This is a genomic window from Kitasatospora sp. YST-16 (genome assembly GCF_026802215.1).
In the GTDB taxonomy this organism is placed as follows: domain Bacteria; phylum Actinomycetota; class Actinomycetes; order Streptomycetales; family Streptomycetaceae; genus Kitasatospora; species Kitasatospora cineracea.
This window is the reverse complement of sequence record NZ_CP113837.1, coordinates 6,483,206-6,539,323: the sequence shown is the minus strand read 5'-3', so window position 1 is coordinate 6,539,323 and position 56,118 is coordinate 6,483,206. Positions and strand designations below refer to the sequence as shown.

49 protein-coding genes and 1 pseudogene (2 of these 50 only partly in view) are annotated in these 56,118 nt (G+C 75.8%); 21 read left to right on the top strand and 29 right to left on the bottom strand.

Features of this window, described 5'->3' with window-relative positions; genetic code table 11:
* Both fabG and OU787_RS29485 read left to right on the top strand, forming a co-directional pair.
* A protein-coding gene (fabG, locus tag OU787_RS29490) for a 3-oxoacyl-ACP reductase FabG (protein WP_268661190.1) crosses the window boundary here: on the top strand, positions 1–425 show its 3' portion. Its footprint begins 334 nt before the window's first position; only the last 425 of its 759 coding nucleotides appear in the window; its start codon lies off the left edge, out of view; it ends in the stop codon at positions 423–425.
* A gap of 63 nt (positions 426–488) precedes the next feature.
* Complete coding sequence (locus OU787_RS29485; RefSeq protein WP_268661189.1) at positions 489–1,145, top strand: class I SAM-dependent methyltransferase; 657 nt, start codon at positions 489–491, stop codon at positions 1,143–1,145.
* 15 nt (positions 1,146–1,160) lie between these two features.
* On the opposite strand, the gene OU787_RS29480 is transcribed toward OU787_RS29485, so the two are convergent.
* From OU787_RS29480 to OU787_RS29470, 3 genes are all read right to left on the bottom strand, one after another.
* Positions 1,161–3,194, bottom strand: a complete 2,034-nt coding sequence (locus OU787_RS29480; protein ID WP_268661188.1) for a hypothetical protein — start codon at positions 3,192–3,194, stop codon at positions 1,161–1,163.
* Positions 3,195–3,557: 363 nt separating this feature from the next.
* Entirely contained in the window at positions 3,558–3,905 is a 348-nt protein-coding gene (locus tag OU787_RS29475) for a hypothetical protein (RefSeq protein ID WP_442788581.1), read from the bottom strand.
* 108 nt (positions 3,906–4,013) lie between these two features.
* A complete protein-coding gene (locus OU787_RS29470) occupies positions 4,014–4,961 on the bottom strand; it encodes a zinc-binding dehydrogenase (protein WP_268661187.1) in 948 nt (315 codons plus the stop codon).
* A 628-nt stretch (positions 4,962–5,589) separates the two neighbouring features.
* On the opposite strand from OU787_RS29470, the gene OU787_RS29465 reads away from it, so the two are divergent.
* Both OU787_RS29465 and OU787_RS29460 read left to right on the top strand, forming a co-directional pair.
* On the top strand, positions 5,590–6,153 hold the full coding sequence (locus tag OU787_RS29465; protein ID WP_268661186.1) for a DUF4240 domain-containing protein: 564 nt from the start codon (positions 5,590–5,592) through the stop codon (positions 6,151–6,153).
* 40 nt (positions 6,154–6,193) lie between these two features.
* The gene (locus tag OU787_RS29460; RefSeq protein ID WP_268661185.1) at positions 6,194–7,357 is read left to right on the top strand and encodes a hypothetical protein; all 1,164 of its coding nucleotides are present in this window, start codon (positions 6,194–6,196) and stop codon (positions 7,355–7,357) included.
* A 52-nt stretch (positions 7,358–7,409) separates the two neighbouring features.
* On the opposite strand, the gene OU787_RS29455 is transcribed toward OU787_RS29460, so the two are convergent.
* Positions 7,410–8,198 carry a nucleotidyltransferase domain-containing protein gene (locus tag OU787_RS29455; RefSeq protein WP_268661184.1) on the bottom strand — a complete coding sequence of 263 codons (789 nt, stop codon included), beginning with the start codon at positions 8,196–8,198 and terminating at the stop codon, positions 7,410–7,412.
* Between the two features lie 184 nt (positions 8,199–8,382).
* Between OU787_RS29455 and OU787_RS29450 the strand changes: the two genes are divergently transcribed.
* Complete coding sequence (locus OU787_RS29450) at positions 8,383–8,862, top strand: VOC family protein (protein ID WP_030460341.1); 480 nt, start codon at positions 8,383–8,385, stop codon at positions 8,860–8,862.
* A gap of 334 nt (positions 8,863–9,196) precedes the next feature.
* A complete protein-coding gene (locus OU787_RS29445; protein ID WP_268661183.1) occupies positions 9,197–10,675 on the top strand; it encodes a phospholipase D-like domain-containing protein in 1,479 nt (492 codons plus the stop codon).
* A 91-nt stretch (positions 10,676–10,766) separates the two neighbouring features.
* Here OU787_RS29445 and OU787_RS29440 read toward each other — a convergent pair whose 3' ends face one another.
* The 13 genes from OU787_RS29440 to OU787_RS29380 form a co-directional block, all read right to left on the bottom strand.
* Positions 10,767–14,960, bottom strand: coding sequence for a LysM peptidoglycan-binding domain-containing protein (locus OU787_RS29440; protein WP_268661182.1), 4,194 nt, complete (start codon positions 14,958–14,960; stop codon positions 10,767–10,769).
* Positions 14,960–15,403, bottom strand: coding sequence for a TadE/TadG family type IV pilus assembly protein (locus tag OU787_RS29435; protein ID WP_030460344.1), 444 nt, complete (start codon positions 15,401–15,403; stop codon positions 14,960–14,962). Before OU787_RS29435 ends, OU787_RS29440 begins: the two co-directional genes overlap by 1 nt.
* Before the next feature lie 32 nt (positions 15,404–15,435).
* The gene (locus tag OU787_RS29430; RefSeq protein ID WP_268661181.1) at positions 15,436–15,633 is read right to left on the bottom strand and encodes a hypothetical protein; all 198 of its coding nucleotides are present in this window, start codon (positions 15,631–15,633) and stop codon (positions 15,436–15,438) included.
* A 310-nt stretch (positions 15,634–15,943) separates the two neighbouring features.
* Complete coding sequence (locus OU787_RS29425) at positions 15,944–16,306, bottom strand: TadE/TadG family type IV pilus assembly protein (RefSeq protein WP_063759626.1); 363 nt, start codon at positions 16,304–16,306, stop codon at positions 15,944–15,946.
* Between the two features lie 68 nt (positions 16,307–16,374).
* Positions 16,375–16,638, bottom strand: coding sequence for a hypothetical protein (locus OU787_RS29420; RefSeq protein WP_030460347.1), 264 nt, complete (start codon positions 16,636–16,638; stop codon positions 16,375–16,377).
* Between the two features lie 93 nt (positions 16,639–16,731).
* On the bottom strand, positions 16,732–17,619 hold the full coding sequence (locus tag OU787_RS29415; RefSeq protein WP_030460348.1) for a hypothetical protein: 888 nt from the start codon (positions 17,617–17,619) through the stop codon (positions 16,732–16,734).
* Positions 17,616–18,581, bottom strand: a complete 966-nt coding sequence (locus OU787_RS29410) for a type II secretion system F family protein (protein ID WP_268661180.1) — start codon at positions 18,579–18,581, stop codon at positions 17,616–17,618. Before OU787_RS29410 ends, OU787_RS29415 begins: the two co-directional genes overlap by 4 nt.
* A complete protein-coding gene (locus OU787_RS29405; protein ID WP_268661179.1) occupies positions 18,581–20,146 on the bottom strand; it encodes a CpaF family protein in 1,566 nt (521 codons plus the stop codon). Before OU787_RS29405 ends, OU787_RS29410 begins: the two co-directional genes overlap by 1 nt.
* Positions 20,136–21,341: a hypothetical protein gene (locus tag OU787_RS29400; protein WP_268661178.1), complete on the bottom strand. Its 1,206-nt coding sequence runs from the start codon at positions 21,339–21,341 to the stop codon at positions 20,136–20,138. Before OU787_RS29400 ends, OU787_RS29405 begins: the two co-directional genes overlap by 11 nt.
* Complete coding sequence (locus tag OU787_RS29395) at positions 21,341–21,973, bottom strand: SAF domain-containing protein (RefSeq protein WP_268661177.1); 633 nt, start codon at positions 21,971–21,973, stop codon at positions 21,341–21,343. Before OU787_RS29395 ends, OU787_RS29400 begins: the two co-directional genes overlap by 1 nt.
* 79 nt (positions 21,974–22,052) lie before the next feature.
* Positions 22,053–22,946, bottom strand: coding sequence for a hypothetical protein (locus OU787_RS29390; RefSeq protein WP_268661176.1), 894 nt, complete (start codon positions 22,944–22,946; stop codon positions 22,053–22,055).
* A 29-nt stretch (positions 22,947–22,975) separates the two neighbouring features.
* Positions 22,976–23,596 carry a hypothetical protein gene (locus OU787_RS29385; RefSeq protein WP_268661175.1) on the bottom strand — a complete coding sequence of 207 codons (621 nt, stop codon included), beginning with the start codon at positions 23,594–23,596 and terminating at the stop codon, positions 22,976–22,978.
* 141 nt (positions 23,597–23,737) lie between these two features.
* Positions 23,738–24,574 carry a hypothetical protein gene (locus OU787_RS29380; RefSeq protein ID WP_030460355.1) on the bottom strand — a complete coding sequence of 279 codons (837 nt, stop codon included), beginning with the start codon at positions 24,572–24,574 and terminating at the stop codon, positions 23,738–23,740.
* A 198-nt stretch (positions 24,575–24,772) separates the two neighbouring features.
* Here OU787_RS29380 and OU787_RS29375 point away from each other — a divergent pair, with 198 nt between their 5' ends.
* The 3 genes and pseudogenes from OU787_RS29375 to OU787_RS29365 form a co-directional block, all read left to right on the top strand.
* On the top strand, positions 24,773–25,228 hold the full coding sequence (locus tag OU787_RS29375; protein ID WP_268661174.1) for a pyridoxamine 5'-phosphate oxidase family protein: 456 nt from the start codon (positions 24,773–24,775) through the stop codon (positions 25,226–25,228).
* A gap of 142 nt (positions 25,229–25,370) precedes the next feature.
* A complete protein-coding gene (locus OU787_RS29370) occupies positions 25,371–25,829 on the top strand; it encodes a MaoC family dehydratase (RefSeq protein WP_035955368.1) in 459 nt (152 codons plus the stop codon).
* A 455-nt stretch (positions 25,830–26,284) separates the two neighbouring features.
* Positions 26,285–27,112, top strand: a pseudogene (locus tag OU787_RS29365) (MBL fold metallo-hydrolase); the annotation flags it as partial.
* 429 nt (positions 27,113–27,541) lie between these two features.
* Here OU787_RS29365 and OU787_RS29360 read toward each other — a convergent pair.
* Together OU787_RS29360 and OU787_RS29355 are read right to left on the bottom strand one after the other, a co-directional pair.
* Positions 27,542–30,271 carry a DUF7824 domain-containing protein gene (locus tag OU787_RS29360; RefSeq protein ID WP_268661173.1) on the bottom strand — a complete coding sequence of 910 codons (2,730 nt, stop codon included), beginning with the start codon at positions 30,269–30,271 and terminating at the stop codon, positions 27,542–27,544.
* Positions 30,268–31,617, bottom strand: coding sequence for an SWIM zinc finger family protein (locus tag OU787_RS29355; protein WP_268661172.1), 1,350 nt, complete (start codon positions 31,615–31,617; stop codon positions 30,268–30,270). Before OU787_RS29355 ends, OU787_RS29360 begins: the two co-directional genes overlap by 4 nt.
* 166 nt (positions 31,618–31,783) lie before the next feature.
* On the opposite strand from OU787_RS29355, the gene OU787_RS29350 reads away from it, so the two are divergent.
* The 6 genes from OU787_RS29350 to OU787_RS29325 all read left to right on the top strand — a co-directional run bounded on the left by OU787_RS29350 (position 31,784) and on the right by OU787_RS29325 (position 37,060).
* A complete protein-coding gene (locus OU787_RS29350) occupies positions 31,784–32,707 on the top strand; it encodes an acyl-CoA thioesterase (protein ID WP_268661171.1) in 924 nt (307 codons plus the stop codon).
* 129 nt (positions 32,708–32,836) lie between these two features.
* The gene (locus tag OU787_RS29345) at positions 32,837–33,463 is read left to right on the top strand and encodes a TetR/AcrR family transcriptional regulator (protein WP_030460362.1); all 627 of its coding nucleotides are present in this window, start codon (positions 32,837–32,839) and stop codon (positions 33,461–33,463) included.
* 75 nt (positions 33,464–33,538) lie between these two features.
* Complete coding sequence (locus OU787_RS29340) at positions 33,539–35,182, top strand: BCCT family transporter (protein ID WP_030460363.1); 1,644 nt, start codon at positions 33,539–33,541, stop codon at positions 35,180–35,182.
* 244 nt (positions 35,183–35,426) lie between these two features.
* Positions 35,427–36,557: a bile acid:sodium symporter gene (locus OU787_RS29335; RefSeq protein ID WP_051816979.1), complete on the top strand. Its 1,131-nt coding sequence runs from the start codon at positions 35,427–35,429 to the stop codon at positions 36,555–36,557.
* A gap of 32 nt (positions 36,558–36,589) precedes the next feature.
* Positions 36,590–36,775, top strand: coding sequence for a hypothetical protein (locus OU787_RS29330; RefSeq protein ID WP_030460365.1), 186 nt, complete (start codon positions 36,590–36,592; stop codon positions 36,773–36,775).
* 69 nt (positions 36,776–36,844) lie between these two features.
* A complete protein-coding gene (locus OU787_RS29325; protein WP_030460366.1) occupies positions 36,845–37,060 on the top strand; it encodes a cold-shock protein in 216 nt (71 codons plus the stop codon).
* A 96-nt stretch (positions 37,061–37,156) separates the two neighbouring features.
* Here the strand turns inward: OU787_RS29325 and OU787_RS29320 are convergent, their stop codons facing one another.
* Complete coding sequence (locus OU787_RS29320) at positions 37,157–38,599, bottom strand: DUF2398 family protein (RefSeq protein WP_268661170.1); 1,443 nt, start codon at positions 38,597–38,599, stop codon at positions 37,157–37,159.
* A gap of 89 nt (positions 38,600–38,688) precedes the next feature.
* Here OU787_RS29320 and OU787_RS29315 point away from each other — a divergent pair, with 89 nt between their 5' ends.
* Both OU787_RS29315 and OU787_RS29310 read left to right on the top strand, forming a co-directional pair.
* Positions 38,689–39,570 carry a sterol desaturase family protein gene (locus tag OU787_RS29315; protein ID WP_030460368.1) on the top strand — a complete coding sequence of 294 codons (882 nt, stop codon included), beginning with the start codon at positions 38,689–38,691 and terminating at the stop codon, positions 39,568–39,570.
* A complete protein-coding gene (locus OU787_RS29310; RefSeq protein ID WP_051816981.1) occupies positions 39,567–40,223 on the top strand; it encodes a lysoplasmalogenase in 657 nt (218 codons plus the stop codon). The genes OU787_RS29315 and OU787_RS29310 overlap by 4 nt, the downstream gene beginning before the upstream one ends.
* A gap of 106 nt (positions 40,224–40,329) precedes the next feature.
* Here the strand turns inward: OU787_RS29310 and OU787_RS29305 are convergent, their stop codons facing one another.
* The 7 genes from OU787_RS29305 to OU787_RS29275 all read right to left on the bottom strand — a co-directional run bounded on the left by OU787_RS29305 (position 40,330) and on the right by OU787_RS29275 (position 49,046).
* A complete protein-coding gene (locus tag OU787_RS29305) occupies positions 40,330–40,923 on the bottom strand; it encodes a hypothetical protein (RefSeq protein ID WP_030460370.1) in 594 nt (197 codons plus the stop codon).
* A gap of 193 nt (positions 40,924–41,116) precedes the next feature.
* Positions 41,117–43,402 carry an ABC transporter permease gene (locus OU787_RS29300; protein ID WP_268661169.1) on the bottom strand — a complete coding sequence of 762 codons (2,286 nt, stop codon included), beginning with the start codon at positions 43,400–43,402 and terminating at the stop codon, positions 41,117–41,119.
* Positions 43,399–44,085 (bottom strand): ABC transporter ATP-binding protein, encoded by a 687-nt coding sequence (locus OU787_RS29295; RefSeq protein ID WP_030460372.1) that lies wholly within the window; start codon positions 44,083–44,085, stop codon positions 43,399–43,401. The genes OU787_RS29300 and OU787_RS29295 overlap by 4 nt, the downstream gene beginning before the upstream one ends.
* The gene (locus tag OU787_RS29290) at positions 44,082–44,609 is read right to left on the bottom strand and encodes a PadR family transcriptional regulator (RefSeq protein WP_030460373.1); all 528 of its coding nucleotides are present in this window, start codon (positions 44,607–44,609) and stop codon (positions 44,082–44,084) included. Before OU787_RS29290 ends, OU787_RS29295 begins: the two co-directional genes overlap by 4 nt.
* Before the next feature lie 132 nt (positions 44,610–44,741).
* On the bottom strand, positions 44,742–45,545 hold the full coding sequence (locus OU787_RS29285) for an exodeoxyribonuclease III (protein ID WP_268661168.1): 804 nt from the start codon (positions 45,543–45,545) through the stop codon (positions 44,742–44,744).
* Positions 45,546–45,651: 106 nt separating this feature from the next.
* Positions 45,652–47,454, bottom strand: coding sequence for a gamma-glutamyltransferase (gene ggt, locus OU787_RS29280; RefSeq protein ID WP_268661167.1), 1,803 nt, complete (start codon positions 47,452–47,454; stop codon positions 45,652–45,654).
* Between the two features lie 497 nt (positions 47,455–47,951).
* Entirely contained in the window at positions 47,952–49,046 is a 1,095-nt protein-coding gene (locus OU787_RS29275) for an ROK family glucokinase (protein ID WP_030460376.1), read from the bottom strand.
* A 237-nt stretch (positions 49,047–49,283) separates the two neighbouring features.
* Between OU787_RS29275 and OU787_RS29270 the strand changes: the two genes are divergently transcribed.
* Positions 49,284–50,417, top strand: a complete 1,134-nt coding sequence (locus OU787_RS29270; protein WP_268661166.1) for an alpha/beta hydrolase — start codon at positions 49,284–49,286, stop codon at positions 50,415–50,417.
* A 65-nt stretch (positions 50,418–50,482) separates the two neighbouring features.
* Here OU787_RS29270 and OU787_RS29265 read toward each other — a convergent pair whose 3' ends face one another.
* Positions 50,483–51,454 (bottom strand): glycoside hydrolase family 16 protein, encoded by a 972-nt coding sequence (locus OU787_RS29265; protein WP_268661165.1) that lies wholly within the window; start codon positions 51,452–51,454, stop codon positions 50,483–50,485.
* 402 nt (positions 51,455–51,856) lie between these two features.
* On the opposite strand from OU787_RS29265, the gene OU787_RS29260 reads away from it, so the two are divergent.
* From OU787_RS29260 to OU787_RS29250, 3 genes are all read left to right on the top strand, one after another.
* Complete coding sequence (locus tag OU787_RS29260; RefSeq protein WP_268661164.1) at positions 51,857–52,330, top strand: hypothetical protein; 474 nt, start codon at positions 51,857–51,859, stop codon at positions 52,328–52,330.
* Positions 52,331–52,424: 94 nt separating this feature from the next.
* Complete coding sequence (locus OU787_RS29255; protein WP_380366017.1) at positions 52,425–54,512, top strand: bifunctional polysaccharide deacetylase/glycosyltransferase family 2 protein; 2,088 nt, start codon at positions 52,425–52,427, stop codon at positions 54,510–54,512.
* A gap of 1 nt (position 54,513) precedes the next feature.
* Positions 54,514–55,875, top strand: a complete 1,362-nt coding sequence (locus OU787_RS29250; protein ID WP_268661163.1) for an acyltransferase family protein — start codon at positions 54,514–54,516, stop codon at positions 55,873–55,875.
* A gap of 60 nt (positions 55,876–55,935) precedes the next feature.
* Here OU787_RS29250 and OU787_RS29245 read toward each other — a convergent pair whose 3' ends face one another.
* A protein-coding gene (locus tag OU787_RS29245) for a PucR family transcriptional regulator (protein ID WP_268661162.1) crosses the window boundary here: on the bottom strand, positions 55,936–56,118 show its 3' end. The gene runs 1,410 nt beyond the window's last position; only the last 183 of its 1,593 coding nucleotides appear in the window; its start codon lies beyond the right edge, outside the window; it ends in the stop codon at positions 55,936–55,938.

Sequence of the window (56,118 nt, the reverse complement as noted above, 5' to 3'; positions counted from 1 at the left end):
CCGTCAACCTGACCAGCGCCTACAACTGCGCGCACGTCGCCCAGAAGTACTTCGTCGCGCAGAAGTACGGCAAGATCGTGTCGCTCAGCTCGCGCTCCGCCCTCGGCAACCGCGGCCAGGCCAACTACGCGGCGGCGAAGGCCGGCATCCAGGGCCTCACCGCGACGCTGGCCATCGAGCTCGGCCCGTTCAACGTCAACGTGAACGCCGTCGCCCCCGGCTACATCGCCACCTCGATGACCGCCGCCACCGCCGAGCGGGTCGGCGCCACCCCCGAGGACCACCAGGCCGAGGTCGCGGGCCGCACCCCGCTGCGCCGGGTCGGCCGCCCCGAGGAGGTCGCCGCCGTGGTCGCCTTCCTGGCCAGCGAGGACGCCGCCTACGTCAGCGGCCAGACCCTGTACGTCAACGGCGGCGCCCGGTAAGGCAGTAGGGCGACGGCGTCGAAGGGCGGCCGGGTGTCGGCGGGGTCCGCTACAGTCCGGCGGATGACCGAACTGGATTCCCTCCCCGGTACCCGGGCCGCCTACGACGCCGTCGCCGTGCGCTACGCGCAGCAGTTCGCCGACACCCTGCGCGACCGGCCGGTGGAGCGGGCGCTGCTGGCCGCGTTCGCCGAGTCGGTGCGCACCGGCGGCGGGGGCGAGGTCGCGGACCTGGGCTGCGGTCCGGGGCACATCACCGCCCACCTGCGGGAGTTGGGGCTGCGGGCGTTCGGCGTCGACGCCTCCCCGGCGATGGTCGAGCTGGCCCGGCGGGCCAACCCGGGCGTGCGGTTCGAGGTCGGTTCGATGGCGGCGCTCGACCTCGCGGACGGCGCGCTGGGCGGGGTGCTCTCGCGGGCCTCGCTGATCCACGTCCCGCCGCCGGAACTCCCGGCCGTGCTCGCGGAGTTCGCCCGGGTCCTCGCCCCGGGCGGCCGGCTGCTGATCGGCTGCCTCGCCACCGACGACCCGGCGGTCCCGGCCCAGCCTTACGACCACTCGGTGGTGACGGCCTACCGCCTGTCCCCCGACCACCTGGCCGGGCTGCTGCGCGGCGTCGGCGTCCACGAGGTGGCCCGGGTGCTGTGCGAGCCGAAGCCCACCGACAAGCGGCAGTTCAGGGAACTGCTGCTGCTGGCCGCCAAGGAGCCGGTGCACTGACCGGCGGGCGCCGCCCTAGCGGCCGGCGGCGTTGGCCTCGGCGGCGTTGGCCTCGGCGAGTTGGCGCAGGTGGCGTTCGGCGGCGCGGAGTTTGCGGTTGTCGGGGCCGGGGAGGTGGGCGCGGAGCTCGATGATGTCGGGGGCGATCCGGATGGCTTCGACCGGGTCCTTGACCGCGCGCCAGCAGGCTTCGGCGTTGGTGACGGCGCGCTGGGTCTCGGGGTGGTCGGGGCCGTCGGTCTGCAGCAGGGCGGTGGCGACCTGGCGGTAGAGCTCGGCCGCGACGGAGGGACGGCCGCCGACCCGGGAGACGTGGGCGCGGACCTGGCGGACCTGGAGCACGACGGGGGCGCGGGCGCCGTACGCGGCGACGGCCTTCTCCTCCAGGGCGAGGGCGAGCGCGGCGGCGGCGTCGTGGTCGCCGGCCTCGGCGCTGCGGACGATCTGGCCGATCGCCTCCAGGTACTCGCTCGGCGGGACCTGCCCGGGGTCGGCCGCCGGGGTGCCGGTCTCCTTGCCGAGCCGGACGGTGCCGGGCCCGGGCAGCGGGGTGGTGGCGGCCAGCGGGTCGTGCCGGGGGGCGGGTTCCGGTTCGGGGGCGCGCTCGACGAACGGGGCGGGGGCCGGCTTGCCGAGCGGGACGGTCGCGGTCGCCGTGTCCGGGCCCGGCAGCGGCAGGGTGGCGGCCAACGGGTCGGCGGCGTCCGGGAGTTCGAGGGTCTTCTCGAGTGCCACCAGGGGCGCGGCGGGCGTGTCCTTGCCGAGTTCGACCCGGTCCGGCTTGCCCAGCGGCACCGTCGTGGTGGCGGAGAGGGTGTCGGCGGGGACCATCGGGACGCCCCGGACCAGCGAGACGATCATCTTGCGGCGCGGCGGGGTCGCCGGGACGCCCGGCTTGCGCAGCGAGACCAGGACGCGCGGGGTCCAGCCGGGGGCGAGCCGGGGCCGGGCGGGTTCGGGCGCGGCGGCCGGGGCGGCCGTCCCGGGGCGGGCGGGGGCGGCGGGCGTCGCGGCGGGGTCGCCGGGGCCGATCTGCCGGGCGGTGTTGCGGAAGTAGGGCCGGTCGGCGGGGTGCGCGGTGATCACCACGGTGTCGGCGCGCAGCACCGAGTGGACCTGCTGGCGGACGAGTTCGGGGGTGAGCAGCTGGTCGGCGCCGGGGCGGCCGCGGTGCAGGGTCTCGATCAGGGCGCGGGTGAAGGTGCCGAGCTGGTCGGGGTCGTGGTTGACGACGGCCCAGAGCGGGACGCCGTCGGAGAGCTGCTGTCCGGCGGTGGCGGCGAGGCCGGGCCAGACCACCTGGTCGGCGCTCAGGTCGCCGATCACCAGGGTGTCCAACTCGGTGCCGCGGTGGCGCAGTTCGTTGGCGACGGCGGACCAGGGCAGGCTCTCGGAGGCCTTGTTCTCGCGCAGCGAGAGGTAGAGCTGTTCGCCGCGCCGGTCGGTGACCAGGTGGCCGCCGAGGTGGATCAGCAGCGGCCCGGGGTGGCGGGCGGCGGCGCGCAGGTGGGCGAGGACGGTCTGCGGGTCGTTGGCGCCGGGCAGGTGGACGGCGTCGACCTGGTCGGCGGAGAGCAGCACCTGCGGGGCGACGCCGGCCAGCGCCGCGGAGAGCACGGAGGCGTTCGCGGTGCCGCCGCGCCCCCAGCGGCGGCCGCCGCCGTAGCCGCCCTCGACCACCAGGACGCGGCCGCGCAGGCCGCCGCCGATGCCGTGGGCGGCGGGCGCGGGCACGGTGGCGGGCGGCGGGGTGTCGGCGGCGGGGGTCTTGAAGGCGGCGGCCGGGAAGGTGCCGGTCCAGCCGGTGCCGCCGGGCGGGGCGGCGGGCGGGGGCGGGACGGGGGTGCCGCCGGGCGGGGTGGGGGTGGGCAGCGGGATGGTGCGGGTGGAGCTGAGGACGGCGTCGGGGATCACCAGGTTGATCGAGGTGGCGAACGGGTCCGCGGCGGGCGCGGTGCCGGGGGTCTGCTCCAGGACGGGGGTCTTCGGGGGGAGTTCGACCGTCTCCGCCGGGTCGGCCGCGGGGCCGTCCCCGGTCGTCGATGCCACGTCAGCCACCGTTCGGTCACCGCCCCCGTCCGTCGCCCGTGCGACGTCGTACCCGCCGTGGCGTCCCGCACCACGCTCCGATCCCGGCCACGATACGTGGTCCGCGGCCGGCCGGGCCAGGCCGGGCCACGGGCGGGTTGACAGCAGCCCGGGGCCCGGGACGGACGGGGCGGTGAACGGTCCGGCAGGGGGCGGGCGTTGACCGGACGGGGGCACCCGGACGGCGGACCGCCCCCCGTTCCGGCGCCGGCGGTTCACCCCGGGGTGTCCTCCTGTGCACCCGCCCGCCCTTGACGATCGGCCGCCCTCGACGCCCGCCCTTGACGACCGACCGCCATTGACGACCGGCCGGGGGCGGAGCCGTCAGTAGGTGACGGTGATCCGGCGGGCCGGGCCGTCGACCCGGACCCGGCCGCCGTACGGGATGACGAGTTGCGGTTCGGTGTGGCCAAGGTCGACGTCGAAGACGGCCATGGTGTCGGGGGCGTAGGCGTCCAGGGCGCGCAGGACGGCGGCGCGCTCGGCCGGGGTGGCGCCGAGCTTGCGGGTCGCGGGGTACTCGACCGGCTCCAGGCCGAACTCCTCGCGCAGGCGGCGCAGTCCGAGTTCGTGCGGGAGCGGGAAGGCACCCGGGCCGGCGAAGCCGGGCGAGACGACCGCGATCCGGTCGCCGGACCGGGGCTTGGGCGGGTACGTCGGCTGGTCTGACATGCCGGGATGCTAGTCGCCCGACCGCACCGTGCACGACCGGGTTTCCGGCTCACGGCTCACGGCCGGGTTTCCGGTTCCCGGCCGCGCGCGGTGCATCGGGTTCCCCGCTCAGGGGGCGACGTCCAGCAGGGTCTTGCCGAGGGTGGCGCGGGACTCGATGGCGCGGTGCGCGTCGGCGGCCCGTTCCAGCGGGAAGCGGCGGCCGATGACGGGGCGCAGCCGGTGCGCGGCGGCTTCGGCCAGGACGTGGGCGGTGGCGGCGCGGACGCGTTCGGGGGTGGGGCGCAGGGTGAGCACGGTGAGGTCGCGGGCGGCGGCCTCGGCGGGCGGGAGGTCGGTCCAACTGCCGCTGGCCAGGCCGTAGCTGAGCAGTTTCCCGCCGTCGCGGAGCAATCCGGCGGCGGCCCGGCCGAGGGTGCCGCCGACGCCGTCGAGGACCAGGTCGACGGGGTCGGGGTAACGGGTCCAGTCGGGCCGCAGGTAGTCGGTGGTCTCGGCGGCGCCGAGCTCGGCGGCCAGGGCGAGTTTGCTCGGGCCGCCGGCCGCGGCGACGACGTGGGCACCGGCGGCGGTGGCGAGTTGCACCAGCAGGGTGCCGACGCCGCCGGCCGCGGCGGTGACCAGGACGCGGGCCCCGGGGGCGGGGGCCGCGGTCTCCAGCAGCAGGCGGGCGGTGCGGCCGTCGGCGAGCAGCGCGGTGGCGTCGTCGAGGGCGAGGCCGTCGGGGACGGGGTGCAGGCCGTCGGCGGGGACGGCGGCGAGTTCGGCGTAGCCGCCGCTGCCGCCGGTGGAGGAAACCACCCGGCGGCCCAGCCAGGCCGGGTCGGTGCCGGGGCCGAGCGCGGTGACGGTGCCGCCGACGCCGTTGCCGGGGACCATCGGGAGGTCGCCGGTGAACGGGCCGAGGCCGGTGGCCCGGAACTGGGTCTCGACGAAGGTCAGGTTGGCGTGCGCGACCTCGATCAGCACCTGCCCCTCCCCCGGCACCGGGTCGGGCGCACTGCCCGGCACCAGCACCTGGGGCCCGCCGAATTCCCGCAGCCACACCGCGCGCATCACGCCTCCGTCCGTCCACCGGCCGGTCGTTCCGGCCCGCCGCCCATCCTGGAGGCTCAAGTCCGCTTGAGGTCAAGCCGCTCAGGCCCTGCCGGGGGCTGCCGAGCCCTGCCGGGAGCTGCCGGCAGCGGCCGAGCCCTGCCGGGAGCGGCCAAGCCCTGCCGGGAGCTGTCGGCGGCTGCCGAGCCCTGCCGGGAGCGGCCAAGCCCTGCCGGGAGCTGTCGGCGGCTGCCGAGCCCTGCCGGGAGCGGCCAAGCCCTGCCGGGAGCTGTCGGCGGCTGCCGAGCCCTGCCGGGAGCTGCCGGCGGCTGCCGGGCCTTGCCGGGGGCTGCCGGGGGCTGCCGGGAGCTGCCGAGCCTTGCCGGGAGCTGTCGGCGGCTGCCGAGCCCTGCCGGGGGCTGCCGAGCCCTGCCGGGAGCGGCCAAGCCCTGCCGGGAGCTGTCGGCGGCTGCCGAGCCCTGCCGGGAGCGGCCAAGCCCTGCCGGGAGCTGTCGGCGGCTGCCGAGCCCTGCCGGGAGCGGCCGAGCCCTGCCGGGAGCGGCCGAGCCCTGCCGGGAGCGGCCGAGCCCTGCCGGGCCTTGCCCGGGGCTGCCGGGGGCTGTCGGCGGCGGCTGCCAGGATGCCCGGCATGGACACCGACGGATTCTGGGACCTGGTCGAGTCGAGCGCGGCGGGCGGCCCCGGCGGCGAGCGGGCCGAGCGGCTGACGGAGCGGCTCGCCGGGCTGCCGCTGCCGGAGGTGCTGGAGTTCCAGCTGCGCCTGGACGAGGCCCGCGCCCCGCTGGACACCGCGGGCACCCTGGCGCTGGCCCGGCTGGTGCTGCGCGGCCGGGTCAGCGACGACGGCCTGTGGTACTTCCACGTCTGGCTGATCGGCCTGGGCCGCGCCGCCCACCACCTGGCCGTCCACGACCCGGACGCGCTGGCCGACCACCCCGCGCTGCGCCGCCTGGCCGCCCTCCCGTACGACCGGTGGACCGACGACGACTTCCCGGACTGGGAGGCGCTCGACTACTGCGCCCAGGACGCCCACGAGCGGCTCACCGGCGAGGAGGACGGGCTGGAGGACGCCCTGGCCGCGCTCGGCCACGAGATGCCCTGCGACGCCGCCTTCGCCGGCCCGGTCTGGACGCCCGCCCGGACCGCCGCCCGCCTCCCCCGGCTCACCGCGCTGTTCGCCGAAGCCACCTGACGCCCCGTCGTGTCGGCGCCTCCGCCTACCCTCGGACCCCATGACGGCCACCGGCGACCCCCGCCCCCTCGATGACGACGCCCCGGACCACGACGCAGCGGACGAGCACGACGCGGACGCGGACGGGGACGCCTGGATCGACGGCCCCGCGTGCCGGGACAACCCGCGCCTGAACGGCTGGCTGGCGGCCGCCCGGGCCGCCTTCCCGGCCTGGGCCGCGGCGCTGCCCGGCCGCTGGGACTTCGAGGTCGCCTCGCTGCCCCGGCTGGAGCGGGAGGTCCGCCGCCGCTACCGGGACGCGGCCACCGCGCTGGAGGCCCGCGACGAGCCGTTCCTGACCGTGGCGGCCTGGTACCTGGGCGAGGTGCACGTCCGCAACTACGGTGCGCGCTGGGCCCGTTCGCCGGAACCCGCCCCGCACCACCGGACCGACCCGCTGCTGCGCCTGCCGCGCGAACTGCTGGACGAGGCGGAGCGGGCCGAGCTCGCCGAGGCCGAGGAGCTGTGCGAGGACGACTTCCCGCTGGTCGACCCGCTCGGCCAGCTCGCCCACGCGGCCGGGCCCGGCCCGGCGGGGCGGCTGACCGCGGCCCTGGAGCAGTACGCGCCCTGGGCCGAACTGGTGGACCGGGCACTGGCCGCGGCCCGCGCCCGCCCGGTCGGGCACCCGGACGGCCGGCCCCTGCCGGGCGCGCCCGGGCCGCTCGACCCCGGCCCGGTCGGGGAGGCGCTCGCCGAGTGGCTGGCGGTCCGGGCCGACGCCTTCCCGCTCTGGGCGCGCGCCGCCGGCCCGGGCGCCGCGCTCGACTTCTCCGCGGGCTCCCTGGTGGTGCTGGAGGCCGCGCTGCGGGAACGGGTCCGGGTGCTCGGGCTGGGCCCGGAGCTGAGCGTCCTGCTGTACCGCGAGGAGCACCTGCCGTGGAGCCCGGACCTGCCGCGGCTGGCCGACGACCCGGTGTTCGACTGCGCGCTCTGGTACCTCGGCGAGACCGCCTGCCGTGCCCGCGGCGCCCGCTGGCTGCCGCTGCGCGCCAACCTGGACGTCGAACCGCGCACCGTCCCCCGGCTCGCGGTGGCCCGGGTCGGCGCCCGGACCGGCCCGCAACTGGCCGTCAGCCGGGCCGTGCACCGCTGCCTGCGCCCGTACGACGACACCGAGGTCGGCTACGCCCCGCTGCCCGGCGCCCTCGACATGCTCAACTGACCCGGCGCCGTCAGCTCAGCGCCGTCAGTCCAGCGCCGTCGGTCCAGCTCCGTCAGTCCAGCGCCCGTTCGATCAGCAGCCGGGTGAACAGCCGGGCCTGTTCGGCCCGGCGGGTCCGTTCCTCGGGGGTGAGGACCGGCGGGACGCCGTAGCGGCGGGCGGCGATGTCCTCGGCCAGGCCGGGTGGGGCGTCCAGGGCGGGGAGGCGGGCGATCGCCTCGCGCTTGGTGATCAGCCGGCCCTCGCGCAGCGCGACGGTGGCGCGGACGGCGGTGACCGGGCCGAAGTCCACCCAGATGTCGCGCTGCCACGGCTCGGGGCGGTCGGTGACCGGGTACCAGTAGTCGCGCAGGTCGGCCCGGATGTGCGCGTGCAGCGCGTCGTCGGTGACCGGCGGCAGCAGCGCCGCGGGCGGACCGCCCGCCAGCACCGTCGCCCCGTCGAGGAGTTCGCGGCGGGTGATGACCGTGACCGGGCGTTCCATCGGCTCGTCCTGGGCGAAGGTGAAGTGCGCGGCGGCCGGGTCGCCGAGTTCCTCGCGCGGCAGGTACGAGCAGTGCAGTTTCGCCGCGCCGGGCTGCTCCTCGACCAACTCCCGGTGCAGCGCGGCGAGTCGTTCCCGTGTCGGCCCGTCGGGGAGGGCGGGCAGCACGGCGATCAGGTCGAGGTCGCTGCGCCCGTGCCGGTAGTCGCCGTACGCCAGCGAGCCGTGCGCCCACAGCGCGTCGACCGGCACAGCGGCCGACAGCCGCGCCGCGAAGGCCGCCAACAGCGGGGCGGCGAGGGCACGTTGGGCCTCGTCGTCTGGTGCGGGCAGGTACGGCGGTTCGGGGAGCGTCATGCCGCCCATGCTGACACGGCCCGGCCGGGTGCGGCACGGCCCTGGCCGGGGCACGGCGGGGGCGGGGCGGGAAGCCGCCGGGGTGCCGGGCGCGGCGCCGCCGGGACGTGCCCGGCACCCCCTACCGTCGAAGGGGCCCGGCCGTGCGGCCGGGCGACCGTCCGGGAACGGAGGAGACGTCACGATGGCGCAGAAGATCACCACTTTCCTGTGGTTCGACGACCAGGCCGAGCAGGCCGCCGAGTTCTACACCTCGGTGTTCGAGTACGGCCGGATCACCGACGTGCAGCGCTACTCGGACGCCGGGCCGGGCGAGGCCGGGAGCGTGATGCTGGTGTCCTTCGAGCTGTTCGGGCAGGAGTTCCTGGCGCTGAACGGCGGCCCGGCGTTCCGTTTCAACGAGGCGGTCTCGCTCCAGGTGGACTGCGCCGACCAGGCCGAGGTGGACCGCTACTGGGAGCTGCTGACGGCCGACGGCGGCGCGCCGGGCCCGTGCGGCTGGCTGAAGGACCGCTACGGCCTGTCCTGGCAGATCGTGCCGCGCCGGATGACCGAGCTGCTCGCCGACCCGGACCCGGAGCGCGCCCGTCGGGCCACCGCCGCGATGCTGCAGATGGGCAAGCTGGACGTCGCCGCACTGGAGGCCGCCGCCGACGGCGTCTGACGCCCCGCCGGGCACCGCGCCCTGTCAGGCCCCGCACCCCGACACCGCCCGACGCCCCGCCGAGCGCTACACCCCGACACCGTCCGACGCCCCGCCGGGCGCTACACCCCGACACCGCCCGACGCCCCGCCGGGCACCGCACCCCGACGCCCGCCCGACGCCCCGTCAAGCGCTCCTCCCCGCCCGGTCAACGGATCTCCGCGGCCCGGTAAAAGTATTGCTGTTCAGCGATCTGTCATGTCCGGGCTCTTCTGACCGGCCGTCCCGCCGTGCCCTACTGGGCTGCGCGCTACGCGCGTCATCCACGTACGACGGACGTCTGGAGAGCCCTGTCATGAGCCTCACCCGCCGCCTGCTGCGCACCCTGGCCGCCGGTGCCACTGCCGCCGCCACCGTGCTGGTGCCGGTCACCTCGGCGCACGCCGCCGGCGCGTACACCCTGGTGGTCCTGCCCGACCAGGGCGAGAACGCGATCTACGACCTGGTGAACTCGGCGACGAGTTCGGTCGACGTGACGATCTACGAACTGCGCGACACCACGCTCACCACCGCGCTGGTGAACCGGCAGAAGGCGGGCGTCAGGGTCCGGGTGGTGATGGACCCCAACCACAGCTCGGTCAACGGCGCCGCGTACAGCGCGCTGACGGCGGGCGGGGTGAGCGTGGTCTACTCCTCGTCCACCTTCACCTACACCCACCAGAAGACCATCACCGTGGACCGCGCCCGCTCGTACGTCTCGACCGGCAACTTCGACTCCACCTACTACGCCACCTCCCGCGACTACGGCGTGCTGGACACCGACCCGGCCGACGTGGCCGCGATCGAGCAGGTCTTCGACGCGGACTACGCGCACACCGCGATCACCCCGTCCGACGGCACCGACCTGGTCTGGTCGCCCACCGACTCGCAGAACCGGCTGCTGGCGCTGGTCAACGGCGCGCAGCACAGCCTGGACGTCGAGCAGGAGGAGTTCGGCGACCCCGCCCTGGTCAACGCGGTGGTCGCGGCGGCCCGGCGCGGCGTGGCGGTGCGGGTGGTCGCCGAGGACACCTCCGGCAAGTACACGACGCAGTTCGACCAGGTGACCGCGGCGGGCGGCAAGGTCACCACGTACACCAGCAGCACCGGCTTCTACGTGCACGCGAAGGCGATCGTCGCGGACTACGGCACCGCCACCGCCAAGGTGTTCGCCGGGTCGGAGAACTTCTCCGACAACTCCCTCAACCACAACCGGGAACTCGGCCTGATCATCGCCGACCCGGCGGTGCTCTCCGGCGTCGAGTCGACCATCACCGCCGACTTCGACCGCGTCCCCAGCACCGGCGGCGGCACCGGCGGGGGCGGCGGCACGGGCACCTGCACGGCGGCCCAGCTGCTCGGCAACCCGGGCTTCGAGACCGGCACCGCGAGCCCCTGGACCGCCACCGCCGGGGTGCTCAACAGCGCCGCCACCGAGCCCGCCCACAGCGGCAGTTGGGACGTCTGGCTGGACGGCCGCGGCACCACCGGCACCGACACCCTCAGCCAGACCGTCACCGTCCCGGCCGGCTGCACGGCCGCCCTGACCTACTGGCTGCACGTCGACACCGCCGAGACCACCACCACGACCGCCTACGACAAGCTGACCGTCACCGCCAACGGCACCACCGTCGCCACCCACTCCAACCTCGACCACCGCACCGGCTACGCCCAGCACACCGTCGACCTCTCCGCCTACGCCGGGCAGAGCGTCACCCTCACCTTCAGCGGCACGGAGGACTACACCGAGCAGACCTCCTTCGTCCTGGACGACCTGGCCCTGAACGTCTCCTGACGGTTCGTCGGCTCCTGCTCGCACCGCGCCCCCGCCCGGAAGTCCCGGACGGGGGCGCGGTGCGTGCTGCGGGGCCGGGGCCCGGGGCCGGTCAGCTGCCGGTGAGGAGATCGCGGAGCAGGGCGACGGTGTCCGGGTCGAGGTCGCGGCCGGTGCGGCGGCTGAGCGCGTCGAGGCGGTTGACGGAGCGGACGAGCTGGTCGCGGGCGCCGGCCGAGGCGTAGGCGTAGAAGAGGTCGCGGTGCAGGAGTTCGACCTCGGGGGCGACCGCGAGGGCGCGGAAGATCGCGGCCTCGGCGGTGCGGTGGTCGCCGTACTGGAGGCGGCGGGCGGCGAGTTCGTGCGCGGTGTCGACGATCGCGGCCAGCATGTCCTGCCGTTCGGGCTCCGCCCAGGCGAACGCCCCGGCCGGGGCCTCGGCGAACGGGGCGCCGCGGACCAGGGCCAGCGCGTGCGCGAGGGCCGCGTCGGCGGTGCTGGAGGTGGACCGCATGCCGCGCCGGTACAGGCTGCGGAACTCGTCCCAGTCGCAGCTGACCGCCGGGGCCAGCGCGTAGCTGTCGGCGGCCTGCGCCTCCAGGTAGTCGCGGCCCTCCGGGGAGGTGCCCAACCAGCCCGCCAGCGCGGCGAGTTTGGCCGGCAGCGGGTCGGCCAGCCGCTCGGCGGTGGCCCGCGGGTCGAGGTGCGCGGCGCCCGGGTGGATGTCGCGGTCGATCGTGGTGCGCTCGGTGCCGGGGCGCAGCGCCAGGTACGCGGCGAGCTCGGTCAGCCGGGGGCGGCCCGCCGGGTCGGGGCTGCCCGCGGCGCCGAGCACGTCCACCGGCCCGAGCAGCCGGATCCGCGGCGCGGAACGCAGGTGGTGCGCCTCCGGCGAGCGCAGGATCGCCAGCAGGTCGTCGCTGTCGGTGCGGGCCGGACCGCTCCCGGGCCGGACGGACGGCCGGGCCGGGGAACGCGGGTCGGGGGCCGCCGCCTGGTCGTGCACGGGCAGCGGCTCGGGCACCGCCGGCTGCTCCGGCCCGACGGGCGGGGCCTCGGCGGGGGCTGCCGGCTCGAAGGAACGGGTGCCGCCGTCCGGCACCGGCTCGGGCGCGACGGTGCTCCCGCGCTCCGACTCGGCCGCGGCGGGCGGCAGTTCGGCCTGCGACGGCACCGGCGCCGGCCCGGGCAGCGCGGACGCGGCGGGCGCGGCGGGGGCTCGGGGAGCGCGGCCGCGATCCGGGGGTCGACGGGCGTGCCGTGCGGCGGGGTGGTGACCTTGCGGGCCTGGCCGTTGGCGAGGTGCCGCGGCTCGGACCCGGGTGCGGCGGGCGCCGGGGGTGCGGCGGGCGTCGCGGGCGTCGGCGGCGTCGGGGGCTGGACGGGCAGCACCGGAACGACCGCGTACGGGTTGGTCGGGGCGGTCGGGACCAGCCCGGCGAACGGGCTGCTGCCGGTGGGCACCACCCGGGCCAGCAGCCGGGGCCCGGCCGCCTCCCCGCCGTCCGTCCCACCGCCGTCGGAGCCGCTGCCGGAGCCGCCCGCGCCGGTCTTGGCCAGGCTGGTCTTCGGCGAAGCGGTCGCAGCGGTCGTCGCGGCAGCGGTCGTCGCAGCGGCAGCGGTCGCGGCCGGTCCGGTCGGCCCGCCGAGCAGGGCGAGCAGCCGGGCGTCGAGCGTGCCGCCGCCCGCGCGTCCGCGTCCGCGCCCGTGTCCGGTTCCCCGTCCCGGTCCGTCGCCCCGAGGCCGAGCAGGTCGGCGCCCAGCGGGCCGGGGCCGCGCCGCTCTCGGCGCCGATGGCGGCGCCGACCGCGGCCAGCGCGGGGACGGTCGGTGCGGGGACGGGCAGCGGGAGTTCCTGCTCGTCCCCGGGGCCGTTGTGCGGGCCGTCGAGGGTCCATTCGGGGGCCGGGTGCTGGGTGAAGTCGCCGGAGGCGCGGACGAGTTCGCCGAGCTGGGCGTACTGCTCGCGGCTGAGACGCTGGAGTTCGACGCTCAGGTGCAGGCCGGGCAGGGCGGCGTGGCCGGTGGCGGGGAGGGTCCAGCGGGCGACCGGGCCGGCGCCGCGCTCGGGGGCGCGGGTGAGGACGGCCAGGCAGGTGCGGGGGCGGCCGTCGAGCAGCCGGCCGAGTTCGGCGGGCACGCCGCCGGTGGGCGGCTGCGCGGACAGCACGATCTCGGGCAGCCACGCCTCGTCGGCGCTGCCCCGGCTGCGGGCCTCGCGGGGGCTGCCGACGTTGGCGCCGATCAGGGTGGCGCGGGCCTTGGCGGTGCGCGGGCCGAGGGCGGCCAGTGCGGCTTCCAGGGTGGCGTGGTGGTGGACCCGTTCGGCGGCGGGGCCGGCGGCGGGCAGGTCGGTGGCGATGCCGACCAGGTGCAGGTGCAGGCGGTCGGCGAGCGGGCTGTGGGCGAGTTCGACGGCCAGGCTGCGCAGCACGTCCTCGGCGTCGTCGGGGTGCCCGGAGAGGTGCACCAGCCGGACGGTCTCCAGGTCGGCGAGGACGGTCGAGCCGTCGGGGGTGGCGCCGAGGGTGACCAGCGCCGGGTAGGGGGCGGCGTGCTTGGCGGCCTGTCCGGCGGAGAGCAGTTCGGTGGAGTCGGTCGGGCACCACCACACGTTCGGGGCGTGCGCGGCCCGGAACGGGGCGATCGGCACGGCCGGTGCGGCCAGGTGCAGTTCGACGGTGCCCGCGGTGGTGACCCGGGCGGCGACCAGCGCGGGCAGCCGCTTCTCGCCGCGGACGGCGTTGCGGCCCAGGGTGCGCAGCGCGCGGTTGAGCAGTTCGAGGCCGGGCTGGTCCTGACGGGCCTTCAGTTCGGCCTCGAAGCGCCCGGCGGCGGCCGAGGGCAGCGCGATCCGGTGCCGGGGGCGGCGGGCCCGCTGCTGGTCGGTGCGGCGGCGGCCGACCAGGGTGATCAGCGCGGCGGCCATCAGCACGCCGAGGCCGGAGGCGGCCAGCGCGACGGTGTAGTCGCCGTTCCCGGTGGCGGCGGTGTGCTGCTCGCGGACGGCGGGCAGGTTGGCGGCGGACGCGGAGTCCTGCGGCGCGGGCGACTGCGCGGCGGGGCCCTGCGCGGGCGCGGTCTCCGAGGCGGCCGGGGCCGGGGTGCTCGGCGCGGGCGCCGGGGTCGCGGTGGCCTCGGGTGCCGGGGTCGCGGGCGCCGGGGTCTGCGGGGCCGAGCTCTCGACCGGCGCGGTCGGCTCGGTCGGCGCGGGGGTCTGCGGGGCCGGGCTCTGCGGGGTCTGGGTGGCACCGGGCACGGTGAGCACCGTGCCGGGGGCGAGCACGTCCGGGTCGGTGAGCTTCTCGCCGTCGGGCGAGGTGGCGCCCTTGTTGGCCTCGAACAGCTCGGGCCAGCGGTCGCCGTCGCCCAGCTCCCGCTGGGCGATGGCGGAGAGCGAGTCGCCGGAGTGCACGGTGACGCTGCCGTGCGCGGGCGCCGCGGAACCGGCGGCGGGGAGCGCGGGGAGCGCGGACTGGGTGCTGCCGGCGGCGGCCGGGCCCGGGTCGGACTTGGCGCCGGCGGGCATCAGCAGCTGCCAACCGGGCTGGATCGGCCGGTCGGCGTCGAAGCGGGTGCCCGAACCGTCCATCGGGCGGCCCGCGTTGAGCTTGGCGATCTCGGTCCAGCGGGCTCCGTCGCCGAGTTGGCGTTCGGCGATCGACCACAGGCTGTCGGCGGGCCGGGCGTCGCGGACGGTGTAGACCGGCTGCTGCGGGTCGGCGGCGGGCGCGGCCGCGGGGGCTCCGGCGGGGAGCGCGGCGTAGGCCGGGGCGGCGTTCAACTGGGCGACGGCGGCCGGGCGCTGGGCGAGTTCGGGGGTGGCGGCGAAGGCCGATCCGGCGACCGGGAGCAGGGCCAGTACCGAGCCGACCAGGCCGGCCGCGATCCGCTGGCTCCAGCCGAACGCGGGGATCCGGCGGGCGACCCGGCCGCGCAGCTGGGCGGGGACCTCGACCAGTACGGAGACCAGGAAGCACAGCCAGCCGATCCAGCCGATGCCGACCAGCAGCCACAGGAACAGGCTGCCGTCGTCGGGGCTGGTGAGCGCGGCGAGCAGGTCGCCGTGGACCGGGTCGCCCATGGCGGCGACGGCGAGCGTGCCGTAGCCGAGCAGGGCGGGCACCCCGGCCAGCAGCAGGAGCAGGGCCAGCAGCGCGCCGAGCGCGGCCAGCACCGAGCCGCCGGTGCCGCGCCGGCGCCGGCCGGTGGCGGCGGGGGCGGGCTGCCGGCCGGCAGCGGGGCGGTCCGGCCGCCGTGTTCGGCGGCCCTTGCGGTGCTGGTCGTCGGCTCCGCGCGCGGCCATCAGCCGGTCGTCCCTTCCGTGATGCCGTGCAGCAGGGTGGCCTTGCCGTGCCCCTGCACGGAGAGTGAGGTGATGCCGACCAGGCCGAGCAGCGCGGTCGGGTAGGTGCTGGTGACGGTGACGCTGACCTCGCTGAGGTCGGGGTACTTGGGGAAGGCGACGTCCCCCGAGACGCCCTGGCCGGCCAGGTAGGCCCGGGCGGCGGAGCGGGCCTGCTCCGCGTCGACCTGGTAGCCGTCGCCGGCCCGCAGCCGGGCGATGTCGAGTTGCTGGCCGGCCACCCGGGCGGCTTCCTGGGCGAGCGCGTCGGCCCGCTCCACGGCGCGCAGTTGGCCGCCGAAGTCGAGCACCAGGCCGACCACGGCGACCAGGCTGACGGCGGTGATGGCGACCATGACCGAGATGCTGCCCCGGTCCCGGGCGTTCACGCCTGGTTCGTCCACGTTCCCTCCCCCCACGGTGTGTTGAAGCCCTCTCAGTTTCCCCGATAGCGGTCCACCACGGAGGTGAACGTACCGGTGACCGTCTTGTGGCCCGGTACGCCGTCCAGGCCGAGCAGGTCGGACAGCGGCACCGTGCAGGACACCCGGACGGTGACGGTGGCCAGTTGGCCGCCGTCGGTGTCCAGCGTGCCGTACTCCGGGTCCCCGGTGGGTTCGGCGGCGCAGCGCACCGACCGGGAGGCCAGCGAGGTGCGGACGGCGTCCGCGGCGGCCTGCTGGGCGCCCTCGGGGGTGCGGGCCAGCGAGGCGGCCCGGGCGCCGCCCGGGCGGCGGCGTCGACCACCGAGCCGGTGGTCTGCAGCCGTCCGGCAGCCACCGCCATCAGGGCGAAGCCGAGGATCACCGGCACCAGGACCGCCGCCTCGACCGCGAACGAGCCGCGCTCCCGGCCCGGGTCCGGCTTCCCGGTCCGCCCCGCGAACGAGCCGCGATCCCGGCGCGGGTCCGGCTTCCCGGTCCGCCCCCCGGCGGCCCGGATCCTCACGGCTGCCCCGGGGCGACGAACTTCTCCCGGGGCGCGCCGGCGGTCTTGGTGATCGTCGGGTTGACGAACGGCACCAGGGTCACCGGCCGCACGGTGACGGACAGTTGGTACAGGTCGGGGTCGCCGCCGAGCTGCTGCGGCGGCTGCTGGAGCCGCACCAGGTCGCCGAGCCGGTCGATGAACGCGGTGGCCCGTTCCTCGCCCGCACCGGGCTGCGCGCCGTTGATCCGTCCGGCCTCCACGCCCTCCCGGGCGGCTGCCAGCGCGGCCTGTTCCGCGTACCACCACAGGCCGGCCTGCACCACCAGGAGGATCGTGAACAGCACGGCCGGGAAGACGATGGCGAGGCTGATCGTCATCGCTCCCCGGTCGGACCGGCGGGCGCGCGGCGGCCCGCCGGGGGCGGGCCGCCGGTGCGGGCGGCGGGTCACGAGGTCTTGCCGTCGGAGGTGACGTTGTCCGGGATCTGCTCCTTGACGTGGTTTCCGAGCTGGGTGATGGCGTAGACGACCGTCCCGGCGACGGCGACCAGGACCAGGACGGCGAGGGCGAGTTCGATGCTGATCGCGCCGCGGTCGCCGCTGCCGCGGGCCAGCCGCAGCTTGGCCAGGCGGTAGTCGACGGCGGGGCGGACGAGGTGCAGCGGGAGCAGCGGCCGCAGGGCGGTCGCCACGGTGCGGATTCGGGCCATGGTGTGGTCTCCAGGACGTCGAGGGGAGGGGCTCGGTGGGGTGGGGTCGGGCCGTCCGGCGGGGCGGCGGGGCGGTGGCGGGGTCACGGGGTGTCAGTTGGCGTTGAGCATCTGGTAGACCGCGGGGAAGGCGATCAGGACGGTCATCAGCAGGGTCAGGGCGGAGCCGGGGGCGACCATCCGTTCGCTGTCGGTGTTGGCCTTGGCGAGTTCCTCGGAGAGGAGTTCGCCGCGCAGGCTCTTGGCGCGGGCCCGCAGGGTGTCGTAGACGGCGGCGCCGTCGACGCCGGAGATCCGCATGATGTCGGCGACGTCCTGGAGCGGGGTGAGGCCCAGCTCCAGGGCGAGCGCGTCGAGTCCGTCCCAGGGCGGGAGCCGGTCGGTGGCGGCCCGTTCCAGGGCGTCGCGGATCCGCCGGAACACGGTGCCGCGCCCGACCGCGGCGGCCCGGCGCAGCGCCTCGGCGGGGCCGCAGTCGGCGGCCCGTTCGAGGGCGACGAGTTCCAGGTAGGCGGCGATGCCGTGCAGGTACTCGGTGCGGGCCTCCTTGGCCTCGCCGGAGACGATGCCGTCGGGGACGAACCAGAGCAGCGCCGCCAGCAGCGGCCCGACCAGCAGCGGGACGGCGAGCGGCAGGCCGTCGCCGATCACCGCGGCCATCACCGTCAGGTAGCCGGGCAGGGCGAACCCGAGGACGGCGAACAGCAGTTTGTGCGCCATGAACCGGGCCGGGCTGCGGCCGATCAGGGCGAGTTCCTGGTGCGGGATCCGCACCCCGGGCAGCCGCCCGGAGCGTTCGCCGACCCGGTCGTACCAGGGCAGCACGACGTCCTGCTCCTCGGCCCGGCGGGGTTCGGGGACGCGGTGCAGCCGGTCCAGGGCCTGGCCCAGGTCGGGTGGGGCGGGCCGGAGTTCGGCCAGCAGCAGGGCCACGCCGCCGGCCGCGGCGCCGCCGGCCAGCACCGCCCAGGGGGAGATCACCGGGCCTCCTTCAGCAGGGTCTCGTCCTCGGCCGCGGCGCCGTCCTCGGTGCCTCGGCGGCCGGGCAGCCGGCCGGTCCTGGAGCGGCGGTCGGCCTCCAGGACCCGGGGCAGCGGGGTGTGCCGGGCCAGCGAGCGCATCCAGCCGATCACCGCGACGAAGGCCACCGCCACGATGCCGAGCACGAGTTGGCCCAGCGCCGTGGAGTAGGGGGCGGTGTAACGGGAGTTGAACGCGCCGATCACGATGACCAGCAGGATGATGCCGACCATCCAGCGGATCGTGGTGCGGTGCTTGGAGCGGTCGGCCTCGATGGCGCGCCGCTGCCGGACCTCCTCGCGCACCGAGTCCGCCATGTCGGCCAGCGCCCGGGCCAGGCCGGGCCCGCTGTCGCCGGCCCGCAGCACGAGGGCGGCGAGCACCTTGTCGGCGGTGGCGTCGGCGACCTGGTCGCCGAAGGCTCGCAGCGCGTCCTCGGGGCGCCAGCGGGACTGCAGCCGGGCGGCCAGGTCGGAGATCTCGGTCTCCAGGGCGGCCGGGGCGGTGCGCCGGCTGGTCATGATGGCCTGGTTGAGGCCGACGCCGAGCAGCAGCACGTCGGCCAGCCGCTGGGTCCACTCGGCGAGCGCCTCCAGTCGTTCGATCCGCCGGGTGTCGGAGCGGGTGGCGTCGAACAGCCAGGGCAGGCCGAACACGGCGGCCGGGACGAGCAGCGCGACCAGCGGGATGCCGGTGAACAGCCAGCCGCCGGGCGCGCCGAGCAGGGCCAGCGCCAGCTGGATCCGGCGCAGCCGGGCCATCCCGGGCGAGGCGGTGCCGGGCGCCCCGTACCAGAGGGTGTGCAGCCGGCCCTCCAGCGGGTTGTCCCGCTCCTCCTCGTCCACCGGCCGCCCGCGCAGGCCGACGGCCAGCGCCACCAGCCCGCCGGCCAGCAGCAGTCCGCACAGCACGTACAGCAGCATCAGCGCATCCCCCCGATCCGCAGCGACAGCGGCGCGCTCCACGTCCCGTACGGGGAGCCGAGCAGGCCCGCGTCGAAGCCGGCCCGGCGCAGGTCGTCCAGGCAGTGCGGCGGGGTGACGGGCACGGCCCGGACCTCGCCGAGTTCCGGGCGCGGCCCGAAGACGGTGTTCAGCGCGGGGCGGCCGGACTCGCCGAGGCCCGCGACCTCCAGCACGTGCGAGACGAAGCGGTGCCGGCGGCCGCCGACGGCGGTCTCGTCGACCATGGCGACGTGCACGATGAAGTCGACGGCGTTGGCGGTGAGCCGGTAGGCGAGGGTGTCGGTCATGTGGGCGCCGTACTCGAGGCAGAGTTCGGCGATCCGGTCGACCACCATGTGCGGGCCGCGGGCGTGCAGGGTGCACATCGAGCCGCCCTCGCCGTTGGTCATCACCCGCAGCATCGGCACCACCTCGGCGGAGCGGACCTCGCCGACGATGATCCGCGACAGCGTCATCCGCAGCGCCGCCGGGATCAGCTCGCCGATCGTCAACTCGCCCGCCAGCCGCCCGTCCACGCGTTCGCCGTTGCCCTCGCGGGCCTCCATCGGGACGACCTGCTTGAGGTGGCCCAGGGTGTGCAGCCACAGCTCGAACTCGGACTCCAGGGTGCCGACCCGCTCGTCCGGCGGGATCTCGGCGGCCATCGCGCGCAGCAGGCTGGTCTTGCCGACGCCCTGCGTGCCGGTGATCATCACGTTCTTCCGGGCCCGGATCGCGGCCGCCAGGAACGCCGCCAACGTGCTGTCCACGGTGCCGAGTTGGACGAGGTCGCTGAGCGTGGCGCTGGCCACCCGGTGCCGGCGGATCGCCACGTACGGCCGGGGCGTCACCTCGGTCATCGCCTGCAGGCGCATCCCGCCCTCCAGGCGCAGCGCCAGCATCGGGCTGGCGGTGGACAGGCTGCGCTCGCCGCCGCCGTGCTGGCGCGCCAGGTCCTGGAGCAGCTCGACCAGTTCCTCGTCGGTGTCGGCCACCGGCGGCACCTGCCGCAGCGGTTGGTGCACCCGCGAGATCCACACGTCGTCGCACCCGTTGATCAGGATGTTCTCGATCTCCGGGTCGTCCAGGTACGGCTGCAGCCGCCCGGCCCGGAACAGCAGGTCGTACACGGCCTCGGCGAGCACCCGGTCCTGCTCCCGGGTCGGCGGGATGCCGTGGGTCTGCGCGTACGCGTCCGACCAGCGGGCCACCGCCTCCTCGATCAGCGCCCGCCCGCGCTGCCGCCGGGTCGCCCGGTCGGCCTCGCTCCCGGACGCCTCCGACAGCCGCGACAGCTGCTGGTGCAGCTCCGCCGCGACCTGCCGCTTCAACTCCCGGGCCACCTGGGTGTCCACGGCCGGCCGCGCCCCCACCGGCGAGAGCGAGGGCACGCCCGACGCCACCGGCCCGGTCCGCACCGGCGGCTCCACCACCGGCGGCTTCCCCCAGGGCAGCCCGGCCGCCTCGGCCGAACCCCCCTGCGCCACCTGTCCGTTCACCGGCTGCTGCGACGGCAGCGGCCCCTGGTACGGGCTAGCGCGCACGCCGCACCTCCTCCCCCTCCGGACCGCCCTGCCCCGGCTGCCCCGGCTGCCCCGGGAACGGCGCGGGCACGGGCGGCTGCGGCACCGCGGGCGGCGCGATGTACGGCGCGGCGTACGAGATCTGCGGCGCCTCCACCCGGATCGGCCACTCCCCCGTGAACTGCCCCGCCCCTTGCGGCTGGAACTGCTGCTGCTGGTACGGCTGCTGCGGGTACGACGGCGGCTGCTGCTGGTACGGCTGTTGTGGCTGCTGCTGCGGTGGCGGGTACGCCGGCCCGCTCACCGGCCCCGCCACGAACGGCGGCACCGGCTGCGGAGCCTGCACCTGCTGCGGGGGCAACGCGTGCTGCACGGGCTGCTGTTGAACGGGCTGTGCCTGCACGGGCTGTGCCTGAACAGGCTGCGGGCCGCCGAGGCGCCGGCGGCGGGCGGCGGCGAGGTCCTGGATCCGGTCGGCGGTGGTGCGCGCGGTGCGCATCAGCTCGGAGCGGATGAAGCGCCGGTCGGTGGTGTCGCCGCCGTCGGAGAGCACCCGGGCGGTGCGCGGCGCGTGGGTGAGCGCCCCGAGCACGGGGAGCCGGAACTGCCGGGAGACCTCGCTCTCCGGGTAGGGGCCCTCGGCGACCAGCAGCAGGCCGAGGCCGTCCGAGCCGGTGCCGTGGGCGTCGAGGTCCTCGCGCAGCGCGGCGATCCGGGGCCGGGCGGCGGAGAGGCCGCGCAGGGTGGTGCGGACGGTGGCGGCCACCACGTCGGCGCGCCGGGGCAGCACCGCCATCGGCCCGTTGGCGCCGGAGCGGCCGAGGTCGAGCAGCACGTCGTAGCCCTGCGGTTCGAGCGCGTGCAGCGCCTCGACCAGGGGTTCCCAGGTGTAGGCCAGGCCGGGGGCCTGGGCCGGGTCGGTCAGGCCGGGCAGCAGCAGGCGTTCGCCGGTGCCCTGCGGGGAGACGTCGAGCAGCTGCTCCCACAGCGTCTCGGCGAGCAGCCCGCGCCGGTCGGCGACGGCCAGGTTGCGCAGCCCGTACACGGCCTCCACCCGGCCCTCCAGCGCCCCGGCCAGCACCGCGCCGCCGTCCGGGTCGCACTCGACCAGCAGCACCCGGCGGCCCGGCCGCAGCGGCCAGGACAGCAGCAGCGCGAGCGCGCTGCTGGTGGCCCCCGGCGCGCCCGGCCCGCCGAGCACGGCCACCACCGTCATCAGGACCCTCCGGCGGTGCGGGGCGCCAGGATCACCTGGAACTTGCCCCCCGCCACCCAGAGCGCCAGCCGGGGACCGTCGGCGGGGCCGACGGCGACGTCTATCACGGTGCTGCCGTCGGTGTCGGGCCGGCCCACCGCGGAGACCACCGCGGTCATCGTGTCCGGGGTCCGGGTCGCGGTGCCGTCGCCCTTGGCGTCGGGCGTGTTGACGATCAGGATCTGCAGGCCGGGCTGCAGCTTGGTCGCGGGCAGCTGGGAGCGCTTCGCGGAGACCCCGACGATCTGCTGCCCCGGCTGGGTCGCCGGGTCGCTGGTCAGGTCCGACTTGACCAGCAGCGCCCCGCGCTTGAGGTCGGTGGTGGCCCGCAGCCCCACCGTCCGCTGCAGGTCCTGGGCGTCCAGCGGGTGCAGCGCCGGGTCCCCCGCGATGTGCGCGACCACCAGGTCGTCCGACCCGATCACCTGCCCCATCGGCACGTCCCGGGCCAGCGCCAGCACCGCGATCCGCTGCCCGCTGCTGTTGTACAGCACCGCCCCGCCCAGCCCGCCGGCCGCGATCAGCGCCGCCGCCATCGCCAGCACGGCGGGTCGCCGCCGCCGCGCGCCGAGTCGGCGCGGCGGGGTCGGCATGCTTCGGTTCTCCACCGCTCTGCGGCCTCTCACTCGTGACGGGACGTCGAACTCCGGGCCTCCCGGCCCCCTGGGCAGGTCAGTTCAGCACCTGGACCTCGTTGACCGGCACCTGCAGCATCCTGGTGCCCGTGGTCGTCCAGCCCATGTTGGTGGTGTCGACCGCGGTGGTGCCGTCCTTCCGGGCGGTCACGTTCCAGTCGAGCTGCACGTTGAGGGTGTACGCCTTGTCCTTCATCCCGGCCGAACTGCGGGTGAACAGGTGGCTGCAGGTCGGTGTCCCGCCCGCGCTGAACACCGTCCCGGTGTCCTGGCAGACGAAGGTCTGGGGCGGTTCGCCGGCCCCGCTGTCCACCGTCCAGGTCACCCGCTTGAGGGTGATCGTGGTGACGACGCTGAACCCGTCGCCCTGCAGCGGGGCGCTGCTGAGCGGTCCGGTGACGTCCTTGGCCGGGTCGAGCCAGAACCACACCGGCGAGCCGACCACGGCGTCGGTGCTGGGGGCCGCGTGCAGCACGGGGTCGCCGACCGTGATCGTCTGCAGGGCCTCCCAGGCGAGTTGGCGCGGCGTCTTGGGCGGCGGGGCGGCCACCGGCTGGGCCAGGAAGACCTGGCCGCTCGGGACGAAGCCGTCGTCCAGGATGCACGACTTGTCGTAGATCGCGCCGTCCTTGGCGGTGTGGGTGCCCCAGACGGCCTCGGTGCCCAGCGGCTGCGGCTGCGACTCGATGTAGTAGCAGCCGGCCGAGAACGCCCCGCGGTCGTCGATCCAGCAGGGCACCTCGTGCCCCTGCCAGGTGCAGGTGGAGCCGCCGCCCCCGCCACCGCCGGACGTACCGCCGCCGCCGGTGCCCGGCGCGGTGCTCGACCCGTGGTCGCTGGTACAGATGGTGCGGTCGGCGCAGGGGGTGACGACGGGGTCGTCGGCGCTCGCCGACGGAACGGCCGCGAGCGTCAATCCGACTCCGGTCATTGCACAAATAGCGGCGCGCCAGGCGGAGTTCAGCATGTCTTGGTCACCTCACGGGTGAAGTCGGCGATCAGCCAGCGGTTTCCGTATTTCTTCATCAGGGCGGTCGCCGGATAACGCGACAGCCGCTGTTTCGGATCCTTGATCTGCTTGGTGGCGGCGTCCGCCTGGTGCCAGTCGGACACGTCGAGGCAGTCGTCGATCGTCGCGGTGGGCGGATTCGCCTGCAGGTCGAGGCTTTTGAGAACGGGCGCGGTGCGCGGCTGCCCGACCATGACGAGCTTGCTGTCGTGCAGTTGGGTGAGCGAGATCGCGGTGTCGGTGAACGCCGCCCCGGTCGCGTACTGGCGCAGCGCGACTCCGTCCGAATCCGATCGGCCGAGGACCTGCACCTGAACGTCCCACCAGGACTGATAGGTCGTCACCGCGTTGTGCCCCTCGACCCCTTCGGGGCCTTCCTTCGGGGCGGGGCTGCCGGTCGGGGAGGCGGCCGCGGGGGCCGTCGCGGTGGCCCGGGGAAGGGTGCCCGAGGGTGTTCCGAGCCGGTCGGCGGATCCCGTGCCGGTGGCCGAACAGGCCGTCAGCAGGAATGGCAGGAGCAGCCCGCTGATCCCAACCGCCCCAGGGCGCACCAGAATTGAGCGCTGCCGCATAGCCCCACCTTGTTGCGGCCGGACCTGTGGTGGATCCGGACCGCGGATGTCGTCTGCCGTCCCCGGTTCGTTCTGAGGTCGCTCGGAGGTCGATTCTTCGCCACCCCTCCCCGGCACGGCAACACCCGGGGCCTCCTGACCTTACGCGGAAGGCGGATCGGTTGGGGCGTTTTCCCGCCACAGAACAGCCAAAAGTTCATCGGAAAACGGCAATCCGGCGAGCGCACCTCTCACGGCGGCGCGATTGCGCATCAGGAGTCTTCCCCCGTCACGGGGCACCAGGAGTCGGGCTTCGCCCGCGTTGGCCGGTTCTCCCCACCCCAACTGGCCTTCCACGGCGGGCTGGAGGTCCAGCGGGCCGACGGCGGCGGGCGCGCCGGGCACGCCGTGTTCGAGGACCCGGCCGAGGGCCCAGCTGAACGAGCCCTCGGCGCCGGGCAGGACGCCGTCGCGGCCGCGCCGGCCCGGGCTCCAGCGGCCGATCCGGCCCCACAGCGGGACGCGCGAGTGGGTGAGGAGTTCGCCGGCGCCGTCCTCGTGCCGCAGGGCGGTCCAGGTGTCGCGGTCGGCGGCCACGTCGGCGATGAGCAGGGTCTCCTCCTGTTCGCCGTGGACCATGGCGCTGGTGACCCAGTCCCAGGCGAGGCCGCGCCGGTAGGCGTTGTCGGGGGTGGAGCCGGCGGTGACCAGGGCGACCCGGCGGCCGCGCGGGTCGGCGACGAGTTGGCCGACCAGGCAGACCACCAGCCAGCGGGCGGGGCGCTGGGCGGCCTGCCGGAGGGCGGTGAGCAGGGTGTTGGCGTCGGCGTCGGCCGGGGGGCGGGTGACGGTGCTGCCGCGGGTGCCGGCGTCGAAGGTACGGCCGGGGAGGGCGTCGGCGAGGGTGCGGGCGCCGTCGGCGGCGCGGGCGGAGCCGCCGTGGCCGCGTTCGGGGCCGCCGTCGGCGCCGATCACCACCAGTTCGATGCCACTGCTCACCCGTACCGCCCCCTCTGCCTGTTCCGTCCCCGGCCTGCCGTGCCGTCCCGTTCGGGCCGGTGTTCGGGCGCGGGGCGCCGCCGGAGGCCAAGGTATCGCCGCGGGGTGTCGGTGCGGGGCGGAATCGGTCCGATGAGCCCCAGCTCAGGGACCATGGACCCTGTTCGGGGCCGCGTCGGCGGGGGCACCATCGGGGGCATGGACCGTGACGACCGGGTGGAGAACCTCAGCGAGGCCGAGTGCCTGCGGCTGCTCGGCACCGTGCCGCTGGGGCGGGTGGTGTACACCGAGCACGCGCTCCCGGCGGTGCTCCCGGTGGCGTTCCGGGTGGCGGCGGACGGGCGGCTGGTGCTGGCGCTGCGCACCGGCACCCGGGTGGCGCGGGCGCTGGACGGCACGGTGGCGGCGTTCCAGGTGGACGACTTCGACCGGGTCGGCCGCTGCGGCTGGAGCGTGCTGGTGCACGGCCGCGCCGAGGTGGTGCGGGGCGCGGGCGAGCGCGCCGCCCTGCACTCCGGCGGCCTGCGCCCGTGGATCCCGGAACCGGGCCCGGAGTACGTGGCGATCAGCCCGGAGCTGGTCTCCGGCCGCCGGGTCCGCCCGGACGCCGCGGGCCAGGACGCCTGCCCGGCGCCGCACCACCACCACGCCTGAGCCCCGCCCCAGTTGCTGCCGCCGCCCGGCCGCGGCCCCGCACCGCCCGCCCCCGCTGCCAGGTGACCGGCGAGTAGGAATACGCTGCGACTCGGCCCCGCCCGGGCCGATCCCTGCCCCCGACGCACCTGTGGAGCGCACCGTGACGACCTTCGCCTCGCTCACCGACCTGACCGCCGCGGTCGGCACCGAACTCGGCACCAGCGAGTGGCACACCGTGGACCAGGACCGGGTGAACCTGTTCGCCGAGGCGACCGGCGACCACCAGTGGATCCACGTCGACCCGGAGCGGGCCCGGCAGACGCCGTTCGGCGGGACGATCGTGCACGGCTACCTGACGCTCTCGCTGCTGCCGGTGCTGGCCAAGGAGTGCTACGGCGTGGAGGGGATCGCCATGGCCCTCAACTACGGTTCGGACAAGGTCCGTTTCCCGGCCCCGCTGCCGGTGGGCACGGCGGTCCGGGCGACCGCGGTGCTGGTGTCGGCGGAGGAGGTGCCGGGCGGCGTGCAGGCGGTGGTCCGGTTCACCATCACCAGCGAGGCGAGCGCCAAGCCGCACTGCGTCGCGGAGGCCATCACCCGGTTCTACCCGGTCGGCTGACCCTCCCCGCCTCCGCCTCCCCTCCCCCACCCGCTCTGCACGTCCTCTCCACGGACCGCCCCGAACCCCGGGGCGGTCCGTTCTCGTTGATCCGCACGGACCGGCCGCCCCTGCTCGACACGCTGCCCGGCCACCGCCCGACCCCGCCCGGCGCGCCGCCGGTGATTTGCGAGGTTCGCCACCTTTCGGCCGGTAATGTCCCGGTCCGAGGTGCGCCGCCGCGCCGGGGTCCCCGGCGGTCCGGGCGCCGTCCTCCGGCCCGCCGTCGATGCCGCGGGGCGCGCTGCGTCCCGCCGTCCCGGTGCGCCGCCGTTCGGGTGTTCGACCGTGGAGGTACCGTGTCCCGCCCCGTCTCCTGGCTGTTCCGCGCCGGTGAACTGGCCGCCGAGGCCGGGCTCGCGCTGCGCGACGCGAAGCGCTCGTACCGGACGCTCCCCCGGGAGACCTGGCAGCGGATGCGCACCGACGCGTTCGGCGCCGACCCGTCGGGCTGGCGCCTGCACCGGGTGCGCAACTCGCCGCACTTCGTGGACGGCTCCTTCCGCAACCCGGTCGCCACCCGCCGGCTCGCCTACGCGCACACCCCGCTGGCCCTGATGCGCACCAAGCTCGCGGTCGACCCGAGCCGCCGCAGGCCGGCCGCGGCCGTCCCGGTGCACCGCCTGCTGCCGATGGAGCTGGCCGCCCCGGCCGCGTCCGGCCTGCGGCTGACCTGGCTGGGCCACGCCACCGTGCTGGCCGAACTGGACGGGGTCCGGGTGCTGTTCGACCCGGTGTGGAGCGAGCGCTGCTCCCCGTTCGACTGGATCGGCCCCAAGCGCCTGCACCCGGTGCCGCTGCCGCTGGCCGAACTCGGGCCGGTGGACGTGGTGGTGATCTCGCACGACCACTACGACCACCTGGACATGCCGACGGTGCGGACGCTGGCCGCGGGCGACGCGGTCTTCGCGGTCCCGCTGGGCGTCGGCGCGCACCTCGAACACTGGGGCGTCTCGCCGCGCCGGATCGTCGACCTCGACTGGTGGGAGTCCACCGAGCTGGACGGCCTGCGGCTGACCGCCACCCCCGCCCGGCACTACTGCTCGCGCGGGCCCCGGCCGAGCGGCCGGTTCCTCTGGTCGTCCTGGGTGGTGGAGGGCAAGCAGCACCGGCTCTTCCACAGCGGCGACAGCGGCTACTTCCCGGGGTTCGCCGAGATCGGCCGCCGCTTCGGGCCGTTCGACGCGACGATGATGCAGGTCGGCGCGTACTCCGAGCACTGGCCGGAGGTCCACCTGACCCCCGAGGAGGCCGTGCAGGCCCACCGGGACCTGCGCGGCGACGTGCTGCTCCCGATCCACTGGGGCACCTTCGACCTCGCCCCGCACCCGTGGGAGGAGCCCGCCGAGCGCACCGTCGCGGCCGCCCGGGACGCCGGCGTCACCCTGGCCGTGCCCCGCCCCGGCCGCCCCTTCGAGCCCGCCGACCCGCCGACCGCCGGCCCGTGGTGGCGCGCGGTGGCCACCGCCCCCTCCGGCGCGGACCTGCTGCTGCCGCCCGCCGCGGACTCCCCGTCCCGGACAGCCCGGCCGCCCTCCCGCTGCCGGACGCCCCGCTGCACTGAACCACCCGGACGCCCCGCCGCACCGGACCTCCCGGACGCCCCGCCGCACTGGACCTCCCGGACACCCCGCCGCACCGAATCACGCCGGCCCGAGCAGCGCCGCGCTGGATCACGCCGGCCCGAGCAGCGCCGCCAGGTTGCGGGCCTCCGCGAGCAGCTTGGTGCCGCCCTTGCGGGCGGCGGTGCGGGTCACCGCGTCGATCGGGCCGCGGGCGCCGCTGCGGCGGGCGCAGTCGACGGCGACGGCGACCAGGTCGGCGGCCCCGCGCGGGGGGCTGCCGTCGAGCAGGGCGGGGAGCAGCGGGGCCAGCACGCTCCAGGCGAGGCGGGGCGCGGGGTCGGCGAGTTCGGCGAGCGTCGCGGCGAGCCGGTTGGGTTTGACCGCGCCGAGGGCGAGGAGTTCGTGCACCTCCGCGGCCAGCGCCGCCGGGTCGAGCTGCCGCTGGGCGGCGAGCGAGAGCAGGGCGTCGACGGTGGCGGAGCGGTCCTCGGCGTGGCCGGCGCCGAGGCCGTAGGCGAGGGCCTGGTGGACGGCGAAGCCGCAGGGGCCCTCGGCTTCGGCGAGCAGCGGCAGCAGCTGGGGGTGGCCGCGTTCGGGGGTGTCGGCGGCGGACTGGGCGAGCTGGCCGGTGATCCGCAGTGCCAGTTCCTCGCGGTGGCGCGGGAGCAGCGCGGTCCAGCGGGAGTCGGGCGCGGAGTCCTCCACGGCGGAGCGGAGCTGGAAGTCCCGGGACGGGCCGAGCAGCGCCCGGACGGCCTCGGGCGGGCCGGCCGCCGGTTCGACGCCGGGGACGTCCAGGGCGGGTACCGCGAGGAGTTCCAGTGCGGGTCCGGCCGGTTCGGGCTGCTCGGCGTAGCGGCGGAACTCGGCGCACCAGACGCCGGTGGTCCAGGTGCCGGGCGGCACCGGGGTGGAGGTGCGCCGGGGCAGTCCGCCGCCGCGCAGCCAGGCCGCCAGCTGCCGTCCGGCGGGCGAGGTGAGCGCCCGGGTGTCCTCGGTGCCGTCGCCGGCCGTGCGCAGCAGGGCGAGCGCGAAGTCCACCGGCCCGGGCCGGACGCCCAGTTCCTGGTAGCGGGCCAGCCGGGCCACCAGTTCCCGGGCGTCCAGGGCGCCGTTGCGCCAGGTCGGGGTGGAGAGCAGGAACGGGACGGGGTCGGCGGCGAGCCGCCAGGCGGTCTCGTGCAGGCGGGCGGCGAGGAACTCGCCGACCGGGCCGCGGAACTCCCAGGAGCTGAACATCCGGCCCCGCCGGGACTGCAGGGCCCGCAGGACGCGCGGCCGGGGGACGGCGCCGGTGGCGGTGCCGGCCAGCACGCCGAGGGTGCGCCACTCGTCCGCGGGCAGGACGGGGGCGAGCGCGGCGGCCAGCGCGTCCCGGTCGGCCCAGACCTGGCGGGCCAGGCCGTCCAGGACGCGTTCGAAGGACACGCTCTCCTCGGGGGCGGCCAGCGCGGCGGCCAGTTCCTCGGCGAGCTCGGCGGGGGTGGCGAGCGGCGCGGGCACCGGGATCCGCCGGGGCGGCTCGGGCAGCCGGTCGGCGTCCTGCGCGGCGGCGGCCGGCGGCACGTCGACGCCCAGCAGTTCGGCGGCCGTCCGGGCGTGCGCGGGGTCGAGCAGCAGTGCTGCCGCCCGCAGTTCGGTCAGCAACTCGCCTTCCGCCGAGGCGACATGACGCTTCAGCAGTTTCAGTGCCTGTCCCTGCAGCTGCCGGTCCGGGTGTCCGAGGCAGTCGGCGGCGGCCCGCAGCGCGAGTTCCGCCCGGCCGTCCGCGGCGACCCGTTCCAGCCAGCCCAGTTGGGCCCGCACCAGCTTCTTCTCGGGGCGGGCCAGCAGCACCCCGGACGCCTCCGCGACCTCCTCGGCCGTCAGCCGGCCCGCGCCGTCCAGGGCGGCCAGCGCCTCCTGGGCGTACCCGGCGACGGTCGAGGGGCCGTCCAGCAGGGCCAGCAGGGCCCGCCGGTTGTCGGCGAGCTCGTCGGGGCCGGGGGCCAGCGCGCGCAGCGCCTCCAGGTAGGTGCGCAGTTCGCCGGGGGCGCCGCCGCGCACCAGCCGGGCGAAGCCGCGGCCGAGCAGGGCGGTGCGGTCGACGGTGCCCTCGGCGGCGAGCCGGGCCAGCACGGCGGGCCAGCGCTGGGCGGGGTCCCCGGCGCTCCAGGGGCCGGACAGGTGCGCGGCGGTGTCGGCGTCGAAGACCAGCGGGGCGAGGACGGGCGCGAAGGCGTCGGCGCTCAGCCGGGCGTACAGGTCGGGGCCGGGCGGGAGCAGCCGCAGCCACGGACGGGGTTCGGGGCGGCCGCGGTCGCGCATCCACCCGGCGACGAAGTCGGGTTCGGCGGGCGGCGGGGTGTCGCTGCGGCGCAGCAGGTGCTCGGCGATCTCGTAGGGGACGGTGCTGCCCCAGCCGGTGCGGTCGGCGGGGCGGCGGGCCAGCCGGAGGGCGACCTCGCGCTGCCAGGGGGCGGGCCGGTCGTCCAGCAGGGCGACCAGCGGGGGCTGGGCCCAGTACCGGACGTCGAACTCGCGGCCGCCGATCCAGTCGGCGGCGCCGGAGGGGGCGGTGTGGCAGACCGCTCCGGCGACCAGCAGCGCGGTGGTGGCGCCGCCGCGGGAGTGGCTGCTGTCGCGCAGTTCGCGGCGCAGCCGCCTGAGCCGGGGCAGCGCGGCCCGGCGCCGGGCGTCCGGCAGCGCCGTGACCAGGGCGGCGACGTCGGCGAACCGCGTCTCCCGGACCGCCGCCGCCAGCTCCTCCGCGAAGTCGGCGGGCTCGGCGGGCTCGGCGGACTCGGCGGGCGCTGCGGACGCCACGGGCTCGGCGGACTCGACGGGTTCGGTGCTCACCGCTGCTCCTCTCCCGCGGTGATCCGCACCGCGAGCACGTGGCTGCACGGTCCGCGGCCGCCGCGGTGGCGGGCCCACCAGCGGCAGGTGCAGCCGAGCGCGGTGCCGTCGGCGCCGACCCGGACGTGGTGGGCGTGGTCGCCGACGGTGACCACCCGGACGTCGCCGGAGACCGGGCCGACGGCGTCGGCGGCGAGCAGGGCGCGGGCGGCGCGCAGCCGGGGGTTGCGGTCCTCGGCCCGGCCGTCCTGGTAGGGCAGTCGGCGGTGGAAGTGGGCGGCGTCGGCGAGGTCGTAGCCGAGTTGGCCGGCGGTGGCGAGGTGGGCGAGGGCGGTGCGGACCTGTCCGGGGGTCAGGCCGGAGTCCTCGGCGAGGTCGGCGGGGTCGATCCGGGGTTCCCAGGCGAGCAGCGCGGCCAGGGTGTCGACGTGCCCGGCGGGGGCGTCCTGGGCGAGGACGTCGAGCAGGCCGCCCTCGCCGGAGAAGCCGCGGGAGCTGTCGGGCGACAGGGTGAGGGTGATCCGGCCGCCGGGGAGGGCGAGTTCCCAGGCGGAGGCGGTGGGTGCGGCGGGGGTGCCGGGCGGGGCGTAGACGCGCAGGGCGGTGGCGTGGCGCAGCAGCGGGCGCAGGGCGGTGAGGCGTTCGGGGCCGGGCAGGCAGACCGCGCCGGGGCCGGGGCGGGAGGTGGGGCGCAGGCCGGTCCCGGCCGGGACGACCCAACGGACGGCGCCGCGGCCGACGGTGGGCAGGGTGCGCAGGAAGCGGACGGCTTCGGCGGCGGGGAGCTGGGCGCGCAGGTCGAAGCGGGCGGTGAGCACCTGGGTCTCGGCGAAGCCCTTGAGCCAGCGGTCGGGCAGCGGGACCTTGCGTTCGACCAGGGTGTCGGGGCCGACGGCGACGGCGAGTTCCCCGGTGCCGACGGCGAGTTGGAGGCGCTGGCCGGGGGTGCGGAGCCGGAGCGCCTCGCGCAGCGGGGCGTTGACGTCGACGTTGGTGGTGCCGTGGCCGGTGGCGGCGCCGTCGAGCCCTTCGGGCAGGACGTCGAGCCGGGCGTGCACGCCGCCGCAGCCGGAGAAGGACTCGAAGCGCAGCCGGTCGCCGTCGGCGGTGACCACGGGGTCGAGCGAGGCGGCGCCGACGGGGCGGTGGTAGCGGGCGGCGGCCACGTCGGCGACGGCGAGCAGGGCGGCCGCGGCGGCGTCGGGGTGGCGCAGCGCGCCGTCGAAGAACCGGGGGTGGTCGGCCTCGCCGTGCGGGGTGGCGCCGCCGCTGGTGGCGAGGTCCAGCCGGCGGGGGCGGAGCGCGGAGGGCTGCAGGTAGCGCAGGGCGTGAACGGCCGTGGTCATGGTCGGAACGCTAACCGCCGCCGCCGACACGGCCGGCGCCCCGGACCGGCCCGCACACCCTGCCCGCGCACCCGCCTGCACATCTGCCCGCGCACCCGCCCGCGGTCGGCACGTGACCGGCACGTGACCGGCACCACAGGCTCCGGTCACTGCAACGTGTTCTAGCATGATCCGGGTGACCGCCCCCGCCGCCCCGACGCCCGATCCCGCCGCGGAACTGCACTCCTTCGCCGAACTGCTCGGCATCGAGCAGCTGGAGGAGAACCTGTTCCGGGGCCACTGCCACGCGGGCGCGCCGCTGCGCGCGTTCGGCGGCCAGGTCGCGGCGCAGGCGCTCACCGCGGCCGGCCGCACGGTGGAGCCGTCCCGCCGGGTGCACAGCCTGCACGGCTACTTCCTGCGGCCGGGCGACCCGCGCCGCCCGATCGTCTACCAGGTGGACCGGGCCCGGGACGGCGGCTCGTACGCGACCCGGCGGGTGACGGCGGTCCAGCGCGGCGAGGTGATCTTCACCATGTCGGCGTCGTTCAAGCGCCCGGAGGCGGCGGGCGACCGGCAGCGCACCATGCCGCCGGTCCCGGGCCCGGAGGAGCTGCCGGACCCGTACCTGGCCTGGCAGCGGGACGCCCCGGAGGAGTACGCGGGCGCGACGGTCTTCCGGGCCCTGCGGATGCGCTTCGTCCCGGCCGGGGCGCCCGGCCTGCCGCCGGAACTGCCGGGCGTCCCGCAGCAGTTCGTCTGGCTGCGGACCGGCAGCCCGCTGCCGGGGGACGATCCGCTGCTGCAGGTCTGCGCGTTGACGTACCTGTCCGACCTGACGCTGGCCTCGACCACGGCGCTGCACCTGCAGCCGCACCGGGTGCACCGGGTCGAGGAGCCCCGGGTAGCGCTGGCCTCGCTGGACCACGCGATGTGGTTCCACCGCCCGTTCCGCGCCGACGAGTGGCTGCTGTTCGCGCAGCGCAGCCCGTCCGCGTCGGACGGCCGGGGCCTGGCGATGGGTGAGTTCTACGACCGGGACGGGGTGCTGGTGGCCTCGGCCGTCCAGGAGACCCTGCTGCGCGAACTGCGCCCGCGCCCCGCGCGCTGAACCCGCCCGCTGAACCCGCGCCGCTGAACCCGCGCCGCTGAGCCCGCGCGCCGGTCCCCCGCCACCGTCATCCACCGGTGACCCGTTGCGTCATACCGCCGCGGGGGGCCGCCCCGTATCATGGTTCGGGTGACCAAGGTTGACCTGTCACCTCGTCCGGTGGAGGCGATGTCCCCCCGTCAGCTCGAACGCCGCGGCTCCCTCCTGTCCGCCGCCCTGGCCCTGGTGACCGAGATCGGCGTGGAGCGGCTCCAGATGAAACAGGTGTCGGAGCGTTCGGGCGTGGCCCTCGGGACCGCCTACCGGTACTTCTCGTCGAAGGACCACCTGCTCGCCGCCGCGATAGCGGACTGGCACCGGCTGCTGCTCGCCGACCTGGTCGGCGAGGCGGGGGCGGGGCGCAGTGCCTCGCCGACCGAGCGGGCGGTGCGGTTCGTGCGGCGGGGGATGCGGGCGTACCAGCGGCAGCCGGAGCTGGCCCGGTTGCGGGTGGCGGTGGCGACGTCGACGGACCCGTTCGCCAGTGAGGCGCTGCAGGGCCTGGCCCGGGCGGACCGGGCGGCGCTGGGGGCGGTGATCCCGGAGGTCCCGCCGGCCTCCGGGGAGCTGGTGCGGCACATGGTGGGGCACGCCTGGCAGGGCGAGTTGACGGCCTGGGTGACCGGGCGGACCACGCTGGACGACGCCCGCACCCGGCTGGAGGAGATGGTCCGGCTGGTGCTGACGCCGTACGAGCCGCCGCCGCTGCCGGCCTGAGCCGCCGTCCGCGGCACCCCGGCGCCCCGGCGTGCCGCGCCGCCCGCGGGCCCCGCTGTGGACATAGTGCCTGGTATGTCCACCTCTGCTGAGCCCCCGACGGACCGTCAGCCCACCGCGCCGGACGCCGGCGCCTTCCCGCTGGACCGGGTGGTGTTCGGGGTCGGCGCGGCCGCCGTGCTGGCGGTGGTGGCCTGGGGGGTGTTCGCGGAGGACTCGCTGGGCCGGGCCTCGGACCGCGCGCTGGCCTGGGTGCTGCACAACTTCGGCTGGCTGTTCGTGGTCGCCGCGGACGTGTTCCTGCTGCTCGCGGTGGTGCTGGCGGTCAGCCGGTTCGGCCGGATCCCGCTGGGCCGGGACGGCGAGGAGCCGGAGTTCTCCACGCTGGCCTGGGTGGCGATGATGTTCTCCGCCGGCATGGGCATCGGCCTGCTGTTCTACGGCGTCGGCGAGCCGCTGCAGCTGTACGCGCAGCCGCAGCCGGGCTCCGGCGTCGAGGCGCAGACCCCGGCGGCGGCGCAGCGGGCGCTGGAGTTCTCGCTGTTCCACTGGACGCTGCACCCGTGGGCGATCTACGCGGTGGGCGGCCTGGCGCTGGCGTACACCACCTTCCGCAAGGGCCGGGGCAACCGGATGTCGGCGGCGTTCGTGCCGCTGATCGGCGAGCGCGGGGCGAACGGCTGGAAGGGGCGGCTGATCGACCTGCTCTCGGTGTTCGCCACCGTGTTCGGCTCGGCGACCAGCCTGGGCCTGGGCGCGATCCAGGTGGCGGGCGGCCTGGGCTACGTCACGGACATCCGGGCCACCGAGGGCGTCGAGCTGGTGGTGATCGCGGCGCTGGGCAGCGCGTTCGTGCTGTCGGCGATGTCGGGCGTGCACCGGGGCGTGAAGTGGCTGTCGACCACCAGCGTGGTGCTGGCCTGCGTGCTGATGCTGTTCGTGTTCCTGGTCGGCCCGACGGTCTTCGTGCTGGACGCGCTGCCCTCGACGGTCGGCGGCTACCTGTCCGACCTGGCGGTGCTGGCCACCCAGACCGGGGCGTTCACCGACGAGGACTGGCTGGGCTCCTGGACGATCTTCTACTGGGCGTGGTGGCTGTCCTGGGCGCCGTTCGTCGGGACCTTCATCGCCCGGATCTCCCGGGGCCGGACGGTCCGTCAGTTCCTGGTCGGCGTGCTGCTGGTGCCCAGCGGGGCGACCGCGGTGTGGTTCGTGGTGATGGGCAGCTCGGCGATCCGGCTGCAGTCCACCGGCGCGGCCGACCTGGTCGCCACCATCCCGCGCGGCGCGGACGCCGGGCTGTTCGAGATGCTGGAGGCGCTGCCGCTGGGCGCGGTGACCAGCGTGGTGGCGGTGCTGCTGGTGATGCTGTACTTCATCACCTCCGCCGACTCGGCCTCCCTGGTGCTGGGTTCGCTGTCCTCCGGCGGCGCCCTGCACCCGCGCACCTGGCTGGTGGTGGTGTGGGGCGTGCTGATGGCGGGCGTGGCCGCCGCGCTGCTGCTGGCGGGCGGGCTGACGGCGCTGCAGAACGCCACCATCCTGGTGGCGCTGCCGTTCGTGCTGGTCATGCTGGGGCTCTGCCTGGCCCTGGTGCGCGAGCTGCGCACCGACCCGGCGGCGGGCGCCCCGCGGTTCCGTCCGGTGCACGGCCTGCGCGACGCGGTCGGCGCGAGCGTCGGCGAGGAATACCCCGAGCGGTCTCGCCCGCAGGAGTGAACCCGCCTCCGGGCCGCCGCCCCCGCCGCGCCCCGGCACCCCGTGCGGCGCCTGGCCGCGGCGCCAACTCCCGGACCTTTACCAAGAGTTCGTAATGGCCACCACCGCCCGTCGGCGGTGGCACCCTGGTCCGCGTCGGACCCGGACCGGACGCCGGGCGCGGACGGCCGTCATCCGCCCGCGCCCGCCGCCGACCCTCCGGAGGTCCTTTCTCCCTCCGTCCCGAAAGCCGAAGCACCACCCGATGCCCCGCTCCCCGCGCCCGCTCTGCGTCCGCCTCGACCGCGCGCTGCGCCGCCGCCTGGCCGCCGCCACCCTCGCCGCCTGCCTGCTGGGCGGGCTGCTGCCCGGCACCGCGGGGGCGGTCCGGCACTGCCGGACCGGGCTGCCGCCCGGTGTGACGGTGCCGATGCTGATGCTGGTCGCGGCGATGTTCATCGGCGGGTTCGAGACCCGGGCGGCGGACGTCGGCCGGGCCCTGCTGCGGCCCGGCCTGCTGCTGGCGGGGCTGGGCGTGGCGCTGCTGCTGCGCACCCTGGTGCTGCTCGGCGCCGAACGGGCCGCCGCGGGCTGCTGGCCGGACGGCCGGGAGGCCCGCTGGCTGGTGGTCGGGCTGGCGCTGACGGCCGCCATGCCGGTCGCGGGGGCCGCCCAGACCTGGGGGGCCCGGGCCGGCGGCGACGCCCCGCTGGGCCTGGGCCTGGTGCTCGGCACCACCCTGCTCAGCCCGCTCACCACCCCGCTCGAACTCGCCCTCGCCGAGGGCCCGGAGGGCGACGGCCCCGGCCGCGTCCTGGACGCCCTGGCCCGCTCGGACGCCACCTGCCGCTTCATGGTGCTGTGGGTCGTCCTGCCGTGCGTGGCCGGGCTGCTGGCCCGCCGCGCCACCCGCCGGGCGCTGCGCGGCCGGCTGCGGGCCGCCCTGCTGCCCCGGCTGCGGCTGGCCGGGCTGCTCAACGCGCTCGCCCTGACCTACCTGAACGCGGCCGGGGTGGCCCGGCAGATCGCCCTGCGCCCCGAGCCCCGGCTGGTCGCGGCCGCGGCGGCCTGCGGGGTGCTGGTCTGCGCCGGGCCGTTCCTGGCCGCCTGGCTGGCCGTCCACCGCTCCCGCACCGCCCCGGCGGCCCGCACCACGCTCACCCTCGCCTCCGGCCTGAACAACACCAGCGCGGCGGCCGGGCTGGCCGGCGCCCAGTTCGGCGGGCACCCGGCCGTCCTGCTGCCGATCTTCTTCTACGGGGCGGCCCAGCAGGTGCTGGCCGCCCTGCTGCCCGGGCTGCTGCGCGCCTTCCCGATCAGCCGTTCGACCTGCGCGGATGCGGGAGCGGCGGTTCCGACGCCGAGAGCCCTTCCAGACTTCACCCGCGTTTCGTGACCGCGTAACACCCCGCTGCCAGGCTCGGCACCATGAACGCCCGTACCGTCCCGTCGGCCCAGGATCCGCGCTTCCCGCTGCCCCGCCGCCACCGCCGCCTGCTCGCCTGCGCCGCCGTCGCGGCCTCCGTCGCCCTGGGCTCGCTCGGCGTCGGCGCCACCGTGGAGACCGTCCGGCACCAGGACCCGACCACGCAGGCGGCCCCGGCCGGGCGCTGAGCCGAACGGGTGGTGGACCCCGGACGGCCGTCCGATACTGGGGCTGACCGGCCCGAAGGGAGTCCCGCCATGGAGACCGGCACCGTCAAGTGGTTCAACCCCGACCACGGCTACGGCTACATCACCCCCGACACCGGCGGCCCGGACGTCGCCGTCTACTACGACTCGGTCCTCGCCGACACCGACGCCCACCGCTACCTCCACCAGGGCCAGCGCGTCCGCTACGACGAGAAACTCGAGGAGTTCCGCCCCGTGGCCGAACACGTCACCCCCCTCACCCCCTGACCCGGACGCCCCTCACACCACCTGCCGATCCCGCCCCGTCGCCGGGCAGGAGTGACGCCCTCCCCACCGCCCACACTCACATACCGCCCCTTCACATCACACCACCTGCCGATCCCGCCCCCGCCCCGCCGCCGGAACGGTCGCCGGGCGGGAGTGGCGCCCGGTGCCCGTCGGGGGTTCGGGTTCGGCGCGCGGGGCGTAGCGGGCGGCGGGGGCGAGCAGCAGCCAGGTGCGGCCGGCCGGGGCGGCCAGGCCCATGCGGTGGAGCAGGTCGAGCGCGTCGCGGCGGAAGGCGGCGAGGTCGGCGAGGTAGCCCGCGTCCCAGCCGGCGCTCATCCCGTAGTCGTCGGTGATGTCGCCGAGGGTGCCGTCGATCAGCGCGTCGGGGACCAGGACGGCGGGCGGGGCGTTCTCGGCGGCAACCGGGCGGAGGTCCTCGACCAGGCGTTCGGCGAGCAGCAGGGCGGCCTGGGCGAGGGTGCCGGGGCCGGGGAGGGCGAGGTCGGTGAGTTCGTCGGCGGGGTCGAACAGGGCGACGCCCTCGGCCCGGATCTCGGCGGTGAGGCCGAGGAAGTCGGCGAACCGTTCCGTCTCGGCGGGGGCGGCGGCCAGCAGGTGGGCGCGTTCGGCGGGGGCGAGGTCGTCGTAGCGGACGACGGGGGTCTCGGCGAGCAGCCGGCGGACGGCGACCTGCGGTCCGGCGGCGGGCAGCGGGGGTGCGGTGAGCAGGTCGGCGGCGAGTTCGGCGGGCAGCCGCCACTCGTCGAGCAGGGCGCGGACGGGGGCGGGGGCGGGGCCGCCGGCCAGGGCGCGGGCGAGGGCGGCGTACCCGGCGGGGTCGAGGCCGGCCAGCGGGCGGCCGGGCAGCGGGGCCTTGTGCAGGCGGGCGTGGGCGGGGCCGAGGGTGAGGCGGTAGCCGAGCAGGGTGTGGAAGTGTTCGGCGAGCGGTTCGGCGTGACGCCGGATCAGGGCGAGTGCGGCGCCGTGCGGCCCGTCGGCGGTGACCAGCGGGTGGGCCATCAGCAGCCGGGCGGCGGTGCGCAGTTCGGTGGTGGCGGCGGGGTCGCCGGTGGCGGCGGGGCGTTCGGGTTTGCGGTGCCGGCCGCCGCCGGTGGGGCGGGTGCCGGCCTGGGCGGGTGCTTCGCGGCGTATCCGGCGGTAGCCGAGGGGGCGGAACAGCGGGGAGGTGCTGTGGTGGACGGTGGGGCCGTGCCACCAGCTGGTGCCGGGTGCGGGTTCGGCCTGCTGGGGTGCGCCGCCGAGGTGCCGGGCCCCGTAGGCGCCGAACACCCGGCTGGCCAGCAGGTCGGCCTCGGCGGGTTCGGCGGCGGCGAACCGGGCGGCCAACTCCTGGGCGGCGGCGGCCGGTTCGGCTGCTGACGGCCCGTCCGGCCGGCGGACCGACCGGGTCTGCGGGCGGCCGTCCGCGGGTGTGCCGGGGCGTGCCTGGGTGGCGAGCCGTCCTGCCCCGCCCGCGCGCCGCGTCCCCGTCCCGCCGGCCGCCGCGGCGGCGCCGGCGGCTGCTTCGTGCCGCTCCATGTCGGTGCCAAGCCTAGACGCCGGACCGACCGCTACGCGCCGGTAACAACCTCTTCCGCTGGTCGCCGCCGTCCCCTAGGGTTCCGGACATGCCACACCTGCCCGATGTCGTGCTCTGGTCGATACCGGCCTTCGTGCTGCTCACCGTCCTGGAGGTCGTCTCGTACCGGTTCCATCCGGACGAGGACGAGCAGGGCTACGCCGTGAAGGACACCGCGACGAGCCTGACCATGGGTCTGGGCTCGCTGCTGTTCGACGCGGGCTGGAAGATCCCGATCGTGGCGATCTACTCGTACCTCTACGAGTTGACGCCGCTGCGGGTGCCGGTGCTGTGGTGGACGGTGCCGCTGATGCTGCTCGCCCAGGACTTCTTCTACTACTGGTCGCACCGCGGCCACCACGTGATCCGGGTGCTGTGGGCCTGCCACGTGGTGCACCACTCCAGCCGGCACTACAACCTGTCGACCGCGCTGCGCCAGCCCTGGACCTCGGCCACCAGCTGGGTGTTCTTCGTGCCGATGGTGCTGGCGGGCGTGCACCCGGCGGCGCTGGCGTTCTGCTCCTCGGCGAACCTGGTGTACCAGTTCTGGATCCACACCGAGCGGATCGGCCGGCTCCCCCGCCCGGTCGAGTACGTCTTCAACACCCCCTCGCACCACCGGGTGCACCACGCCTCGCAGGGCGGCTACCTGGACCGCAACTTCGGCGGCATCCTGATCGTCTTCGACCGGCTGTTCGGCTCCTTCGCGGCGGAGGCCGAGCGCCCGGTGTACGGCCTGACCAAGAACATCGGCACCTTCAACCCGCTGCGGGTCGCCACCCACGAGTACGCCTCGATCGCCCGGGACGTCCGCGCCGCGACGTCCTGGGGCGACCGGCTGCGCCACCTGGCCAAGGGCCCGGGCTGGCAGCCCGCGCCGCGTACCGAGCCCACCGCCCCCGCCGCCGGACCGGAGAGTGCCGCCGCATGACCCCCGCCCGCACCCCGCGCACCGCGCGGGCCCTGCTGACCGCCTTCGCCGCCGTCTCGGTGGCGCACCTGCTGGCGATCGCCGTCCACCTGCCGCCCCTGCAGTACGCCACCAAGCCGCTGCTGATGCCGCTGCTGGCGGCCTGGGTGTGGGCGGCCGCGCGGCCCGGCACGCCGCGGCTGCTGGTGCCGGCGCTGCTGTTCGGCGCGGGCGGCGACATCCTGCTGGAGGTCGGCGGGACGGTGGCGTTCCTGGCCGGGATGGGCTCGTTCGCGGCCGGCCACGCCTGCTACGTGACGATGTTCGTCAAGCTGAGCACCGCCGCCGACCGCCGCCGGACCTCGCTGGTGGCGGGCTGCTACGCGGCGCTCTGGGCGGTGCTGGTCTTCCGGCTCTGGCCGGACCTGGACGCCGGGATGCGGATCCCGGTCGCGCTCTACAGCCTGCTGCTGACCGCCACCGCGGCGACCGCCGCCCGGATCAACCGGTGGGCCGGGCTGGGCGGGGCGCTGTTCCTGCTCTCCGACACCCTGATCGCCACCGACCTGGCGGGCTGGCGGCACCTGCCCGCGCACAGCTTCCTGATCATGCTGACGTACATCGCCGGCCAGTACCTGCTGACCGTCGGGACGCTGCGCCGCGCAGCCGCCTGAACGCGCGGGAAGGGCGGCACCCGTGACGGGTGCCGCCCTTCCTGCTGCCGCCGACCGCGGGGGACGCGCGGCCGGCCGGGTACGGCGGGCGCGTACCGGGGGCGGCTCAGGAGGCCCGGCCGGAGGCCGCGCCGCGGCGGCGCAGCAGCCAGAACCCGCCGATGCCGGCGGCGACCAGCCCGGCGCCGACGGCCAGCCGGGTGCCGTCCACGCCGACCGAGCCGCCCAGGCCGGTCTCCACCCCGCCGTGCGGGAGCCGGGCGCCCTCCCAGACGCCGGCCCCGGCGGCCGCGCCGCTGCTGGCGGTGGAGGCGGCCGCGATGGCGACCGCGCCGACGAAGCCGTCGCCGTTGGGGCACTTGCCGTCGATGCCCCAGGACGAGTCGGTGGTGGTGCGCTTGGCGGCGGCCGCGGCCATCTCCTGCTCGGAGATGACGGTGGCGCTGCCCGAGTACTTGCCGTCGGGGCCGACGCGGAGCGTGGTGGACCCGCCGGCGAAGGCCAGCGAGGTCGCGGTGACGGTCTTCTCCGTGCTGCTCGCGCACGTGACACTGACCGCGACCGACTGACCGGGCTGGGCCTGCGCGGGAGAGACCCAGGCGGGTTCGCTGCCCTTCGCGGACGCGGGGGCGGTGCCGGCCAGGCCGAGCAGGACGGTGGTGCCGAGCAGTGCGGCGGCGGCGGTGCGCGTCGGGCGCATGCCGTACCTCCAGGGGGTCGGGGTGGGGGCAGCGGACGGGTGACCGGTCCGCTACTCCTGGTTGCCGCCCACGCTAGGCAGTGCCGCCCGGCCCGGCGAACCCGTACGGCCGTTCGAGGCCGCCCGGGCCGGTCGGCGCGGCAGGCGCTCCGGGCCCGAACGACCTCGTGCCTGACGCGGCACTCGTGGGCGGCTACTCGTTGCGGGCGGTCTCCGGCCCGGTGATCCGGCGCAGCAGCGGCAGGGTCGCGCCGATGACCGCCAGTGCGGCGGTGAGCCCGGCGGCGACCGTCAGGTAGTAGGCCGCGCCGAGGGCGTGCAGCGTGTACTTGAGCTGCGAGCGCAGGAACAGGTCGGCGGCCAGCAGTCCGACGCCGATCGCCACCGCCGAGACCGCCAGCAGCGGGACGGCGGACTCCATCAGCACCACCCGGCGCAGCATCGACAGCGGCACCCCGGTCAGCCGCAGCAGGCTGAACGGCCGCTTGCGCTCGCCGAGCGCGGCGGCGGCGCTGACCGCCAGGCTGCAGCCCGCGATCGGGAAGGTCGCCAGGATCACCACGTTCGCCAGCTGCTGGTAGCCCTTCAGCTCGCTGCCGGACAGCTTCATCCCCTCCGCCAGGGTCAGCGCCTGCCGGGTCGCCGGGTAGGCGGCGTCCACCATGGTGCGGGCCCGCTCGACGGCGGCCTGCGAGCCGTCGGTGCCGACCACCACCTTCACCACCGGGAGCGCCGCGGCCTGCTCGGCGGTGTACGGGGCGGCGGGCCACGCGACGGCGGAGTAGTCGCGAAATCCGGCCCAGACGTACGCCACGTACGCGGTCGCCGCGCCGGGCGCGCAGTGGCCGAAGACCTGGACGGCCTCCAGTTGCCGGCAGTCCACCGTCTGGGCGGCCTCGGTCTCCCCGCCGGCGTCGATCGGCACCACCTTGCCGATCGGGTGCACCGGCAGCACGCCGCGCACGCCCGGGACCGCGAGCAGGGCGTCGAGCAGTTCGGGCGGCACGGGCCGGCCGGTGCTCTTGACCTGCCCGTCCGGGGTGTAGCCGCCGCCGAGGTCGTTGACCAGCACGTTGTCGTACTGCCGGCCGCCCTCGGGGCGTCCGCGTTCGGCGGTCATCGTGGTGATGATCCCGACCGTCGCGGTCATCACCAGCAGGGCCAGCACCAGGCCGCTGACGGCGCGGAACCCGGCGGTCGGGTTGTCGGCGAGCCGGCGCACCGCGAGCAGGGTGGCCGGGCGCTGGGTGCGCCGGGCCAGCAGGGCGGCCACCTGTCCGGTCAGCCAGGGGCCGGAGAGCACCAGGCCCAGCATGATCAGGCCGAACGCGGAGAGGTAGCCGCGGGTCTGGCCCTCGACCGAGGACGGGTGCCAGACCAGGAAGGCCGCCAGTTCGACCAGTCCGGCCAGCAGCGGCAGCACCCGCCAGGGGCGGGGCGGCTTCGGGGTGACCCGGCGGCTGACCCCGAGCGGGGAGATCCGCACCCGGCGCAGCGCGATCCGGGCGGCCGCGGCCGCGGCCAGCGGGACGCCCAGGGCGACGGCGGCGACCTGCGGCGGCGTCAGGGTGAGGTCGGAGGTGAAGAACCGGTCGCCGGTCAGCGACATCCCGGCGACCTGGCCGCGCACCGCGAGGAAGGGCAGGAAGCCGAGCAGCATGCCGACGGCGGCCGCGGCGGTGGCCTCGACGGCGGAGACCACCGAGACCTGCCGGGGCGTCGCGCCGACCAGCCGCATCGCGGCGAAGCGGCGTTCGCGCTGGGTGGCGGTCAGCCGGGTCGCGGTGCCGATCAGGATCAGCACCGGGAAGACCAGCGCGCCGGTGGCGACGGTGAGGATCAGCGCGGTGCCGTTGGACTTGATGCCGACCACGCAGTCGTCGCACCGGTCGGGCGAGGTGGCGGCGATCCGGTCGACCAGGGCGGCGTCCGGGAGTTCGCGCAGCGCCTGCGGGGTCCGGCCGACCAGGGCGACCAGGCTGTCGGGGGCGGGCAGCGCGTCCTTGCCGAGGATGCCGATCCGGTGGCCGCCGAAGCGGTCGCCGAGCTGTTCGGAGGGCGTGGCGTCGACCAGCCGGGCCAGGGCGGGCGACAGGTAGTACTCGCCGTCGGCGGGCATCCGGTCCACGCCGGGCGCGAGCGCGGCGGCGGTGCCGGTGAGGGCGACGTCGACCCGGCCGATCTCCCGGCCCTGGAAGGTGTCGCGCCGGGTCAGCCACCACATCGGGGCCTTCCCGTCCGCGCCCGCCCCCGCCGCCGCCTCCCGATCGGCGGGGGAACCGGCAGCGGCCCGGCCGTCGGCCGTGAAGCCGGTGTTGAACCAGGCGTAGCGGTCGTTCTGGGCGTGCACGGCGTTGACGGCCGCGAGGGTGGTGAGCAGCAGTCCGACGCCGATGGCGACGGCGGCGGCGGTGACCAGCAGGCGCAGCAGTGCTTCGCGGCCGCCGCTGACGGCGAGGCGCAGGCCGAGGCGGATCATCCGGCGGCCCGTCCGCTCAGCGAGGTGGCGCGGCCGTCGCGGACGATGGCCTCGCGGTCGGCGTAGGCGGCGATCCGGGCCTCGTGGGTGACCAGGACGACGGTGGTGCCCTGGGCGCGCGCGGAGTCGACCAGCAGGTCCATCACGTGCTCGCCGGTGAGCGAGTCGAGCGCGCCGGTGGGTTCGTCGGCGAACAGCACGCGCGGCTCGGCGACCAGGCCGCGGGCCAGCGCGACGCGCTGGGCCTGGCCGCCGGAGAGCTCGCCGGAGCGGCGGCCCTCCAGCCCGTCCAGGCCGAGCCGGGGGAACCAGCCGCGGGCCCGGGCCAGGGCGTCGGCGCGCTTGGCGCCGCCGAGCAGCAGCGGCAGGGCGACGTTCTCCTCGGCGGTCAACTCCGGTACCAGCTGGCCGAACTGGAAGACGAAGCCGAAGCTGTCGCGGCGCAGCGCGCTGCGCTCCTGCTCGCCGAGGCCGTCGATCCGGCGGCCGTCGAAGTGGATCTCGCCGCCGTCGGGGGCGAGGATGCCGGCCAGGCAGTGCAGCAGGGTGGACTTGCCGGAGCCGGAGGGGCCCATCACGGCGAGGATCTCGCCGGGGTCGACGGCGAGGTCGGCGCCGCGCAGGGCCGGGGTCTCGCCGAAGGAGAGGGTGACGGCGCGGGCTTCGATCAGGGGTGCGGTCATCGGGAGTTCACCTCTGCGGCGAGGGCGTCGAGCCGGGCGGCGGTCAGGTCGATCCAGCGCAGGTCGGACTCCAGGTGGAACAGGCCGTGGTCGGCGAGCAGGGCGTCGACCAGGCTGCCGGAGCGCTTGACCTCGGTGAGTTCGCGCATCCGCCGCAGGTGGGCGGCGCGCTGGGTGTCGAGGTAGTGCTCGGCGTCGCGGCCGAGCATCAGGGCGAGCACGACCTTGCTGAACAGCACGGTCTGCAGGTGGGGTTCGGCGGCGACCGGTTCGCGCAGCCAGTCCTCGAACTCGGTGGCCCCCGCTTCGGTGATCACGTACCGCTTGCGGTCCGGCCCGTCGCCGGCCTCGGGGTCGCCGACCACCACCTTCCCGTCCCGGGCCAGGCGCCCGAGGGTCGCGTAGACCTGTCCGAAGGGCAGCGGCTTCCCGCGTCCGAAGAAGGCGTCGTAGTCGCGCTTGAGGTCGTAGCCGTGGCTGGGCTCGCGTTCGAGGAGCCCGAGCAGGGTGAGGGGAACGCTCATGATCGGATCGTACGCCGGGCGTACACTCCACGTCTATACACTCGGAGAATACTCGGGCAGAAAAGCCCCTGACCTGCGAATTCTCCAGGGGGGGTGGGGCGGGCCGCCGGGTGGCCCGCCCCTGACGGGACCTCAGAGGTCGAGGTCGACCACCACCGGGGCGTGGTCCGAGGTGCCCTTGCCCTTGCGGGCCTCGCGGTCGACGTAGGTGTCGGTGACGGCGTCCGCGAAGGGCTTGTTGGCGTACGTCAGGTCGATCCGCATGCCGCGGTTCTTCGGGAAGGCCAGCGCCCGGTAGTCCCAGAAGGTGTAGGGGCGGTCGTACTTGAGGGCGCGCGGGACGACGTCCTGCAGGCCCGCCTCCTGGAGGGCGGCGAGGGTGTCGCGCTCGGGGGCGGTGACGTGGGTGAGGCCCTCGAAGGCGGCGAGGTCGTAGACGTCCTCGTCGGTGGGGGCGACGTTGAAGTCGCCGAGCACCGCGAACGGGCGCTCCCCCGCCGCGTCCTGCCGGACGGCGTCGCGCAGCGCGGCCATCCACTCCAGCTTGTAGCGGTAGTGCGCGTGGCCGACCTCGCGGCCGTTGGGCACGTACACCGACCAGACCCGGACCGGGCCGCAGGTCGCGGCGACGGCGCGCGGCTCGACCACCGGCAGCAGCGCGTCCTCGGCGAGGTAGCTGGGCTGGCCGGGCAGGTCGCGGACCACGTCCTCCAGGCCGATCCTCGACAGCAGGGCCACGCCGTTCCACCGGCCGTCGCCGTGCGCGGCGGAGGCGTAGCCCAGCTCGGCGACCGCCTCGGCGGGGAACGCGTCGGCGGCGCACTTGAGCTCCTGCAGGCACAGCACGTCCGGCTGGGCGGACTCCAGCCACTCCAGCAGCTTGGGCAGCCGGGCGGTGACGGAGTTGATGTTCCAGGTGGCGATGCGGACGGTCACGGCGGCCTTCCCTCGGCGGTGCGGACGGACGGGGCCCCGGCGCGGGCCGGGCACCCCGTCCGAACATACCGTCCGGCGCCGACAGCGCCCGGCAGCTGACGGCGGCTCAGTCTCGTCCGGCGGGGACGACCACCCCGGCCGCTCCGCCGCCGCGCCGGACCGGTTCGGCGGCGGCCAGCCAGCGGCCGTCCGGGAGCCGCTCGACGCCGGTGGCCGCGCCGATCTCCGGGGTCGCGGTGAAGACGTGGCCGAGCGCCCGGAGCCGCGCCGCCTCGGGCGAGGCCAGGAAGGCCGGTTCGGCCTGGGTGGCGGCGGTGTTGCGCTGGCTGGCCCGGGGCGCGGCGATGGCCTGTTCCAGCGTCAGGCCCCGGTCGACCCGGCCGGTCAGCACCTGCAGCACGGTGGTGATGATGGTGGCGCCGCCGGGCGAGCCGAGCGCCAGGTAGGGCCGGCCGTCCTTGAGCACGATCGTCGGCGAGATCGAGGAGCGCGGCCGCTTCGCCGGGCCGGGCAGGTTCGGGTCGGGGACGCCGGGGGTGAGCGGCGCGAAGTCGAAGTCGGTGAGCTCGTTGTTGAGCAGGAAGCCGCGGCCGGGAACGGTGATGCCGCTGCCGCCGGTCTGCTCGATGGTCAGCGTGTAGGCGACCACGTTGCCCCAGCGGTCGGCGACGGTCAGGTGGGTGGTGCTCTGCCCCTCGTACGGCTCGGCGACGGCCGGGCCCGCGGCGGTGCAGGGCGCCGGGTGGTACGGGTCGCCGGGGGCGAGCGGGCTGGTCAGGGCGTGGTCCGGGTCGATGAGGCAGGCCCGGGCCTTGGCGTAGGCGGGGTCGAGCAGTCGGCGGGTCGGCACCTGGACGGCGCCCGGGTCGCCGACCCAGCGGTTGCGGTCGGCGAAGGCGATCCGGCTGGCCTCCAGGTACTGGTGGTCGTAGGCGGCCGGGTCGGTGAGCCCCGCGGCGCCGTTGGCGGCCAGGACGTTCAGCGCCTCGCCGACGGTGGTCCCGCCGGAGGAGGACGGCGCGATGCCGTACACGTCCAGGCCGCGGTAGTTCACGTGGGTCGGGTCCTGGGCGCGGACCCGGTAGGCGGCCAGGTCGGCGGCGTCGACCTTCCCCGGGCGGGCGGTGCGGCCGGAGGCCGGGTCGACCGGCGGGTGCTGGAGGGTGCGGACGATGTCGGCGCCGATCGGGCCCCGGTACAGCGCGTCGGTGCCGCGGCGGCCCAGCTCCCGGTAGGTGGCGGCCAGGTCGGGGTTGCGCAGGGTCGAGCCGACGGCGGGCAGTCGGCCGTTCGGCAGGAACAGCGCGCGGGTGGCCGGGAAGTCCTGGAACCGGGCCCGGTTGGCGGCGGTCTGGTCCTGGAAGGTCTGGTCGACGGTGAAGCCGCGGTCGGCGATCCGCTCGGCCGGCTTGAGCACGTCCGCCAGGCTGCGGCTGCCCCAGCGGCGCAGCGCCTGCTCCCAGGTCGCGGCGGTGCCGGGCACGCCGACGGACAGGCCGCTGGTGACGGCGTCGTCGAAGGCCAGCGGCTTGCCGCCCTCCAGGAACAGCGAGCTGTCCGCGCCGCGCGAGGCGGTCTCCCGCCCGTCCAGGGTCTCGACCCGGCCGGTGCGGGCGTCGTAGTGGACGAAGTACCCGCCGCCGCCGATGCCCGCCGAGTAGGGCTCGGTGACGCCCAGCGCGGCGGCGGTGGCCACCGCGGCGTCCACCGCGTTGCCGCCGCGCCGCAGCACCTCCAGCCCGGCGGCGGTCGCGTCGGCGTCCACGCTGGCCACCGCCCCGCCCCACCCGGTGGCCACCGGCTGCTTGCCCGGCGGAGCCTGCCCGGCCTGTGCGGGCGCGGTACCCGCCAGCAGGCCCGCGGCGGTGACGAGCGCGAAGGCGGGGACGAAACGGGCGAGCACTCCCATGTGCGACCTCCCGGGGGACGGCATCGGTCCCCCGTTGTCCCACACCCGCCGTGCACCGGACAACCCGCTGTTCGGCCAACCGGAGCCGTTTCACCAAGAGTTGACACCACGTCAACACGACCCCGGCCGGACGGAGCGCAGCGAAAGGGGCGACCTGTGGAAGCAACGGAGCCCGGGCGGCCACCAGGCGGACCGCCACCGCCGGAGGCCACCGGGCCGGGAACAGGAGCCGACCCGGCGGCCGCCGGCGGCGCGAGAGCGAGCAGGAAGCCCACAGAGCCCCGCGCAGCGGACACAGCACCGCCCAGCGGCACAGCACCGCCCAGCGGCACAGCACCGCCCAGCGGCACAGCACCGCCCAGCGGCACAGCACCGCCCAGCGGCACAGCACCGCCCAGCGGCACAGCACCGCGCAGCGGGCAAAGCCCCGCGCAGCGGGCGGGGCGCCATGGCCCCGTGGCCGCTGTGGCGGCGGGGGCGGCCGGGGTGCGGCGGGGTCAGGGGGTGACGCGGTGGCGTTTGACGGTGCGGAAGCGGCGGGCGACCTGGCGGGCCAGGTCGGCGGCGCCGACCAGGCCCGCCTCGTTGCCGAGGGCGGCGTGCACGATCTCGGCCTCGGGGCGGAAGCCGCGGCCGGTGAGGGTGCGGCGGAAGGCGTCGCGGGCGGGGGCGAGCAGCAGGTCGCCGGCCTCACTGACGCCGCCGCCGACGACGAAGCGGCCGGGGTCGAGCGCGGCGGCCAGGTTGGCGATGCCGACGCCGAGCCAGCGGCCGACCTCGTAGAGGAGTTCGACGGCGACGGCGTCGCCGTCCCGGGCGGCCTCGGTGACCAGCGGGCCGGTGATGCCCAGCGGGGTGCCGCCGGCCCGGGCGAGCAGCGGCTGGACGACCGGGGACTCCTCGGCGGCGAGTTCGCGGGCCTCGCGGACCAGCGCGTTGCCGGAGGAGTACTGCTCCCAGCAGCCGCGGTTGCCGCACGGGCAGCGGTGGCCGCCGGGCACCACCTGCATGTGGCCGAACTCGCCCGCCAGGCCGTGCTTGCCCCGGTCGACCCGGCCGTCGCGGACCACGGCGCCGCCGATCCCGGTGCCGAGGGTGATCATCACCATGTGGTCCTCGTCCCGGCCGGCGCCGAAGCGCCACTCGGCCCAGGCGGCGGCGTTGGCGTCGTTCTCCACCACCACCGGGAAGCGCAGCCGGGAGCTGAGCGCCTGCTGCAGGGGCTCGCCGCGCCAGTTCAGGTGCGGGGCGAACAGCACGGTGGAGCGCTCGGCGTCGACCCAGCCGGCCGCGCCGACGCCGACCGCGTGCACGTCGTGCTTGTCGGCGAGTTGGAGGACCAGGTCGACGATGACGTCCTCGACCACCTTGGGGCTCTTGCTCTTGTCGGGGGTCTCGGTGCGCAGCCGGTCCACGACGTTGCCCTCGCCGTCGACGACGCCCGCGACCACTTTGGTGCCGCCGATGTCCACGCCGACGGTGGGGAGCCGGAGCAGCCCGGCGGGCAGGGTGCGGCGGCGGCGTTCGGCGCGGGGGCCGAGGCCCAGCAGGTTGGGCAGGACGGGGCGGGCGGGGCCGTTGGCGCGGGTCACGGAACGAATGCTCCTTGATTGGGTAAAGGTTGCGGTCCGGTGGCGGAGGGCTGTGGACGAACTGGCAGACTGAGCGCAGAACGCACAGCGGATTCTCACGAAAACGTGATGTTCCTCTCAGGTTTTCGCGAGTGTCGACAGCAACTGATCGCGTGTATGACGCAGTCTGACAAGTGTGATGCGTGAACCGGGGGACCGTGCCCCGGACGGCCGGACGACCCGATTCGAGAGACCCCGATGCAGCTGACAGGCACCCCGTTCCTCCTCCTCACGATCGTGCTGGTGCCGATCTCGATCGCGGTGGCCCTGCTGCTGTGGGGCCGGGTGCGGGGTCCGCGGCCCGTTCAGGCGCTGTCCAGGATCGTGATGCTGCTCTTCTGCCAGCTCACCGCCGTCATGATGGTCTTCGTCATGGTCAACAACGCCAACCTGATCTACGGCAGCTGGGACGACCTGCTGGGCACCGGCAACCACGTCCGCGCGGTGCCGAACGTGCAGGCGCAGGCCGACGGCGGGGCGGCGGGCACGCCGGGCAACGACGCCCAGCGGCCCAAGGTGATCCAGCAGTTCAAGCCGGTCGGCGACCCGAAGGTGCCGAACGACGTGCAGACCACCGACCTCAAGGGCCAGGTGTCCGGCGTGGACGGCGAGGTGCTGGTCTGGCTGCCGCCGCAGTACAACGACCCGGCGTACAAGGACAAGACCTTCCCGGTGGTGGAGCTGCTGCCGGGCTGGCCGGGCTCCTCGAAGACCTGGTTCGGCACCCTGAAGGTCTCCGAGCAGCTGAAGCCGATGATGCAGAGCGGGCAGGTCTCCCCGTTCATCCTGATCTCGCCGCGCACCAACCTGCTGGGCGACAACACCGACACCGGCTGCGCGGACGTCCCCGGCAAGGTCAACGCGGACACCTGGCTGTCGCGGGACGTGCCGCAGATGGTGCTGGACAACTTCCGCGTCGACCCGGCCGCCGACCGCTGGGCGGTGGCCGGCTACTCGGCGGGCGCGCACTGCGCGGCCAAGCTCGCCCTGGAGCACCCGGACCGCTACCGGGCCGGGGTCAGCCTGTCCGGGTACAACGACCCGGGCATCGAGGACAAGTCGCTGACCGCCAAGGACCCGCACCTGCGCGAGGTCTCCAACCCGCTGAACATCCTGAAGTCCGCCAAGACCCCGCCGAAGACCGCGCTGTACGTCAGCGGCAACAAGGGCGACGGCCTGGAGGCGGGCGAGGCGCTGAAGGCGGCCGCCAAGGCCCCGACCACGGTGACCGTGCAGGAGACCACCGGCGCGCACAGCAGCGACGTCTGGAAGCCGATGGTCCCGGGCGTGTTCACCTGGCTGACCTCGATCATCCCGGCCGCCGGGCACTGACCGCGGACGCGACGAGGGGGTGCGGGCCCGGAGCCCGCACCCCCTCGTCGCGTCCTGACGGGCGGTCAGGACTTCGGCAGCGTGTTGACGTAGCCGGTGCCCGCGGCGTAGAAGCCGTCGACGGTCTTCTGCACGTCGGCCTGCGAGACGGCCTGGTCGGCCTTGTAGTAGAACCAGTTGACCTTCATGTCCCAGCTGCGCTGCCCGGCGATCGAGGGCATCAGGTCGATGAACCAGTTGCTGAAGTGGATGTCCATCTTCTCGCGCGGCACGTACTTGCCGGTGCTGGTGAACAGGTCCTTGCCGTCCAGCGAGTAGGTGACCTTGCCGTCCATCGCGGTGATCATCATCAGGTGCCAGCCGCCGAGGTTCTTCTTCAGCGCGTGGGTGACCCGGTCCGGCGGGTCGGACTTGAACCAGCTGGTGGTGTCCAGCTGCGGGCCCACCGAGCCCCAGCCGCCGTTGGGCATGTACTCGTAGTCGAGTTCGCTGTAGTTCGCCGAGGAGTCCTCGGGGGAGATCGGGAAGAAGGTCTGCACGACGTGGTCGCCGGTGCGGCCGGCGGCGGGCTTGTCGGCGAGGTAGACCCGGGCCGCGAAGGTGCCGTTGAGCAGGTTGGCGCCGGTGCTGTGCACCTCGACCTGCTTGGTGCCCTGCTTGGTGCCGTCGGTGGACGAGCTCAGCTTGAGCACCCGGCCGCCCTGGGCGTCGGCGTCCTCGGGGAAGGCGGCGCCGGCGGTGGACCAGCTGTCCTTGATGCCCGGACCGCCCGCACCGTCCCGGACCGCCCAGCCGTGGGCGGCCAGTTCGGGGTCGTCGGCGCCGGTGTAGTGGAAGGTGTCGAACATCGTGCCGGGCGGGCCGGTCGGCGTCGGGGACGGCGACGCGGCGGCGCCGGAGGCGGACTTCCCGTCCGCGGCGGCCCGGGAGCCGCCGGGGGCCGGGCTGCTGGAGCAGGCGGCGAGCACGCACACCAGGGCCGGCAGCGCGAGCACCCTCCACGCGCGGGAACGGGGGACGCGGCGGGGCTGGCTCACACGGGCTCCTTGGGCGTGGCGGCGGGCCGGTGGCGGAACGTCCGGGGCGCCCGCTGCGCGGGGGGCCGGACGACCGATCGTACGAAGCGGTCATCTTAACGGGGGGGCGCAAGGGCGCCTCCCCGGGCGGGGGCCCGGTCCTGACGGACATGAGCCAAGGTCACCGCTCCGTACACGCTTGTGCACGGCGCCAGTGCAACGGTCATCTCGATCCGATTACAACACCGCGCCAGATCGCACCAAACCAGGACATCGGTTCCCATTCCGTTCGGACCGGTGGACTAGCGTTCGGCCTACGCTCCCGCGTCCCCCGTAACCCTGCACTGAAAGGGGCCCCGCAAGGTGCGCCCTGCCACGACCCCTCCCCCCGGACCCGGACCGGCGTACCCGGCGGAGCCCGCCGTGCCCGACGACCGGTTCCGGGACTTCCCGGACCTCCGGGAGTTCCAGGAGGCCGGGGAGCCCGAGGAGTTGGCCCCCGAGCCGGTGTTCGTCGACCAGTCCGGCCTGCGCGGCCGGCTGCTGCGCGGACTGGGCTGGCCGGTCTCGCTGGTGGGCGCGGTCCTGGCGGTCGCCATGGGCGGCAGCCTGATCGGCATGCAGGCCGACGCCCCGCCGCTGGTGGTCCCCCCGCAGCCCGCCCAGTCGCCGGCCGCGCAGGCCCCGGTGTCGCCCTCCCCCGCCGCGTCGCCGACGGCCGCCGAGTCGCCCTCGCCCTCGCCCTCGGCGACCTCTTCCCGGACGGCCGTGCGCCCCAGCGGCACCCCGTCGAAACCGACCGGCACCAAGGCCACCGGTACCAGGACCACCGGCGCGAAGTCCACCGCCGGGCAGCCCGGGTCGACGCCGACCGGCACGTCGCCCAAGCAGCCCTGACCGTCCGCACCGCCCATCTCCAGGAGCGCCCTTGTCCCGCCACCAGCGCCGCCGGCAGTCCCTGCTCAGGCCGCGCCGACTGGCCGCGCCGCCGCTGCGGTTCTTCATGCCGCTGTCCCTGCTGGCGTGCCTGCTCGTGCTCCTCGTGCTGCGCGGCCTGGCCACCAACGAGGTGTTCCACGACACCCGGATCGCGCAGTCCGTCGACAAGACCACCGTGCCCGAGGACCTGCTCAAGGGCGGCCCGGTGATCGACGCGCGCGACAAGAAGGCGGAGCCGGTCAGCTACCGGATCCCGGACAGGACCGTCGTGCTGAGCTTCGACGACGGCCCCTCCCCGGAGTGGACCCCGAAGATCCTCAAGGTGCTGGAGGACCACCAGGTCCGGGCCGACTTCTTCGTCACCGGCTCGATGACCACCCGCAACCCCGAGCTGATCCGGAAGATCGTCGCGGACGGCCACGAGATCGGCCTGCACACCTTCACCCACCCCGACCTGGCCTACCAGTCGCACGCCCGGATCAGCTGGGAGCTGGCCCAGACCCAGCTCGCGCTGGCCGGCGTCGCGGGCGTGCACAGCTCGCTGTTCCGGCCGCCGTACTCCTCCGACGCCTCCGCGATGGACGACTGGAACTACCCGGTCATCAAGTACGTGGGCGCGCACGGCTACCTGACGGCGTTCATCGACCGCGACACCGACGACTGGAAGCGCCCCGGCGTCGAGGAGATCGTCAAGGCGGCGATGCCCGCCAAGCCCGGCGCGGGCGAGCTGATCCTGCTGCACGACGCGGGCGGCGACCGCTCGGAGACCGTCGAGGCGCTCGAACAGATCATCGTCAAGCTGCAGGGCGAGGGCTACCGGTTCACCACCATCTCCGACGCGCTCGGCGCGCCCAGCGCCATGGTGCCGGTGCACGGCTACCAGCTGTGGGCGGGCAAGGTGTTCATCTGGGCCAGCAAGGTCGCCGTGGTCACCCTGCCGGTGCTGGTCGCCCTGCTGGCGCTGGTCGGCTTCCTCAACTTCGGCCGGTTCGCGCTGATGGTCGTCCTGGCGCCGGTGCACGCCCGCCGCTCCAGGAGGCAGGGCGCCTGGGGCGACCCGGTCACCGAGCCGGTCACCGTGCTGGTCCCGGCCTACAACGAGCGCGAGTGCATCGCCAACACCCTCAACTCGCTGGCCGCGAGCGACTACCCGATCGAAGTGATCGTCATCGACGACGGCTCCACGGACGGCACCGCGGACATCGTCGAGGAGATGGACCTGCCGTTCGTCCGGCTGATCCGCAAGGTCAACGGCGGCAAGCCGAGCGCGCTGAACGCCGGCGTCGCGGCCGCCGCCCACGACATCGTGGTGATGATGGACGGCGACACCGTCTTCGAGCCGTCCACCGTGCGCGAGCTGGTGCAGCCCTTCGCCGACCCGAAGATCGGCGCGGTCGCGGGCAACGCCAAGGTCGGCAACCGGGACAGCCTGATCGGCGCCTGGCAGCACATCGAGTACGTGCTGGGCCACAACCTGGACCGCCGGATGTACGACGTGCTCAACGTCATCCCGACCATCCCCGGCGCGGTCGGCGCCTTCCGCCGGGAGGCGCTGCGCGAGGTCGGCGGGATGAGCGACGACACCCTCGCCGAGGACACCGACATCACCATGGCGGTGCTCAGCGCGGGCTGGCGGATCGTCTACGCCGAGCGCGCCCGCGCCTGGACCGAGGCGCCCGCCAGCCTCCAGCAGCTGTGGTCGCAGCGCTACCGCTGGAGCTACGGCTCCATGCAGGCGATGTGGAAGCACCGCCGGGCGGTGACCGCCCGCGGCCCGGCCGGCCGGTTCGGCCGGATCGGCCTGCCGCTGGTGGTGATGTTCGGCGTGGTCGCCCCGCTGCTGGCCCCGCTGGTCGACCTGTTCCTGCTGTACGGGGTGCTGTTCGGCGACACCCCGATCACCCTGGCCAGCTGGGGCGGCTTCATCCTGCTCCAGTCGGTGCTGTCCTGGTACGCCTTCCGGCTCGACCGGGAGAAGCCCTGGCACCTGATCAGCCTGCCGCTGCAGCAGGTGGTCTACCGGCAGTTGATGTACATCGTCCTGTTGCAGTCCACGATCACCGCGTTCACCGGTGGCCGGCTGCGCTGGCAGAAGCTCCGGCGCACCGGCGAGGTCGCCGCCGCACCGGTGGAGGGCTGACATGACTTCACCCGCCGGGCGGCGCGGGGTCCACCAGGACACCGTCCCGCTGCGCATCCCCGCCGGCTTCGGACGCGACTTCGGGCGCGACGAGGACACCCCCGGGCACCCCGGGGGCGCCTTCGGGCGCCACGAGGACACCATGGCGCTGCGCATCCCCGAGCAGATGCGCCGCCAGCTGGAGGAGGCCGCCGAACCCGTGCCGCCGGTCCGCAAGGGCGGCCGGGACCGCTACCTGGACCTGCTGCGCGCGCTGGCGCTGGTCCGGGTGGTGCTCTACCACAACTTCGGCTGGTTCTGGCTGCCGCTGCTGTTCCCGTCGATGGGCGTGATGTTCGCGCTGGCGGGCTCGCTGATGGCCCGTTCGCTGGGCCGCCCCGCGCTCGGCGTGGTCCGCGGCCGGCTGCGCCGCCTGCTGCCGCCGATGTGGCTGTTCGGCGGCATCGTGGTGGCCCTCCAGGTGGTCGACGGCGGCGGCCCCGGCGCCGACGGCCACCCCGCCTGGTGGTGGGCCAAGCTGTCGTTCTGGCTGCTGCCGCTGAGCACGCCCCCGTACGCCGAGGACGGGCTGCACGGCCTGGGCGGCCACGTCGAGTCCGGCTGGGCGACCCAGCTGGTGGTGCCGCTGTGGTACCTGCGGGCCTACCTCTGGTACGTGCTGCTCTCGCCGCTGCTGCTGCGGATGCTGCGCCGCTTCCCGGTGGCCACGCTGTGCTTCCCGCTGGCGATGGTGATCGTGATGAACGGGTTCTTCGCCGACCAGGAGTTCGTCTACCACCGGGTCTGGGAGACCGCCAACGACTTCGCGACCTTCGGCTCCTGCTGGATCCTCGGCATGGCCCACCAGGAGGGGCTGCTGAAGAAGCTCCCGCAGTACGTCCTGCCGTCGATCGCGCCGCTGGTGATGGTCGCCGGGTTCTGGTACCTGCAGACCCGGCCGGTCGACCCGACCCAGCCCACCGACATCGAGGCGTGGCCGATCGCCCAGGCGGTGTGGTCGCTCGGCTTCGTGGCCCTGCTGCTGCACGTCAGCCCGTCCTGGGAGCGCTGGCCCGCCCCGCTGGAGCGCTGGAACGGCCTGGTCAGCCTGCTCAACTCGCGCGCCGTCAGCGTCTACCTGTGGCACGTGACCGCGCTGGTGGCCGCCGTCCCGGTGATCGACCGGCTGTGGGACGTCGACTTCTTCTACCAGCACCTGCGCTGGCTGCTCACCAGCCAGTGGTTCACCCTGCTGATCGGCCTGCCGCTGCTGCTCCTGCTGGTGCTGGCCTTCGGCTGGGTCGAGGACGTGGCCGCCAAGCGCTCGCCGCGGCTGCTGCCCTACCCGCGCCGCCCGCGCGGCAAGCGCCGGGTCGCCGCCTGACCCGCCCGCACCCGCCCGCAGGGGCCCGGCCGCCCGGCCGGGCCCTGCGGCGTTCCCGGGCTAGGCGAGCTCCAGGGCCAGGTAGAAGTCGACCCGGTCCTCCAGCCGGGACAGGTCGCGGCCGGTGAGCTCCTCGATCCGGCCGATCCGGTAGCGCAGCGTGTTGACGTGGACGTGCAGCTGGGCGGCACAGCGGGTCCAGGAGCCGTCGGAGCGCAGGAAGGCCTCCAGGGTGCGGACCAG

What these genes read in the sequence shown, in the direction of transcription:
- OU787_RS29485 (WP_268661189.1), top strand. Translation starts at nt 489, where the DNA reads ATGACCGAACTGGATTCCCTCCCCGGTACCCGGGCCGCCTACGACGCC.
- OU787_RS29475 (WP_442788581.1), bottom strand. Translation starts at nt 3,905, where the DNA reads ATGTCAGACCAGCCGACGTACCCGCCCAAGCCCCGGTCCGGCGACCGG.
- OU787_RS29470 (WP_268661187.1), bottom strand. Translation starts at nt 4,961, where the DNA reads ATGCGCGCGGTGTGGCTGCGGGAATTCGGCGGGCCCCAGGTGCTGGTG.
- OU787_RS29465 (WP_268661186.1), top strand. Translation starts at nt 5,590, where the DNA reads ATGGACACCGACGGATTCTGGGACCTGGTCGAGTCGAGCGCGGCGGGC.
- OU787_RS29460 (WP_268661185.1), top strand. Translation starts at nt 6,194, where the DNA reads ATGACGGCCACCGGCGACCCCCGCCCCCTCGATGACGACGCCCCGGAC.
- OU787_RS29455 (WP_268661184.1), bottom strand. Translation starts at nt 8,198, where the DNA reads ATGACGCTCCCCGAACCGCCGTACCTGCCCGCACCAGACGACGAGGCC.
- OU787_RS29450 (WP_030460341.1), top strand. Translation starts at nt 8,383, where the DNA reads ATGGCGCAGAAGATCACCACTTTCCTGTGGTTCGACGACCAGGCCGAG.
- OU787_RS29445 (WP_268661183.1), top strand. Translation starts at nt 9,197, where the DNA reads ATGAGCCTCACCCGCCGCCTGCTGCGCACCCTGGCCGCCGGTGCCACT.
- OU787_RS29440 (WP_268661182.1), bottom strand. Translation starts at nt 14,960, where the DNA reads ATGGCCGCGCGCGGAGCCGACGACCAGCACCGCAAGGGCCGCCGAACA.
- OU787_RS29425 (WP_063759626.1), bottom strand. Translation starts at nt 16,306, where the DNA reads ATGACGATCAGCCTCGCCATCGTCTTCCCGGCCGTGCTGTTCACGATC.
- OU787_RS29420 (WP_030460347.1), bottom strand. Translation starts at nt 16,638, where the DNA reads ATGGCCCGAATCCGCACCGTGGCGACCGCCCTGCGGCCGCTGCTCCCG.
- OU787_RS29410 (WP_268661180.1), bottom strand. Translation starts at nt 18,581, where the DNA reads ATGCTGCTGTACGTGCTGTGCGGACTGCTGCTGGCCGGCGGGCTGGTG.
- OU787_RS29400 (WP_268661178.1), bottom strand. Translation starts at nt 21,341, where the DNA reads ATGACGGTGGTGGCCGTGCTCGGCGGGCCGGGCGCGCCGGGGGCCACC.
- OU787_RS29395 (WP_268661177.1), bottom strand. Translation starts at nt 21,973, where the DNA reads ATGCCGACCCCGCCGCGCCGACTCGGCGCGCGGCGGCGGCGACCCGCC.
- OU787_RS29390 (WP_268661176.1), bottom strand. Translation starts at nt 22,946, where the DNA reads ATGACCGGAGTCGGATTGACGCTCGCGGCCGTTCCGTCGGCGAGCGCC.
- OU787_RS29385 (WP_268661175.1), bottom strand. Translation starts at nt 23,596, where the DNA reads ATGCGGCAGCGCTCAATTCTGGTGCGCCCTGGGGCGGTTGGGATCAGC.
- OU787_RS29375 (WP_268661174.1), top strand. Translation starts at nt 24,773, where the DNA reads ATGGACCGTGACGACCGGGTGGAGAACCTCAGCGAGGCCGAGTGCCTG.
- OU787_RS29355 (WP_268661172.1), bottom strand. Translation starts at nt 31,617, where the DNA reads ATGACCACGGCCGTTCACGCCCTGCGCTACCTGCAGCCCTCCGCGCTC.
- OU787_RS29350 (WP_268661171.1), top strand. Translation starts at nt 31,784, where the DNA reads ATGATCCGGGTGACCGCCCCCGCCGCCCCGACGCCCGATCCCGCCGCG.
- OU787_RS29340 (WP_030460363.1), top strand. Translation starts at nt 33,539, where the DNA reads ATGTCCACCTCTGCTGAGCCCCCGACGGACCGTCAGCCCACCGCGCCG.
- OU787_RS29335 (WP_051816979.1), top strand. Translation starts at nt 35,427, where the DNA reads ATGCCCCGCTCCCCGCGCCCGCTCTGCGTCCGCCTCGACCGCGCGCTG.
- OU787_RS29330 (WP_030460365.1), top strand. Translation starts at nt 36,590, where the DNA reads ATGAACGCCCGTACCGTCCCGTCGGCCCAGGATCCGCGCTTCCCGCTG.
- OU787_RS29325 (WP_030460366.1), top strand. Translation starts at nt 36,845, where the DNA reads ATGGAGACCGGCACCGTCAAGTGGTTCAACCCCGACCACGGCTACGGC.
- OU787_RS29320 (WP_268661170.1), bottom strand. Translation starts at nt 38,599, where the DNA reads ATGGAGCGGCACGAAGCAGCCGCCGGCGCCGCCGCGGCGGCCGGCGGG.
- OU787_RS29315 (WP_030460368.1), top strand. Translation starts at nt 38,689, where the DNA reads ATGCCACACCTGCCCGATGTCGTGCTCTGGTCGATACCGGCCTTCGTG.
- OU787_RS29310 (WP_051816981.1), top strand. Translation starts at nt 39,567, where the DNA reads ATGACCCCCGCCCGCACCCCGCGCACCGCGCGGGCCCTGCTGACCGCC.
- OU787_RS29305 (WP_030460370.1), bottom strand. Translation starts at nt 40,923, where the DNA reads ATGCGCCCGACGCGCACCGCCGCCGCCGCACTGCTCGGCACCACCGTC.
- OU787_RS29300 (WP_268661169.1), bottom strand. Translation starts at nt 43,402, where the DNA reads ATGATCCGCCTCGGCCTGCGCCTCGCCGTCAGCGGCGGCCGCGAAGCA.
- OU787_RS29295 (WP_030460372.1), bottom strand. Translation starts at nt 44,085, where the DNA reads ATGACCGCACCCCTGATCGAAGCCCGCGCCGTCACCCTCTCCTTCGGC.
- OU787_RS29290 (WP_030460373.1), bottom strand. Translation starts at nt 44,609, where the DNA reads ATGAGCGTTCCCCTCACCCTGCTCGGGCTCCTCGAACGCGAGCCCAGC.
- ggt (WP_268661167.1), bottom strand. Translation starts at nt 47,454, where the DNA reads ATGGGAGTGCTCGCCCGTTTCGTCCCCGCCTTCGCGCTCGTCACCGCC.
- OU787_RS29270 (WP_268661166.1), top strand. Translation starts at nt 49,284, where the DNA reads ATGCAGCTGACAGGCACCCCGTTCCTCCTCCTCACGATCGTGCTGGTG.
- OU787_RS29250 (WP_268661163.1), top strand. Translation starts at nt 54,514, where the DNA reads ATGACTTCACCCGCCGGGCGGCGCGGGGTCCACCAGGACACCGTCCCG.